This window comes from Gemella cuniculi DSM 15828 (assembly GCF_000425665.1).
Lineage (GTDB): Bacteria > Bacillota > Bacilli > Staphylococcales > Gemellaceae > Gemella > Gemella cuniculi.
Map to the genome: position 1 here is coordinate 248,638 of NZ_KE384432.1, position 41,196 is coordinate 289,833.

31 protein-coding genes are annotated in these 41,196 nt (G+C 28.3%); 13 read left to right on the top strand and 18 right to left on the bottom strand.

The window, feature by feature from the left end; all coding sequences use genetic code 11:
- From H612_RS09325 to gap, 3 genes are all read right to left on the bottom strand, one after another.
- On the bottom strand, nucleotides 1-616 hold a 616-nt coding region (locus H612_RS09325; protein ID WP_035500461.1), incomplete at its 3' end, for a hypothetical protein.
- Nucleotides 617-686: 70 nt separating this feature from the next.
- Nucleotides 687-4,184 carry a leucine-rich repeat domain-containing protein gene (locus tag H612_RS0107395; protein ID WP_027130865.1) on the bottom strand — a complete coding sequence of 1,166 codons (3,498 nt, stop codon included), beginning with the start codon at nucleotides 4,182-4,184 and terminating at the stop codon, nucleotides 687-689.
- Nucleotides 4,185-4,575: 391 nt separating this feature from the next.
- Nucleotides 4,576-5,595 carry a type I glyceraldehyde-3-phosphate dehydrogenase gene (gene gap / locus H612_RS0107400; protein WP_027130866.1) on the bottom strand — a complete coding sequence of 340 codons (1,020 nt, stop codon included), beginning with the start codon at nucleotides 5,593-5,595 and terminating at the stop codon, nucleotides 4,576-4,578.
- Nucleotides 5,596-6,033: 438 nt separating this feature from the next.
- Between gap and H612_RS0107405 the strand changes: the two genes are divergently transcribed.
- From H612_RS0107405 to H612_RS0107415, 3 genes are all read left to right on the top strand, one after another.
- Nucleotides 6,034-6,888 (top strand): 5'-nucleotidase, lipoprotein e(P4) family, encoded by an 855-nt coding sequence (locus tag H612_RS0107405; protein ID WP_027130867.1) that lies wholly within the window; start codon nucleotides 6,034-6,036, stop codon nucleotides 6,886-6,888.
- Between the two features lie 404 nt (nucleotides 6,889-7,292).
- Nucleotides 7,293-8,237 (top strand): Abi family protein, encoded by a 945-nt coding sequence (locus H612_RS0107410; protein WP_027130868.1) that lies wholly within the window; start codon nucleotides 7,293-7,295, stop codon nucleotides 8,235-8,237.
- Nucleotides 8,238-8,464: 227 nt separating this feature from the next.
- Complete coding sequence (locus H612_RS0107415; protein WP_027130869.1) at nucleotides 8,465-10,465, top strand: amidase family protein; 2,001 nt, start codon at nucleotides 8,465-8,467, stop codon at nucleotides 10,463-10,465.
- A gap of 353 nt (nucleotides 10,466-10,818) precedes the next feature.
- Here the strand turns inward: H612_RS0107415 and H612_RS09775 are convergent, their stop codons facing one another.
- Nucleotides 10,819-10,962 (bottom strand): class IIb bacteriocin, lactobin A/cerein 7B family, encoded by a 144-nt coding sequence (locus H612_RS09775; protein WP_084167257.1) that lies wholly within the window; start codon nucleotides 10,960-10,962, stop codon nucleotides 10,819-10,821.
- Between the two features lie 194 nt (nucleotides 10,963-11,156).
- Entirely contained in the window at nucleotides 11,157-11,324 is a 168-nt protein-coding gene (locus H612_RS09990) for a hypothetical protein (RefSeq protein ID WP_156882804.1), read from the bottom strand.
- Nucleotides 11,325-12,086: 762 nt separating this feature from the next.
- Between H612_RS09990 and H612_RS10090 the strand changes: the two genes are divergently transcribed.
- Nucleotides 12,087-12,890, top strand: coding sequence for a sensor histidine kinase (locus H612_RS10090; protein WP_169515559.1), 804 nt, complete (start codon nucleotides 12,087-12,089; stop codon nucleotides 12,888-12,890).
- Nucleotides 12,865-13,614, top strand: a complete 750-nt coding sequence (locus H612_RS0107445) for a LytR/AlgR family response regulator transcription factor (protein WP_027130872.1) — start codon at nucleotides 12,865-12,867, stop codon at nucleotides 13,612-13,614. The genes H612_RS10090 and H612_RS0107445 overlap by 26 nt, the downstream gene beginning before the upstream one ends.
- 151 nt (nucleotides 13,615-13,765) lie before the next feature.
- On the opposite strand, the gene H612_RS0107450 is transcribed toward H612_RS0107445, so the two are convergent.
- From H612_RS0107450 to H612_RS0107465, 4 genes are all read right to left on the bottom strand, one after another.
- Entirely contained in the window at nucleotides 13,766-15,025 is a 1,260-nt protein-coding gene (locus tag H612_RS0107450; RefSeq protein ID WP_027130873.1) for a Glu/Leu/Phe/Val family dehydrogenase, read from the bottom strand.
- A gap of 196 nt (nucleotides 15,026-15,221) precedes the next feature.
- Nucleotides 15,222-17,843 (bottom strand): DNA polymerase I, encoded by a 2,622-nt coding sequence (gene polA, locus H612_RS0107455; RefSeq protein WP_027130874.1) that lies wholly within the window; start codon nucleotides 17,841-17,843, stop codon nucleotides 15,222-15,224.
- Between the two features lie 97 nt (nucleotides 17,844-17,940).
- The gene (locus H612_RS0107460; protein WP_027130875.1) at nucleotides 17,941-19,143 is read right to left on the bottom strand and encodes a glycosyltransferase family 4 protein; all 1,203 of its coding nucleotides are present in this window, start codon (nucleotides 19,141-19,143) and stop codon (nucleotides 17,941-17,943) included.
- 254 nt (nucleotides 19,144-19,397) lie between these two features.
- A complete protein-coding gene (locus tag H612_RS0107465; RefSeq protein WP_027130876.1) occupies nucleotides 19,398-20,123 on the bottom strand; it encodes a rhodanese-like domain-containing protein in 726 nt (241 codons plus the stop codon).
- Between the two features lie 232 nt (nucleotides 20,124-20,355).
- On the opposite strand from H612_RS0107465, the gene H612_RS0107470 reads away from it, so the two are divergent.
- Nucleotides 20,356-21,879, top strand: a complete 1,524-nt coding sequence (locus H612_RS0107470; protein WP_027130877.1) for a ClC family H(+)/Cl(-) exchange transporter — start codon at nucleotides 20,356-20,358, stop codon at nucleotides 21,877-21,879.
- A 138-nt stretch (nucleotides 21,880-22,017) separates the two neighbouring features.
- The gene (yidC, locus tag H612_RS09330) at nucleotides 22,018-22,896 is read left to right on the top strand and encodes a membrane protein insertase YidC (RefSeq protein ID WP_051210189.1); all 879 of its coding nucleotides are present in this window, start codon (nucleotides 22,018-22,020) and stop codon (nucleotides 22,894-22,896) included.
- 147 nt (nucleotides 22,897-23,043) lie between these two features.
- Here yidC and H612_RS0107480 read toward each other — a convergent pair whose 3' ends face one another.
- Together H612_RS0107480 and H612_RS0107485 are read right to left on the bottom strand one after the other, a co-directional pair.
- Nucleotides 23,044-23,841, bottom strand: a complete 798-nt coding sequence (locus H612_RS0107480) for a Cof-type HAD-IIB family hydrolase (protein WP_027130878.1) — start codon at nucleotides 23,839-23,841, stop codon at nucleotides 23,044-23,046.
- A 9-nt stretch (nucleotides 23,842-23,850) separates the two neighbouring features.
- The gene (locus tag H612_RS0107485) at nucleotides 23,851-24,855 is read right to left on the bottom strand and encodes a LacI family DNA-binding transcriptional regulator (RefSeq protein WP_027130879.1); all 1,005 of its coding nucleotides are present in this window, start codon (nucleotides 24,853-24,855) and stop codon (nucleotides 23,851-23,853) included.
- A 268-nt stretch (nucleotides 24,856-25,123) separates the two neighbouring features.
- Here H612_RS0107485 and H612_RS0107490 point away from each other — a divergent pair, with 268 nt between their 5' ends.
- Genes H612_RS0107490 through H612_RS0107500 form a run of 3 tightly spaced genes read left to right on the top strand, consistent with a single transcriptional unit; the run spans nucleotide 25,124 to nucleotide 27,349 of the window.
- Nucleotides 25,124-25,858 carry an ATP-binding cassette domain-containing protein gene (locus H612_RS0107490; RefSeq protein ID WP_027130880.1) on the top strand — a complete coding sequence of 245 codons (735 nt, stop codon included), beginning with the start codon at nucleotides 25,124-25,126 and terminating at the stop codon, nucleotides 25,856-25,858.
- Nucleotides 25,851-26,522 (top strand): methionine ABC transporter permease, encoded by a 672-nt coding sequence (locus tag H612_RS0107495; protein ID WP_027130881.1) that lies wholly within the window; start codon nucleotides 25,851-25,853, stop codon nucleotides 26,520-26,522. Before H612_RS0107490 ends, H612_RS0107495 begins: the two co-directional genes overlap by 8 nt.
- 2 nt (nucleotides 26,523-26,524) lie before the next feature.
- The gene (locus H612_RS0107500) at nucleotides 26,525-27,349 is read left to right on the top strand and encodes a MetQ/NlpA family ABC transporter substrate-binding protein (RefSeq protein WP_027130882.1); all 825 of its coding nucleotides are present in this window, start codon (nucleotides 26,525-26,527) and stop codon (nucleotides 27,347-27,349) included.
- A 122-nt stretch (nucleotides 27,350-27,471) separates the two neighbouring features.
- Here the strand turns inward: H612_RS0107500 and H612_RS0107505 are convergent, their stop codons facing one another.
- From H612_RS0107505 to H612_RS0107535, 7 genes are all read right to left on the bottom strand, one after another.
- Complete coding sequence (locus H612_RS0107505; protein WP_027130883.1) at nucleotides 27,472-28,821, bottom strand: glucose-6-phosphate isomerase; 1,350 nt, start codon at nucleotides 28,819-28,821, stop codon at nucleotides 27,472-27,474.
- Between the two features lie 23 nt (nucleotides 28,822-28,844).
- A complete protein-coding gene (locus tag H612_RS0107510) occupies nucleotides 28,845-29,828 on the bottom strand; it encodes a gluconeogenesis factor YvcK family protein (protein ID WP_027130884.1) in 984 nt (327 codons plus the stop codon).
- 5 nt (nucleotides 29,829-29,833) lie between these two features.
- Nucleotides 29,834-30,694: an RNase adapter RapZ gene (rapZ, locus tag H612_RS0107515; RefSeq protein ID WP_027130885.1), complete on the bottom strand. Its 861-nt coding sequence runs from the start codon at nucleotides 30,692-30,694 to the stop codon at nucleotides 29,834-29,836.
- A 254-nt stretch (nucleotides 30,695-30,948) separates the two neighbouring features.
- The gene (locus H612_RS0107520; RefSeq protein WP_027130886.1) at nucleotides 30,949-33,480 is read right to left on the bottom strand and encodes a transglycosylase domain-containing protein; all 2,532 of its coding nucleotides are present in this window, start codon (nucleotides 33,478-33,480) and stop codon (nucleotides 30,949-30,951) included.
- A 417-nt stretch (nucleotides 33,481-33,897) separates the two neighbouring features.
- Complete coding sequence (gene ppdK, locus H612_RS0107525) at nucleotides 33,898-36,534, bottom strand: pyruvate, phosphate dikinase (RefSeq protein ID WP_027130887.1); 2,637 nt, start codon at nucleotides 36,532-36,534, stop codon at nucleotides 33,898-33,900.
- A gap of 156 nt (nucleotides 36,535-36,690) precedes the next feature.
- The gene (locus H612_RS0107530; RefSeq protein WP_027130888.1) at nucleotides 36,691-37,500 is read right to left on the bottom strand and encodes a pyruvate, water dikinase regulatory protein; all 810 of its coding nucleotides are present in this window, start codon (nucleotides 37,498-37,500) and stop codon (nucleotides 36,691-36,693) included.
- 6 nt (nucleotides 37,501-37,506) lie between these two features.
- Complete coding sequence (locus H612_RS0107535) at nucleotides 37,507-38,124, bottom strand: helix-turn-helix transcriptional regulator (RefSeq protein WP_027130889.1); 618 nt, start codon at nucleotides 38,122-38,124, stop codon at nucleotides 37,507-37,509.
- Between the two features lie 284 nt (nucleotides 38,125-38,408).
- Between H612_RS0107535 and H612_RS0107540 the strand changes: the two genes are divergently transcribed.
- The 3 genes from H612_RS0107540 to H612_RS09335 form a co-directional block, all read left to right on the top strand.
- A complete protein-coding gene (locus H612_RS0107540) occupies nucleotides 38,409-38,999 on the top strand; it encodes a hypothetical protein (RefSeq protein WP_027130890.1) in 591 nt (196 codons plus the stop codon).
- A gap of 15 nt (nucleotides 39,000-39,014) precedes the next feature.
- Nucleotides 39,015-39,143: an LPXTG cell wall anchor domain-containing protein gene (locus tag H612_RS0107545; protein WP_027130891.1), complete on the top strand. Its 129-nt coding sequence runs from the start codon at nucleotides 39,015-39,017 to the stop codon at nucleotides 39,141-39,143.
- Nucleotides 39,144-39,262: 119 nt separating this feature from the next.
- On the top strand, nucleotides 39,263-41,196 hold a 1,934-nt coding region (locus H612_RS09335; protein ID WP_035500466.1), incomplete at its 3' end, for a vWA domain-containing protein.

Sequence of the window (41,196 nt, forward strand, 5' to 3'; positions counted from 1 at the left end):
TATTTGCTAAGTACTCATCTACTTCTGTTTCTGTTGCTTTTGGGTTATCTTCTTGTTTGTTGGCCTCCCCTTCTTTATTTTGATCTCCTTTTTCTTCTGCTGGACTATTTGCTAAGTACTCATCTACTTCTGTTTCTGTTGCTTTTGGGTTATCTTCCTGTTGGTTAATTTCTATCTCTTCTATGTCATAAACTACTTCTACTTTCAATTTACTACCATTTATTATCGCAGTTTTTTCTAATCTTTTCTGAACTATTGCTGTATTAGGTAAAACTTTTCCATTTTTTATTTGATCTTTTATTGCTTCAAATTCAGATTTTGTTATTATTCTTTCTTTTTTTTGTCCTGCTTTCAAACTTTCTAAATGGTACGTAATTACTTTACTACTGTCTATAATAATTTTTACATTTACATTAGAGATATCTTTAATAGCTGTTATATTTACAACTGCTCCGCCGTTTTGCTCTTTTATAACTACTTGCACATCATTACTTACTTCTACCTCAATCTTTTCCTTTGCAGAAATTTCAATTTTTCCAATTTGCGATGCGCCGCTGAATACTAAAACCCCTGTTAAAACGCTACTTGTTACTTTTAATATTGCTTTATTCTTCATTCAATTTCATTTCCTCTCTATAATATTATTTATTTTAAGGGGAGAGGTTAAAACCTCTCCCATTTTTAAATTATTTTAATGCTGTTTTTACTTTTTCTATAGCCTTTTGTAAAGTTTCAATTTGTGCATCTATCTCTTCTTTTGTTCCATTATTCGCTAACAATTGCTGTGCTTTTGCTTTTGCTCTTCTCCAATTAGACTGTAATTCTGCAGTAGCATCTTTATAACTCTGTTCATTTTTTAAATCCTTATCCACTAATTTTTGTAGTTTTTCTTTTGAAGTTTCTAGTGTATCTTCTGCTGGTTTTGTGGCAGTTTTTTCATTTTCACTAGGTACTGCTACTTCATTATTCGTATAAACTAAAGTTATTTCTTGATCGCTTGTACCAAATGTACCTGATAAAGCTTTGCTATCTTTTACCGTTATATTTTTATAACCCTCTACATTTTCTTTTTCAATATTGTATTCAAACCAAGAATAACCCGTTAACTTTTTATCGTCTTTTAGTTTTTTACCTTGTTCATCTTGATATTTAACAGTAATTGTACGTTTTTGTGCGGATTTAACATTACTAGTTTTTTCCACTACCGCTGTTACTTTATGGCTTTCATCAAAATTCACTCCATCAGGTGCAAATATATAAGTGAATGTCATATCACTATCCAAACCATTAGGTAAAACTATTTCTGCTTCTTGATATGTCCCATTTCCAGAAATACCATTCCCTAATTTTCCTATTACCATCATAGGATAGTCAGAAGCAGCTACTGTCCCCCCAGTTGTATGTATTGGCCACTCCACTCCATTTTGATCAATTATTTTTACTTTCGTTACATTAGCTTTTAAATTAGTTCCATATAAATGTGCTACTGTTTTTTTACTAACATTTCCTTTATCAGTTGTAGTTGTTGTCAAATCTGTACTACGATGTGCTTGATATGAACTTATCGTTACAAAGCTCAACACAGAATCTTGTTTATTTTTTCCTGCTGGTAATACTGTAATTACTCTACCATTTTCTCCACGTGCTTCTTCATAAGTGGTGGTTGCTTTTAAACCATTACCATCTGTAAATGTAAGATTAAATGATTTTGCTTCACTATCTTTATTTTCTGGTAACGTGATAGTTGCAATAATATCATCACCTACTTTTTCATAAGAAAATTTATCAGAAAGTACGTTATCCTTTGTTGCAGTAAGTGGATTTAACACTTTTATTTTCACATTTTTATCTGTTAAGTTTTTCCCTTTAATAGTAACTTTGACTGTTCCCCCAGTAGATTCCAATACTTTATTATCAATACTGTAATCTGTAATCACAGGTTTTTGCTGTTGAAGATCTGGTAATGTAGGTTTATCATTAGGTTGGCTTGGGTTCTCTTTAGGCGGAGTTGGCTCATTTGGCTGAGCTGGTTTATCAGTATCCCCTTCTTTATTATCAGGAGTTTCTGGTTTTGACGGTTTATCTTCAGTTATTCCTTTTGCATTAGCAACAATCTCTTTTACTTTTTCAATAGTTGTCGCTTTCGTTATTTGTGGAATTAATTCTAATTTTCCTAACGAAGTTAATACATTTCTAGCTTTTACCTTTTCACTACCTAGTAGTGCATTATAAGTTGCTTCTTTTAATGAAGCTATCGCTTCTTCTAATTGTTCTTTAGTCGCATCTTTATTAGCAAGTACTTGTTCTGCTTTAGTTCTAACATTAATCCAGTTATTATTTGCTGGTTGATTCCCTGCATTAGGTATATACCCTTCTTCTGATCTAATATCTCTTTTAATTAATGCTTCTAAATTATTTCTTAATTCCTTATTTTCGTCTATTTTATTTTCTTCTTTTTTATTAATTTTTAGTTTAATATTATTTATACTCCAAGCATACTCTTCAAATCCTAGTTTTAGATTAACGGATATCTCTTTTCCGTTATTTTTTTCTAAAAACTTATCTGTAAATGAAAAGTCAAAATTAGATGTTTGAGGATTATAAATTGCACTTACTCCATCTACATTTGTTTTTACATTAGCAAAGAAATTAATAGTTTCTTCGCTTTCTAATGCTTTTGCTAGCTTATTACCTATTTCATTTATGCCCTTAAATGGATTTGAAATAGATACATTTTTTGAAGTTACCTCCACTTCTTTTCCATAATTAATTCTTTGACCATCAAATTTTATACTTCCACCTTCTTCATTAATCATTTTAAGAATACGTGGGACTATATAATCAATAACTTTTGAATAATCACTTATGTGATTTCCACCCAAAACTAATTCTTTGATATTTTTTAAACCTGCAATAGCTGAAATATCAGAAACATTGTTACTACCTATTGATAACATTTCTAATTTAGGCATATTAGCAACAACAGAAATATCACTTATTCCTCCACTAATAGTTGGATGAGTTTCGTCTCCAGTTTGATCATTATTATTGTGTAGGTCTAAATGTTTTAAATTAACTAAATCTTTCAATGCACTTATATCTGTTAATTTATTTGCATATAAATCTAAGTACTCTAGATTCGTTAAATTAGCTAATGGCTCAACGTTTGTTATTCTGTTTCTAAACAAACTTAAATGTTTTAAATTATTCAGATTAGTTAATGGTGTTAAATCTGTTATCTCATTTTCTCCAAGTTCAAGATATTCCAAATTAATAGCTTTCTCTAAACCACTAATATTTTTGATACCACGAGTTTGAATAAATTTAAAATCTGGTGTCCCTTTTAATGATGTACTTTCTAATATTGGTTTATCTGCCTTATCTCTAAGTTTTATTGTTTTCAAACTCTCTATTTCTTTTTTTGTTATTTTTTGATTATCCGCTCTTGATGGATCTATATTTTTATTAATCAATTTTTTCAATAATGGATCGCTTACTATAACCTCTTCATCTTGATTATTATTTTCAGGATTATTTGGTTGTTCCATTGGTGGAGTTGGTTTGTTTGGCAATGTTGGATTATCATTTCCTTTGTTTCCAGGTTGCTGCGGTTGAATTTTTCCATCTTGATTATCTTTTGGTCTTTTTTCTACTTTCCCACTTCCCTTATCATTTGGATTTTGTGGTTGAACTTCTTCTCCCTGCTTATTTCCTTTCTTTGGCTTATTTGGCATAACTTCATTTTCTTCTACATCATATGCCACTTGAACCTTTATTTTTCTTCCCTCTGACTCCATTGCCTTTTCTAAATTTTTTCTCACAACTGCTGTGTTTGGCAATATCTTTTTATTATTTTCTTTATCTCTTATTTTCTCTAGTTGCTCTTTTGTTATTACTTTTTTATCTTTTTGCCTGGCTCTCAAGCTATCTATGTGATATGTTATTACTTTTGTTCCATCTATTGTTATTTTCACATCTGCATTACTTATATCTTTTGTCGCTACTAACTCTACTACTGCTCCTCCTTTATCTTCTCTTATTGTTATTTGAATATCTTTATTTACTTCTACTTCTATCTTTTCTTTTGCCTGTATTTCTATTTTCCCAAGCTGTGATGCTCCTGTTAGTACTAATATTCCACTTAGTACTCCACTTGTTACTTTTAATATTGTTTGTTTTTTCATTTTCTTCTCCAAATATATTTTTATAAAAATATTTTTAATAATCCTGATAATCCGATCTCTTATTTTAAGTACCGGACTTTCTTTTCTTCCATATTTATCCCCTCACTACTTTTGTTATATTATTACATTTTTATGATACAATAAAACATTTACATTTTCAATGTTTTTCAGCACATTGTAATAATTAGAACAAAAAAAAATAAATATAATATTTTTATTTTAGTTATGTATCTTGTTGATATATTATAGATTAAAACTAAATATAATTATATAATTTATATAATTATAAAAATAAAAAATTTTAACTTATTAATTTTAAATTGATAAAAAATGAGAATAATAATTTATAGAAAAACATAAATTATTATTCTCATTCCAACTATCTTTATTTTTACTTAACTAATTTTACAAAATGTTTCAATGTTCTAATTAATTGTGCTGTGTATGACATTTCATTATCATACCATGCTACAACTTTTACCAATTGTTTATCGCCTAATCCAATTACTTTAGTCTGAGTCGCATCAAACAAAGAACCATAATTCATTCCTACAATATCAGAAGAAACTATCTCATCTTCTGTGTAACCATAGGATTCATTAGCTGCTTTTTTCATAACTGCATTAATTTCTTCTACAGTAACTTTTTTCTCAACATTTGCAAATAATTCTGTTAAAGACCCTGTTGGAACAGGTACTCGTTGTGCTGCACCATCTAATTTTCCATTAAGTTCTGGAATAACAAGACCTATAGCTTTTGCTGCACCAGTTGTATTCGGTACAATATTTTCTGCAGCAGCACGACCTCTTCTAAAATCTCCTTTTTTATGTGAACCATCAAGTGTATGTTGATCTCCTGTATATCCATGAATTGTAGTCATCAACCCCTGAACAATCCCAAAATTATCATGTAATACTTTTGCCATAGGTGCTAAGCAATTAGTTGTACATGATGCACCTGAAATTACAGTTTCATCACCAGTTAAAATTTCATGATTAACATTATAAACTATAGTTTTAACATCTGAACCACCTGGAGCGGATAACAACACTTTTTTTGCCCCAGCTCTGATATGAGCATGTGCCTTTTCTCTGCTATTGAAGCGTCCACTACATTCTAATACAATATCAACTCCTAATTCTTTCCATGGTAAATTTTCTGGATCCGGCTCCCCAAACACCTTAATTTCTTTACCATTAACAATAAACGATCCTTCTCCTTCTTCCACAGTTCCAGGAAATGGACCTTGTGTTGTGTCATATTTTAATAAATATACTATCTGATTAATAGGTCTCATTCTTGATCTGTTGACTGCTACAACCTCGATATCATCAGCATGCTGAGCTTGTATCTGTCTCAAAACCAATCTCCCAATTCGACCAAAACCATTAATAGCAACTTTTATTGTCATGTGTTTTTCCCCCTGAAATTTATTTTACTTCCATAAGATAACCTATAAAATTTATTTTTTATAAATTCAAATGATTTATTCATAAAAGTAAAAATTTATGACAAAATAAAACTTTTTAATTTTATATTTAAATTTGTAATGTACAAATCTATAAGTCACCTTATAGTAAGCGTTTTAAACACTTAAACTCAGTATATCATATTAGAAAACGTTTTACAATATTTTTGTTTCAGATAAAAATTTATATATAATTCAAAATTATAAAATGAAACTTTATTAATTTTTTATTTTATTCAACATCACTACATTTATTTTATTTAAAAAATATTTTAAAAAAATATTTTTTATTTTGATTTTTACTTTAATTATTTGATATTGATTTTTTTATTTTTATGTCATATACTTAAGATAGTGAAATCAAAAAGGAGATAATATGTTATGAAAAATAAAAAAATAGTAGTTACACTTACATCGGCTTTGGCGTCACTAGTTATAGCCACAGGTTGCTCTCAAAAAGCCGAAAGTAATTCAAAGGAAGAAAATAAAAATTCAGACAACAAAGTCACTCTTTCTTATGATGAACTTCGCTCAAGAGAAAATACAATGGGAACTCTATGGTATCAAAATGCAGCTGAAGTAGATGCATTATATCAACAAGGTTACAATATTGCCACTAATAAATTAAAAGAACACTTGAAAACACCTACGAGTAAACCTTACTCTATTGTTCTTGACTTAGATGAAACTGTATTGAATAATATCCCTTATCAAGTTCAAAATATAAAAGATGGTACTGGATTTAATCCTGAAAATTGGGATAAATGGGTACAAAAAGCTGAAGCAAAACCTGTTGCAGGAGCCAAAGAATTTCTACAATTTGCTGATAAAAATAAAGTTCAAATTTATTATATTTCTGATAGAACAGATTCACAAATTGATGCTACTATAAAAAATCTTAAAGAACAGGGTATTCCGGTTCAAGGAAGAGATCACTTAATGTTCAAAAAAGATGGCGATAAATCAAAAGAAGGACGTCGCCAAGAAGTTATGAAACATACAAACTTAATTCTTTTATTCGGAGATAATTTAGTAGACTTTGCCGATTTTTCTAAAACATCAGAAACTGATAGAACAAAAATGTTTGAAGAATTAAAAGCAGAATTTGGAGAAAAATTCATTATCTTCCCTAATCCTATGTATGGTTCTTGGGAATCAGCTGTATATAAAGGTGAGAAAAAAGATGCTAAAGGTCAATCTGAAGCAAGAATGAACGCACTTAAAGGATATAATTAATAAAATATATGGGACTAGACTATAATCTAGTCCCATATATTTTATTAATGCTACATTGTTTTTATTATCTTAGACACAATTTGAAATAATTAGGTAAAACTCTTACTTTATTGATGGTACTTTTTATTTTTGCTAATTTTTACGTATAATAAAGTCAAAATTAAAATCTTTATGCTCCATTAACACTTATCAAATAACTATTTTAGCACTGTTCGATAAGAAATAATTTAAAATACCATTTAATAAATAATTTCCTATTGACAAAACTATAAAAATAATGATAAAATGTATGCATGAGTATAGCACCAGATTGTACTGCGGGCACTGGTAGCGCAGACACGGTTTACAGTTTTTTTGTATGCCGTGTTTTTGTTGTGTAATAAAAAAATAAAGGAGTTGAATAAATGAACAAAAATTTTATGACTATTGAAGAACAAATTGATCTTCTAAAAAGCAGAAACTTAAAATTTAAAAATGAAGAAAAAGCCAAGCTGTTACTTATAAAAAATAATTATTATAACTTAATTAATAACTATAGTAAGTTCCTATATACTAGTGATAATATTTACTTTGATGATGTATATTTTGAAGATATTGTGATAATTCACTATTTTGATAAAGAATTAAAAATTTTATTATTTAGCTACCTTATAGAGACAGAAAAAATATTAAAATCAATTTTAACATATGAATATGCAAAAGAGTATCAAGAAAATTATGCTTTTTTAAAATCAAAAAATTATGATAGAAAAAAGCAATCACAAGCATTTAATATTATCAGTGACTTTTCTAACATAATAAGTTTTCATAGTAATACGAAAAAGAATAAAGGAAAAAATGCTATAAAACATTATATTAATAATTACTCTAATATACCTATTTGGGTTTTAACAAATTTTCTAACTTTAGGTCAAGTAACATATTTTTATAATACATTAACACCGAAATTTAAATATAAAGTAGTTAGAAATCATATAAATCCAAACTTAACAAATGTTACTGGTAAGAAAATAAAAATAGAAACCGAAATTTTTGAAGCAATTTTACAAAATATAAGACAATTAAGAAATGTAGTTGCACATAATAATCGACTAGTATACTTCAAATGCAAAAATAATATTAAGTATATTGATGGTCTACACGACACTGACAAACGAGCATCAAGACAATCAGTCTACAGTGTTATTGTATCTTTAAAATGTTTTTTAGATAAGCATCGTTACAAGCAATTTCACAACATCTTATGTAAAATAGTTGATAACTTTAAAGGAAATATAGAAAATGTAGAATATGCAGAAAAAGTTCTTAATTCTCTTGGCATACCTTCTAATATTAAGGAATTAAAATAAGTGTAATATAGTGAGCAATCAAAAATTTACTAAAAGGATTGGAATAAAAAATTTCTACTCCTTTTTATTTATGTTTTTAATTATTTATTTCAACTTCATTTTTAATAATTTTTAAATTTTCTATGAAACAGCTTTCTTGCTAGGAAAATTATTTAAGAGTATAATATCTACTAGAAATTGTCTTTATAAACTTAAGATACATGAAAGAAAAATTTAAGGAGTTAAAAATGAAAAATAATAAATTTCAATTTATACTTATACCAGCATTAGCATCTGCTATATTATTTCCTATATTTGGTAATTCTAACTCTGCTAAAGCTAATAATGATGCTAACTTATCTGAAAAAAAATCTAGCACTGACAAAGATAAAACCCTTCAAAATACTGAAATCTCTTCAACTAAAATAACGAATAAAATTCCTATGTCGCTTGAAGAATACAAACAAAAAAGTGCTCTTGAGCTAGCAAAATTAATTAAAGAACGAAAAGTAACAAGTGAACAACTAGTAGATTTGGCATATAAAGCTATTGAACTGGAAAATCCAAAACTTAATGCCGTTATTACAGAGGAAGGCCAAATTTCTGAATCAATAAAAAACAAAGCATATGAAGATGCAAAAAATATCGACAAGAAAATAAGTGCTCAAAATCTAAGTTCAAATCCTATAGACTGGGAAAGTCAACCTTTCTTAGGCGTTCCAACGCTTATTAAGGAACTAGATAACATTGCAGGTGGCAACGCTTCTTTAGGTGTGTACTTTGATAGAAAAAAAATTTCTCAAAAAGATGGTTTTGTTGCACAAGAATTTAGAAAATTAGGATTTATAATCCTCGGACAAACAAATACTCCTGAATTAGGAACTAGAAATATAACAGACTCAAAACTCTTTGGTCCAGCAAGAAACCCTTGGGATTCCAGTCGCAATACTGGTGGTTCTTCTGGAGGTTCAGCAGGAGCAATCTCTAGTGGTATGGTTCCAATAGCCAGTGCTAGTGATGCTGGTGGTTCTGTCCGTATCCCTGCAGCATGGACAGGTCTCATTGGATTAAAACCTACTGGTGGAGTAGTAAAATTTCCATTAGTAAAAAACATTGAAGATGCAAAAGTATTTTTTAATAAAACAGAAAAAAAAACTAATAGACTCTTGCCCATCCCAAAAGATCTTAAAACTCTAAAAATTGGTTATTCATTGAAAACACCAATGTCAGATATTCCACTTAGCGAAGATGCAAAAAAAGCTGTTTTAAAAACTGTAGAATTTTTAAAACAGCAAGGATTTAATGTTGAAGAAGTTGAAAATTGGCCTATTGATGGTTATGATGGAATTAAAACATATACTACTTTAGCAATAGGAGGTTCTTATACCCGACCTGCTAAAGCTGCAACTGAAACTACAAAATATGATTTAGATCCCGCTACTTATGCCCTAGGTTCTGTTAAATTAAAAGATCTAGATACTACTGGGGTTAAAAAAGTATCTGAGTATCAAAAAATTATGAATGAATTTTACAAAAAATATGATATATTTTTAACTCCTACAAATGCTGTCACAGCCCCTTCTAATGATAAAAATATTGATCCTTATGTAGAACCAAAAATTGCTGAAAAATTGTATAATATAAATAATATTGCTGATAAAAAAGAGAAATTTGACCTTCTTGTCAAGCAATGGGAACCAATGATGAGACGTACTCCATTTACTTGGATATTCAACTTAACAGGAGATCCTGCCATTTCATTACCAGTATATGTAAATAAAAATAATTTACCACTGGGAATTATGCTAGCTGCAAAAGCTAATTCTGAAAAAATTCTATTAGAATTTGGACAGCTTTTTCAAGATAATAATCAATTTATTATGCACCCAAGCATAACTAATACTGCCTCTGCTAAAAATGGAAATAAAATTGGCATCAATGATTATGGAACAAATTTCGAATATAATATTCCTAACTATGCTCCTATTATTAATAAACTTCCCGAATTGAAACTAAACAGCAATTCAAAATCTAAAATTATTAAAAAAGATATAACTAATAATTTTAGCCAGGAAGATTTTATTGAAAAAATAATTAATAATATAGAAAATAAAAAAGCAATATCAAATTCAAAAATTAAATTACTTCCTAAAACTGGTATCAATAATGCTAATAAAAGTCCCCTCCTTGTAGTGACTCTTATTTTCTTTGCTATCTTAATTAAAAAAACTAAAAAATATAAATTATAAATTTCATTCAACATTATATAATAAATACGGGAAACTGTAAAAATATATCCCGTATTTTTTTTCATTATTTTTACATAGAAACTGAAAATCCACCAAATAAATATCGTTTTATGTAATGCCATAATGTTTCACGACCCATTTTCACTTCAGCCACTCCTACCATACCATAGGCTAATGTTTCATCTCCATTCTTTACTTCTACATCTATCTCATAAACAGATGCACTTTCTTCTTTTTCCTTTTCTTTTGTCGGAATTAATATGGTAGTTGGAATAACAGATATCTTTCCTATCTTTGCATGTACTATACTTTTATTTTCATTATCAAATCTAATACTAATTTCTTTATCTTCTTTATAGTCCTTTTATATCTTTATTCGCTTCCCTTGCTCCTTTTATGAAACCTATAGTAGCATCCGTTATACCTATTGCTATAGGAATCATCCACAAAAAGCCTCCTGATATATTTTCTAACTCTTGTTTACTTAATTCTTTCATTTTTTCTCCTTTTTTTATTCTTAATTATACTTATTATTAAATTTACAGAAAAATAAATTAGAAATATTAATTTTACCTTGTAATATAAACTATGAAATTTTATTGGGTACATTAACGTTAAAAATAATAACACACCTAATACGTTCAACTTAATTTGTTGTTTATAATCCATACTCATTTATTCTCCTTTCTTCTTACGGCCACCCAAAACCATTATCTCTTCGTGCTTCTTCGGCATTTGATTTTCCGGTTGATATCGCCCATCTTTGAATTCCATATCCTAAGCAACTCCAAAAACCATCACATCCCCCTGAAATATTGAGCAACTCTTCGTGATTTAATTCAATATAGTGTATATACATAATTTTCACCTCCTATTTTTTAGTTTTTAATAACGTTATTTACGATCATTATACTCTTTTAATACTTTTTTTTGTTAATTTTTTCCTGAATAGCTAATTTTTATACTTGAAATGAAAATTTTTATTGTTTTTTTTTTTAATGGTAGACTGTACTTAGGATTAACTATGTTTGTTTATTAAGTAAAAAGGAGAGTAAAATTTATGAATAAATATTTAATTTTGTTTTTGTCCAATGAATATAGTTATATAAGTTTTTCCGCTATAACTATGTCAATAGCAACGCTATATATAGCAAGTAATTTCTTTGATTATAAATTTTCTTTAAAAGAAATTATATTAGCCTCCACTATTTTATTTTCTATTTATATCTTATTTGTAATATTTTTTCATAAATTTTTTGTTATATCATTTTTTATGCCCATTTTTATTTTTTTAAAATATAAAAAACAAAATTTTATTCTTTTTAAAACAATATTCTTAATTATATATTTAATATTTTTTAGAAAATTAACTGAACTTATTATAGTTTTTATATTTTTCTTATTTAAATTAAATACAGATTATCTCTTCCCATGGCTCGGAAATATTTTACTTTTTATTATAATTGTAATATCTACATTTAAATTAAATTTAGTCATTAAAAATTTAATTTGTAATTTTTATAAGTACAAAAATTACAAAAAAATAATAACCTCCTTATTATTTTTTATTTTAGTTACTTATAACTTCATTGCAATATACTCTAAGATAAAAAATGACGATGTGGGAGTATATTATTTAGCTCTTAGTAGTGTTTTGGGTTTATGTATACTATTTTTAATTATTTCTAATATACTACGAGAAAATTTAAAAGTATCTTTTAAAAACAAACTGGAAAACGAAAAAATTATTCAACAAAAAAAACATATTGAATCGTTAGAAGAAAATAATAATGAAATAAGAAAGTTTAAACATGATTTTACTAATATTATGCTTTCACTTAGTGGTTATATTAATTCAGAAGAAATTGATGTTATTGCATTAAAAAAATATTTTAATTCTCATGTTCTTTCTTTAAAAGAAAAAATAGATGTTACTAATTCAACTGCTCTTTCTCATCTTGGAAATATAAAAAATAAACCACTTAAAAGTTTAATTACTAACAAAATTTTAATAGCTTTAAACTATAATATTGATATTGAAATCAATATAGAAAATAAAATTAGCAATGTTTTTACACAAGAAATTCAACTTACAAGAATAGTTGGTATTCTTCTTGATAATGCTATTGAAGCATGTAGAGAATTAAATACTGACAGGATAATAAAAATTAATATTTTACGTATAAATAAAACTATTGATATATCTATTACAAATACTTTTAATAATGAGAACTTTAGCATCGGAAAATTTCAAAAAAATGGATTTTCTACAAAAGGTAAAAATCGTGGTCTTGGACTTTCTATTGCAAAAGAAATTGTAAGTAAATACAATTTACTCTTAAATACCGAGATATATAATAATTTTTTTACACAAAACTTAACTATAGAAGGTGATTTTTATGAAAATAATAATATGCGAAGATAATAAAATAAATTTAACTACCATTTATGAAACAATAAAAAATACTATTATAATTAATGATTGGGATATATCTATTGAACTCATTACTCAAGATCCAAACGATGTAGTTGATTATATTGATAAAAATAAAAGTGCCGACTGTTATTTTCTTGATATAGATTTAGGAACTAACTGTATTAACGGTATTGAACTTGGAAAGAAAATTCGTAATGTAGATTGTTTTGCTAATATAGTTTATATTACTTATTTTGATAAAATGCGTATTACTGTTATTAATGAAACGCTCTCCCCTCTTAACTATATTATAAAAGAAACAGACACTTTAAAAGAAGATATAGTAGCAACATTAGAAGTTGCCTATAACCGCTATTTATCAAGCCTTAAAACAAATCTAAAAAAAACTAAAGTACCAATAAAGGTTGGAAATCGTATTGTTTTTGTTGATATAAATAATATTCTATATTTTGAAGCTATGTCTAATCATAAAATCTTATTAAAAAAATTAGATAATACATCTCTTGAATTTTATGGGAAACTTTTGGAATTAGAAAAACTAAACTCTCTTCTTTTTCTATGTCATAGATCTTATTTAATAAATATTTCTTTGATCAAAGAAGTAACTAAAGAATATATTATTTTTAAAAATGAAAGTACTCTATTTCTTTCCAATAAAATTTTAAAAAGAGTAAACAAAGAGTTAGAAAAGCATAATAAAATAAACTTATAAAAAATTTTTCTAAAAAAAATTATTTAATTAAACTATTTTAATATCACACCATGCTATCTTAATTAAAAAAACTAAAAAATATAAATTTCATTTATAATTTAAATGACTATACAAAATAAATTTTGTATAGTCATTTTTTATATATTATATCTTAGCTAAGTTTCCCTTTTAGTTTCATATTTTTTACAATTTTTTCTATTGAATTAACATACGCAGCTTTTCTCATCGGAATAGAAAATCTATTCTTCACTTCCCAAATATCATTAAATGCTTTTGTCATAACGACATCTTGTTTTTCAACTACTTCATCTTCAGACCAGTAATATCCTTGAAGATTTTGTACCCATTCAAAATAAGATACAGTTACACCACCACTATTTGCTAGTATATCAGGAATTACGACAATTCCTCTTTCTTCCAATGCCTTATCTCCCGCTAATGTAGCTGGTCCATTTGCACCTTCTGAAATAATTTTCGCTTTAATCAGTTTAGCTTCTCTTTCGTCAATAGCATTTTCCAAAGCACATGGACAAAGTACATCAACATCTAACGCCCAAAACTCATCTAGTGTTAAACGTTTTGTTTTTGGTAATGTGTGGAAACGAACTTTATTATCTTTACAATCTTGAAGTTCTTTATACGTTAATCCTTCTTCACGATAAACTGCATATTGTTCGCCACTATCATCACGTTCTGTCACCGCAACAACCGTTGCTCCATATTTAATGATAGTATCTACTGTGTAACTACCCACATTACCAAATCCTTGAACAGCAACTTTTGCTCTTTCGGCTGATTTCCCTAATTTTTCTAATGCTAATTTTGCTGCTAAAGCCACACCATGTCCTGTTGCTTGTGTTCTTCCTAAAGAACCACCTAATTCTAATGGCTTACCTGTCAAAGTACCTATAGCTTGTTCACCAGTTAAGATATTAAATTCATCAATCATCCACGACATTATTTGACCATTAGTATTTACATCTGGTGCAGGAACATCTTGTTTTTCTCCAAGATATTTATATAATCCACGAATATATCCACGAGATAATCTTTCTAATTCTCCTTGTGATAAATCTTTAGGATCTACTATAATTCCACCTTTACCTCCACCATAAGGTAAATTTGCAACTGCACACTTGAAAGTCATCCATATTGACAATGCTTTAACCTCATCACCTGTTACTAACGGATGAAATCTAAGACCACCTTTAGTTGGTCCTATTGCATCATTATGTTGTGAACGGAATCCTTTAAAATATTTTACCTCTCCATTATCCATCTTCACTGGAATAGAAATTTCTATAAAACGTTGAGGATCTTTTAAAGATTCATACACTTCTTCTTTATAACCTAATATATCACAAGCATTTTTTATTTGCTCTCTTGCATTAATTAATGGATTATTATTCATTCTAATTCTCCTTAAATTTTTAAATTTACATTAAAAAATGTATTGTATCTCCTTATATTATAACAAATTATTTAAGGGATTGTAAATGTATTTGTACACTTTTATTGAATATTTTTATATTTTATTCTACTATTACTTTTATTAAACTACTTATAATTTTATAAATTCTAGTATCAAAAACTATCCGTTTAGTCTTTTACTTAGCATCATACCAACTTTTACCGTTACTCGAATCTGCTTTTAATTTTACTGATAAATCAGCAGACTCTTCCATTATTTTCACTACTTCTTTCGTGAAATCTTCTAAAATCTCCTTATTAATATCAAAAATGAGTTCGTCATGAACTTGAAGTAATAATTTTGCGTCAAGGTTATTTTTATTAATATAGTCAAAAACATTAATCATTGCTATTTTGATTATATCAGCAGCAGTTCCCTGAATCGGCGTATTCATGGCAATTCTTGAATTAAGATTTACTATCATTTTATTTTTTGAGTTTATTTCTGGAAGATTTCTTCTTCTATTGTATAGTGTTTCTACATAACCATTTTTCTTAGCATATTCTACTATATCTTCCATATATTTTTTTACACCTGGAAACGTTTCTAAATATTTTTCAATAAATTCTTTTGCTCTTTTTCTAGTTATTCCTAAATTATTTGATAGTCCAAAATCAGAAATTCCATATACTATTCCGAAATTCACAGCCTTAGCTTCTCTTCTCATTGAAGGTGTTACTTCTTCTAAACTAATACCATTTACATCACTTGCTGTTTTTGTATGAATATCCACATCATGTTTAAAAGCATTAATCATTCCTACATCATCGGCAATATGTGCAAGGACTCTAAGTTCAATTTGCGAGTAATCTATTGATAATATTACTCTATCTTCACCACCTGGAATAAATGCTTTTCTTATTTTCTTTCCCTCTTCAATTCTTGTTGGAATATTTTGTAGATTTGGATTTACTGAGGATAGTCTTCCCGTTTGTGTTAACGTTTGTTCATAGCGAGTGTGTATTTTTCCTTCCCTCGTTATATCCTTAATAAGCCCTTTTGCGTAAGTAGAATTTAATTTCGTTAAAACTCTATATTCCATAATTAATGGAACTATATCATGACTACTTTGCAATTGCTCCAATATTTCTACAGAAGTGGAATAGCCTGTCTTCGTTTTTTTTATAACTGGTAATCCCAAATCTTCAAATAAAATTACTCCTAATTGTTTTGGAGAAGCAATATTGAATTCGGAACCTGCTAATGTGTAGATACTTTGCTCCAAAATTTTTATGCGCTCATCTAACTCGCAACTCATGTTTTCTAATTCATTTTTACTAACACAAATCCCCTCATATTCCATATTTGCAAGAACTTTTGCCACTCTAATCTCTATATTTTCATATAGGGAAATCATATTTTCTTCTTTCAACTTTTCTAGTAAAACATCTTTTAATTCAAAAATATACTTTGCGATTTGTGCTAAGTAAATATTTAACACATCTTCTGTTGGAAGACTACGCTTCACACCTTTTCCATAAATTTCTTCATTACTGCTAAGTATTTTTCCTAAGTAATTAAAAACTATTTTATCAATTTCTGTTTTTGAAGTAACATCAACCAAATAAGAAGCAATTTTAACATCAAAAATATTCCCATTAATATCAAGATTATATTTTTTCGCTATAAACAATATTTTTTTAAAATCATATACGATCTTATCTTTCTCACTTAATAAATAATTTCTTACATCTAAATTTGCAAAAAAGATATCTTCGGAAAAAATATAGATATCTGAATTGTTATAAATTACAACTCCTACCACATCTGAATTATGATAATCTTCTGTGTAACATTCTATATGTAGTGCTGCACTATTAAAATCTATTTTTGTATCTTCAGTCGCTAGAATTATATTTAATTTTTCTTCTTTATTTTTTTCTGAATTTTGTTCATTACCCTCTTGTGATAATTTTTTCAAAAATGAAACAAATTCTAGTTTTTCAAATAATTCTACTTTTCTATTTCTATTTTCTTTAAAAGTTAAATCTTCTAATTTATTATTAAGTGGCACATCTGTAAAAATAGTTGCTAATTTTTTGCTTAATAGAGCATCCTCTTTTCCTAACGTTAATCTTTCTTTCAGTTTTTTTCCACTTATATTATCAATATTTTCTAATACATTTTCCACACTTTCATATTCTGATAAAAGTTTTATAGCTGTCTTTTCCCCTATCCCCTCTATTCCTGGAATATTATCAGATTTATCTCCCATTAAACCTTTCATATCAATTATTTGTTTTGGTACTAAATTATATTTTTCTTTAATAAACTCTGGTGTATAGTAATCTATTTCTGTTACACCACGCTTAGTATAATAAATTGTTATTCTTTCACTTGCTAGTTGCGTTAAGTCTTTGTCACCTGAAACAATTATTACCTCAAGTCCCGCTTCTTCTGCTAATTTAGCATAGCTTCCTATAATATCATCAGCCTCATAATCAAAATGTTCTTCATACTTAATTCCATATGACTCTATCAATTCTCTAATATATCCAAATTGTTCTACTAGTTCATCTGGGGTTTTATCACGTGTCCCTTTATATGCCTCATAAGTTTTATGTCGGAAAGTTTCTTTCCCCTTATCAAAAGCAACTAAAGCATACTTTGGTTTTGTATCTTCCAAAATTCTCTCAAGCATCAAAGTAAATCCATATACACTATTTGTATACAAACCTTTTTTATTCTTTAGAGCTGGCATAGCATAAAAAGCTCGGTAACTCAAACTATTACCATCTACCAAAATTATCTTATCCATGTTATTCTCCTAATTATCCCGCAATAACTTTACAAACGAAATTATTACATCTAAATTTTTTCCTATATTGCCAATATATTTTTCATTATGATACATTCTACAATAAATCATAAATTGTTTCTATTTTTTTCTTCCAAGAATGTCGTTCCACTTCTTCCATTAGTTCGTGAGGAATTTCTCGTTCCTTTTTAGTTCTGTTTATCATAAGTTCCAATGCTTCTACTATTCTATTAATAAAAGCTGGTTTTTCCTCTTCAACAGCTTTATCAGTATCATAAATTGTTGGCATGGCGATATATTCTATAATATCTGAATTATTTATTCTATCACCCAAAAATTCTATCAAACCATCTATTTCTGTAGCAACAACTCTCAATCCGCTTCCTAATGCTTCAACAGCAATAAGCCCTAAACCTTCAAAATATGACGGCAAGATAAAAATATCTTTTTGCCTCATAATCTCGCCTAAATGTTTTTGATCAAGTGCATTATAGATTTTAATATTTTTAGAATCTCCTATTAAGCCAAAAATTCGTTCCCTATCTTCGTCTTTTATAGCTCCTATTAAATCTAATTCAATGTCATTTCTTAAAATTTCCAATTTTCTAAATGCTTTTATTAGTTCAAAAAAACCTTTTGATTCATCAAATTTTCCAGCATATAAAATCTCAATTTTTTCTTTCCTTGTATATTTCTCTAATGGATAAAAGACTTTTTCATTATATCCTGCACCTATATTTATTATGTGCTCTTTAGGATAATCAAAAATTTCTACTATTTCGTCAATTTGTCCACTACTTAAGGCTAATATTTTATCTAATTTTTTTAAATTTAAAACATACTTATTTTTTATATCAGGATTTTTCTCTGCCTGTCTAATATCCGTATTATGACAAATTGCGATAATTTTTTTATCTTCAAAAATTTCACAAACGATTGAACTCAATATCCACAAGTGGTGCGTAATGACAACATCTGGATTAAATTCTCTTTTGGCTTTTAATAATTTTTCTCTAAATGCTCTTTGCCAAGAATTCATCATATCTTCTGTCATTTCTTTATATAAAGTATTATTGTAAGGCATAACATCGCTCATTCCCACAATAGGAAATTCTATATCATGACCTTCAAACTCTACTTCATACACTGTATCTACAATATTAAAATTATAATCAGGTGTTGTTCCATAAATAGCAGCCTGCTCTAATTCATAATTTTTCAAACCGTCTATAACATTGGTAAAATATACTCCACTTCCCGTTTTCACTGGTAATTGTGCTAAAACATGTAAAACTCTCATAAATGGTATCCTCATTTTATTTTTTCTTTTATCTAAATATTATAACATAGAAAAGAATAATTAAATATGATAAAGGTATTATTTATCTCTTTAGTAACCTCAGTTAAATAAGAAATAAGAAAATCCACCACTCTAAATTGTATATTTAGTAACAAAAAAAGAGTTGCTCACAAAGCGAACAGCTCCTTTTATATTCTTGTTAATTTCTTCAGATAATACTTTTAACGATAACCTTATCGTTTTCTATTCTATGCTCAACCACAATCAGAAGCAGGTTGATCTTTTGGATTTTCTTCATAATCTTTTGGATTATAAAAAGTATTTCGATATTTTTTTGCATTAAATGGTTCTATTAAATTTATAACAGTGTATCCAGCAAGTCCTAATTTTTCACAAACTTCTTTACTATCTTCTGGATTAGTATTGTAAACAAAAACTTCTAAGTCTTTATCTAGTTTTTCTAAAATTAAATCTATCTCATTATCATTTACCTTAATTTCTTTGTCAGATAATATTTCCTCTCCTAAATTTAATAGTTGATAATTTGAACTTTTAGAAATTCGATATCTTAATTCAGACATCAGTACATTTGTATAAATTGCTTTTCCATAATCGTATTGTTTTATACCATCCCCAATATGAAGTTTTGTAAAGCCACGTTCTCTTAACAATTTTTCTGTATTACGTGATGTTACATCAACAACACAATATAAAATTATATCTTTATCTTTATAATCATCCAGCACATCGCTATTATCTTTAAACAGTTTTATTGGTAAATTAATAGCATTTATTGCGTGTCCTCTAGCATATTCTTTTCTCCAACGGACATCCACTACCAATGCCTCATCGTATGTTTTTTTCTCTACTTCACTTCCTTGAATTCTCCCAGGCTTACCTTTTTTCAACTTTAACCAAAAGGCATATAGTCCTACTACAATAACAAGTAAAATTGCTACCACAATTAATAATATATTCATTTATATACTCCTTTCTACTTACCTATATTCTATCACACTTTCATGTTTTTTGTAATGTATAAATCTAATTAAAAATTTTTTTGATTTTTTTTTAAAATAGGAGTAGAATATTATTATGATTATCTACAATAATTTTCATTATAAGAAAAAAATTTCTCATTGAACAAATAAAATTTATAATAAATTATCCCTGTTTTTTATATTAAAATTATTGTTATGAAGGGAGTAGGTCATGAAGATTAATAAAATAAGCAATATAGAAAACAAAAATTTAAAAATTGAATCTTCCTTACTTATTGATGGAGTTCTCGTTGGTATTTTAGCAGGAATTGTTGGTGCAATTTACCGATTGCTTATAGGTTATAGTGAAAAGATAGTTCATTTTGTTGTTGAATTTGTAAAGAATGGTTTTTTTCTAAAAGTTGGACTACTTTTTGTGTTGATAATACTTGGTTTAGTTTCAGGATTCCTTTTAAAACAAGAACCTATGGCAAGTGGCAGTGGTATTCCTCAAGTCTCTGCAGAAATAACAGGAAGATTAAACTCAAATCCATTGCGTGTTTTAATTTATAAAATTACCGGAGGTCTTACTGCCAGTTTAGGGGGATTATCACTTGGTCGTGAAGGACCATCTATTCAGCTTGGTGCTATGAGTGGAAAGCTTATTTCAAGAGTTCTTAAAAAAAATAGTGTTAATGAAAAATATTTAATAACTTGTGGTGCTAGTGCCGGTCTTTCTATTGCATTTGGGGCGCCACTTGCTGGTGTATTATTTTCTATAGAAGAAGTCCATAAACATGTCACCAAAAAAATTATTATTTGTTGTTTCAGTGCTGCTGTTGTTGCCAATATTATTGGTCAATATATATTTGGACTTTCAGCGGTATTTACATTTCCAGAAATTGGTTTTGTCGAAGTAACAATCTATCCATGGATTGCCTTACTTGGTATTCTTCTCGGTTTATTTGGGACATTTTACAACATAGTAATAAAAATACTATTTAAAATATATGAAAAATTAAATTTAAATATTGTTTTTCGACCACAAGTTGCATTTATTATTTCTTTTGTACTTTTTATTTTCTATCCAATAGTACTAGGAAGTGGTCACAGTTTGGTAGAAATTTTACTTGAGCATAAGTTCAGTATTTCGTTTTTATTAATTTTATACTTTATCAAGACTTTATTCTCATTAATTTCTTTCACATCTGGAGTAGCTGGTGGAATATTCCTTCCTATTCTGATTCAAGGAGCAGTACTTGGAACATTATTTAGCAACTTTTTTGATAATAAATATACAGCGTTATTTATAATTCTCGCTATGTCAGGATATCTAACAGCAATAGTTCGAAGTCCAATCACCTCTATTATTCTACTCTTTGAAATGACACAAAAGTTAAATTACTTTTTGCCTATCGCACTTTGTTGCTTATTTGCGTACTTTACTGCTAATATTCTTGGAACAAAACCAGTCTATGAATATTTACTAGAACGAATACTTATATCTAATCATCTTGAAGATAATGAACTTGAGATGGAAGTTGAGTTAGTAACTACAATTTCCAATGATAGCTTTTTAATTGGTAAAAATATTAGTGAGATTCCCTGGACTAAAAACACCCTTATTTCTAATATTGAACGCTCAGGTAAAGAAATAGTCCCAAAAGGAAATACTGTGCTATTATCTAATGATAAACTCACCATTATTATGCCAAAAAATATCGTAAATGAATTTCTAGAAAAATTTAAAGAATAAACAAATTTAATCTAAAAAATAATTACATTTATCAATGTATAATTTATACTTAATTTAAAAAACATAAATTAAATTTATGTTTTTTTTTTTATTTTTAATGTTATAATAACTATATATATTTCTTTAGGAGACTTTATAATGAAAAAATTTTTAACTTTATGTTCTATTACATTAATTTCATTTTTTATTACTGGTTGTTCCGCACATGATACTAGTGGTTTTTATTACAATACTTTCACTAAAAATATGGATTTACTTTTATCATTTATCAATAAAAATGTAATGAATTGGGGAATTTCGATTATAATTATTACATTGCTTGTTAAAGGGATTATTTTACCATTTATGCTACGTTCATACAAAAATCAACGAACTTCTGCAATAAATATGGAAAAGGCAAAACCAGAACTAACCGAGATTCAAAATAAATTAAAAAAATTAAAAGAAGATGAAAAAAAGGCCATTAACAATGATGCAAAACTACAATTAAGATTAAAACAAGCTGATTTACAAAAAGAAATTTTTGGTATTTACAAAAAGTATGATTGTAAACCTGTTTCATTTGGTAATATTATCCCTATAATTATACAAGCTCCATTTGTTACTGCACTGTATTTTACATTACAAAATCCCATATATTCTAAGGAAATTTTAAATTCAAAATTTCTTTCTATATCACTAGGAGAAAAATCTTTTATAATTTTAATCCTTGTATTTATTATATACATGTTTGTCGGAAAAATTTCTAGAAATATGACGCAAAACTCTAGTATGAATTTAGATACTCCAGAAGCTCAAAGTATGGCGAACATTTCCAAAAATACAGTGTGGATAACTCCTATCATGTTGACATTTATGACTTATACGAGTGTAGCAGCTATTGGAATATATTTTGTAGTAAGTGGTCTATTAGTTGTATTCCAAACTCTTTTGGGGAAAAAATTATATCCACCATATATTCCAAAAGCTGTTTCTGTTAAACCTAATAATAAAAAAGTAAAATTAGTAAAAAGATAGTAGTCATTTACAAATTGTTATCTAATTATAAAATATTAAAAACCTTGAAGATTAAAAAATATCTCAAGGTTTTTTATTTTTAGTTCTTCTATTTCAATTATTATTTGTATAATTACCAAACTTATTATTTAAATATATTGTTATTTATTACAATATTCCAAAATGTTTTAATGCATTAGTTATCCCATCATTATCAACACTTGTTGTAATGTAATCTGCAACCTCTTTTACATCTTCACGTGCATTTCCCATCGCAATACCAATACCAGCATGTTTCAACATATCTATATCATTACCACCATCACCAAAAGCCAGAGTTTCCTCTAATTTTATGCCAAAATGTTTTATAACTGCATCTATACCAAAATTTTTGCCCCCATCTTTCGGAATGACATCGGTGAAATGCGTTGTCCAACGTGCTGTTTTTGAATTTGGCATATATACTAAAAAGTCTTTTTCCTCTTCTTCTGGAACAAAAACATTAAGCTGATATATTTTATTTTCTAAAGATTTTTTATAATAATCTTTATCAACTACAAATCGCTGACTATCTCCTAATTCATCTTCTAACCATTTTACCCTATTATTTTTCATATTCATAAATGCTTCATCCAGTAGAGTAAAATCACAGGCTATGTTATTTTTTTTAATATACGGAAGTACATTTTTTATATCTTCTTTTGACAAAATATTATCATGAAGTATTTCCCCAGTATTCAAAAAACAATGTTGCCCATTTATTGTAATGTACCCATCAAATTTAAAATCTAACAAATCATCTAAAAATCTTATGTGAAAAGGTGCTCGACCCGTAGCCACAAAAATTTTTATTCCTTTTTCTTTTAATTTCTTCAAAGTATTCTTAGTATTTTCTGGAATAGTTTTTGTATTAAAACTTCTTATTGTTCCATCTATATCAAAAAATATTGCTTTAACCTTAGTCATCTTTTTTCTCTACTTTCTATAATTATTTAAATCTACGACACTGCTCCTAGTTTTCAACTCATAACCTATTAAAATCTTCATATCAGTTTCTTCTTTTTTTATGACATCAAGAAGCATATTCACTGTTTTTTTCGCAGCATCTTCTAAATCAAATTTTATTGTTGTAAGTGGAGATTTTAAAAGTGCAGAAGAAGCGTAATCTCCGAAAGCTGCAACCGAATAATCACTACCCACACTAAAACCATTTTTTTCTAATGCCTTTATTGCTCCATATGCTAAATTGTCAGTAGCACAAATTAAACAGGTATCTTCTTTTAATTTTTCTATATTTTCATTAACCAATCTGTAACCATCTTCCATTCCAAAATTGGTTAACATTATATTTTTAGGAGTAAGATCATATTTTTCTAATGTGTGTATTACCCCAAGTTTTCTATAATAACCTACGGCAACATCTTCTTCACCTACTCCAAGATATGCAATTTTTTTATGCCCATTAGCCAAAACAAAATTTGTCAGATCTCTTGCAGCGTTAAAATCATTATACTCAACACTGTACGTATATTCCCCTTCTTGTCCCAAAAGAACAACAGGCACATCTATAGATTTTATTGTACTTTCATAACTTTTACTCATCGTTGTCGGCAGCAAAATAATTCCATCAACATTCATTCGTGCTAATTTTTTAAGATATTCAAGTTGTTTTTCTTCTTCAAAATTTGCATTCATAATCAGAGTTTCATATTTATTTTCCTTTAAATTTCTATCAATATACTTAAGTGTATTTGCACTTACATACGAATGTAGACAAGGTACTATTACTCCAATAATTTTACTATCATTACTTTTTAATGCTTTTGCAAATGTATTAGGCGTATAATTATATTTATCAACAATTTCTTTTATTCTTTCTTTAGTTTCTTTTTTTAAATTTCCACCATTAAAATATCTTGAAACAGTAGTAGTCCCTACTCCAGCCATTTTTGCTATATCTACTATTGTTAATTTTTTCATAAGATACCTCCTTAAAAAGCTACTTTTAATTATAAACCATCAAGCAAAATAAATAAAGAAAAATTAAAGATGACTTTCTTTTTATTTTCACACAATCCTCTCCATATAATTGTATTATTTATTTTATAGTATTTCTTAGTACAATACTGTAAAATATCTAAAAAATAACTTTTCAAAGTTGTTTGAGTTTTAAAAAAATAATAATACAATATAAGCATTTTCCTTGAAAACCTTTTTTGAAAATGTTATATTTTTTTTGGAGGTAATTATGATAGTCCAATTAAAAAATGTTTCAAAACAATACAAAAATGCTAATTTTAAAATAGAAAATATATCTTTTTCTGTAAAAAAAGGAGAAGTTATTGGAATCATTGGAAGAAATGGAACAGGAAAAAGTACAATTCTCAAAATGATTAATGGAATAACTAGTTATGACAGTGGAGATATACTTTATAAAAATAAGTCTTTAAAATCTATGAGTACAGGAGAACTTAGAAGTACTAGAAAAAATCTAGCTTATATCTTTCAAAACTCTAACCTTCTTGATAATAAAAGTGTTTACTATCATCTAAGTTTAGTATACAAACTTAATAAAATCGCAATAAATAATAATAAAATTAACAATATTCTAGAATTTATGAATATTTCCAGGTTAAGAAATAATCCTTGTGGCAGTTTAAGTGGTGGCGAACAGCAAAAAGTTGCAATAGCTATGGCTCTCTTGCAAGAACCTGAATTACTTCTTTGTGATGAAATAAGTTCTGCTCTTGATACTAACAGCGAAAAAGAAATTTTTTCATTGTTGGACAAACTTCGAGAAACTACAGATATTTCTATTCTTATGATTTCACATAGTTTATCACTTTTAAAAAATTTCTGTGATAAAGTTATTGTTATTGATAACTCTACTATAAAAGATGTCATTATTCCTAAAAAAAATAATGGTAAAGATTATAATGAAGATTACTACAATCATGTAAAGGAGTTTTTGTTAAATGATTGATTTATTAAAAGCAAATTCAGAAGGTATTATCAAAGCATTTTGGGAAACTAATTTTATGATGGCAATATCAATGATTGTTTGTCTAGTTTTTTCACTACCTCTTGGGATTTTATTATTTTCACTAAAAAAAGATTATTTATTAAAAAATAAATTTATTTATCAACTATTTAGCATTATGCTTAATGCATTACGCAGTGTTCCATTTTTAATATTTATTTTTATTTTAATCCCAATAAGTAGATTTTTATTTAAAACTTCATTTGGAAACCTAGCTGCTACTTTACCACTAGCTCTTGTTTCTATTAGCATTTACTCTCGTTTTGTTGAACAAGCTCTACTTAATGTCCCAAAAAAAATCATTGATAGAGCAATAAGTATGGGAGCTACAAAATTACAAATAATAAGATATTTCTTGCTTCCATCTATAAAAACTGATTTAATCTTATCATTTACATCCGTTACTATAAGTTTACTTTCATATTCTACAGTTATGGGAGTAATTGGAGCTGGTGGCCTAGGAGAATTTGCTTTTAGATATGGCTACCAAGAATATAATTATAATCTAATGTATTTAGTTGTTATTATATTTATTATCTATGTTTTCATTATTCAATCAATAGGTTATGGATTAGCAAAAAACTATATAAATAAAAAGGAGAAATAACGATGAAAAAATTTTTTTCAATTTGTGCATGTTTATTAACTCTTGCACTTATACTAACTGCTTGTTCAAGCAAAACTAATTCTAATAATACAGAAAAAAAAGAAAATGTGACTATTAAAGTTGCATCACATACCACACCAATGACAGATATGCTAGAAATGATTAAAGATGATCTTAAAAATGAAGGCTATAATCTTGAAATTGTAAAAGTATCGGATAACGTTCAAGCAAATGTCGCACTGAATAATAAAGAAGTTGATGCAAACTTTTTCCAACATAAACCATTTATGGAACAATTCAATCAAAAAAATAATGCAAATCTTGTGACAGTTCAACCAATCTATAACGCAACAGTTGCATTTTACTCAAAAAATATCAAAGATATTAAAGACTTGAAAGATGGCGCTGATGTAGCTATCCCATCTGATCCAACTAACATGGCACGTTCACTTCGTTTATTGCATAATGGAAAAGTTATTACTCTTAATGATCCTAACAGCTATACAGTTACAACTAAAGATATTAAAGAGAATCCAAAAAATCTTAAGTTTACAGAAGTTAGCTTGCTTAACCTAAACGAAGCGTATAACGAAAAAGATTTAGTATTCAACTATCCTACATATATCGCTAAGCTTAACCTAACTCCCGGCAAAGATGGACTGCTAGTTGAAGACCAAAAAGACTCAACATTTGCAGTATCTTTAGTAGCTAGAGAAGATAACAAAGACTCTGATACAATAAAAGCCATAAAAAAAGCATTAGCTAGTGAAAAAATTAAAAACTTTATTAACGAGAAATTGAAAGGACATGCAACACCTGCATTCTAACGTTAATTTTTAAAATAAATTTAATCCATAATTTTTAAATGCTATTTAGTAGAAAAAATTCTACTAAATAGCATTTAATTATACATTAAAATTTATCAAAAAAACTATTTATAATTTCTCTTTTATTTTAATCTTTCTTCTAGTTCTTTTCTTAAATCTTCAAAACCAGGTTTTCCTAATAATGCAAACATATTTTTCTTATATGCTTCTACACCAGGTTGATCAAATGGATTCAATCCTTGCATGTACCCAGAAATTGCTACTGCTTTTTCAAAGAAATAAACTAAATATCCAAATGTAAATTCGCTCATATCAGGTAGTTCAACTACAAAATTAGGCACTCCTCCATCTGTATGAGCAAGAAGTGTTCCTTCAAATGCTTTTGTATTAACAAAGTCCATGGTTTTTCCTGCTAGATAATTAAGTCCATCAAGATTATTATCAGCTTCTCTTAGCTCAATATCTTCATTAGGAGTTTTTACTTTAAGTATAGTTTCCAATAAAATTCTTCTTCCTTCTTGAACATATTGTCCCATAGAATGTAAATCTGTTGAAAAACAAACACTTGATGGATACAATGCTTTACCATCTTTTCCTTCAGATTCACCATAAAGTTGTTTCCACCATTCATTAAAATATACCATTGAAGGTTCATAAGAAACTAGTATTTCAATTAGTTTTCCTTTTTGTTGAAGAATATTTCTCATTACTGCATATTGATAGGCAATATTTTCTGACAAATTACTAGTGGCTAATTCATCTTGTGCTAATTTTGCCCCTGCCATCATTTTATCAATATCAATACCACTAACAGCTATTGGTAGCAATCCTACCGCTGTTAATACTGTAAAACGCCCACCAACATCATCAGGCACCACAAAAGTTTCATACCCTTCATCATCCGCTAATGATTTTAATGCACCACGTTGTTTGTCAGTAGTAGCAAAAATTCTTTCTTTTGCTCCTTCTTTCCCATATTTTTCTTCTAATAAATCTTTAAAAATACGAAATGCAATAGCTGGTTCTGTAGTTGTTCCAGATTTAGAAATTACATTAACAGAAAAATCTTTTCCTGTATTCTTAATATAATTTATTAACTCTTGTGTATAAGTTGAAGAAATAGTATGTCCTACAAAAAATACTTGTGGAGTTTTTCTATCTTTTTCGTAAAAGTTATAAAAACTATCATTTAGCATTTCTATAGCTGCACGAGCACCTAAATATGAACCACCAATTCCAATTACTACTAGTATGTCAGAATTATTTTGGATCTTTTTACTAGCTTCTTTAATTCTAGCAAATTCTTGTTTATCATAATTTGTTGGAAGATCCAACCAACCTAAAAAATCATTCCCTATTCCTGTTTTATTATGTAATGCTTCATGAGCAACTTTTACATAACCTTCCATGTTTTTCACTTCTTGTTCATTAAAAAAGTTTAACGCTTTTGAATAATCAAAATTTAAATGCATTCTTTTTCTCCTTCTATATAACTTTACTTTTTATTATAAATGATTGTTGGCTTATCGTCTATAATATAATTATAAATTAATTCAGAAACTTCTTCTGTATTATGTCTAATCACATCATTCTCTACTATACCTACATTATCATTTTCTATTATTCTTATATCTAACTTCTCTATTTCCGCTCTATCAACCACAACCATCTCTTGTTTTACTTCTTTATAGATTGATAAAACTTTTTCATCAAATTTTCTTGAATTTGCTATTACGATATCAAAAATATTAGCATTTACATGTTTGTTTATTGCTTTTATATGATCAGATACAGTATAATTATCTGTCTCCCCATGTTGAGTCATTACATTACAAACATATATTTTTTTCGCCTTACTTTCTTTTATTTTTTCTGCTACTTTTGACACTACTAAATTGGGAATTATTGAAGTATAAAGACTTCCTGGTCCCATAACTATGTAGTCGCTATTTTCAATTGCTTTTAAGACATCTTCATTGGGTTTTACCTTTGTTGGTGTTATATAAACATGATCTATTTGACCACCTGCGCTCGTTATTGATGACTCACCTCTTATAATTTCTCCAGTTTTTAAAACTGCATTAAGTGTTGCAATTTCATTTGTTGTTGGTAAAACCGTTCCTCTTACATTTAAAATTTTACTCATAACTTTTACTGCTGTGGTAAAATCCCCATGAATATCAGTCATTGCTGCAATCATCAAATTTCCTACAGGATGCCCCTTTATTTCACCAGAATCAAATCTATATTGAAACATTCTCTCTAGGTATGGTTCAGTGTCAGATAAAGCTGCTATTACATTTCTTATATCCCCTGGTGATGGGATATTCATATCACTTCGAATTTTTCCAGAACTTCCCCCATCGTCTGCTACTGTAACTATTGCTGTTATGTCTAATGGATATTTTTTCAATCCTCTTAAAAGAACCGATAGTCCTGTACCACCACCAATAGCTACGACTTTTACTCTTTCTCTCATCGGTGCTACCTTCCCTTGTTTATATCTCTATGTTCAAGATAAACCTTATATCCTAAACTAGAAATATCCTCATGTAGTTTACGTGCAAGACTTACTGAGCGATGTTTCCCACCAGTACAACCGATTGCTATTGCAACCTTATCTCGCCCTTCATATTGATATTTATCAATCATGTAACAAATTAAATTTTTAAATTTTTCATAAAATTCTATTGTAACTTCATCAGAAAATACATAATTAAATACCTCTTCATCTTGACCACTTTTTTCACGAAGTTCATTTATATAAAAAGGATTTTTTAAGAATCTTACATCAAAAATATTATCAGCATCTATAGGTATACCATACTTATATCCAAAACTAGATATATTAATATGATAACTATCTTTTTTCTCAATATTGAAATCTTCCAAAATTTTCTTTTGTAAATCTTTTACTGAAAAATTAGTGGTATCATATATATAATTTGCTATTCCTTTTACATCTTCCATTACTTCTCTTTCTCGTTTAATTCCTTCTAAAAGGCTAAACTTCATTGAAAGAGGATGGTTTTTTCTAGTTTCTTTGTAGCGATTGACTAATATCTGATCTTCACTATCTAAAAATATTATTTTGATATCAAAATATTCTCTCTGCTGAATTTTTTTTAATAATTCTTTTAAATCAACAAAAAGATGTTTACTTCTTATATCTATACTTATTGCTGTTTTATTTATATCTTTTTCTTCAATTATTCTTAAAAAATCCTCAACTAACAGTCCTGGTAAATTATCAGTACAAAAATAACCTTGACTTTCAAAAATTTCCAGTGCTGTGTTTTTTCCTGCCCCACTTATACCAGTAATTATTACTAATTTTTTTTTCATATCTTCACATCCATTGAATTGATAATTTTATAACTTTTTATACTGTTGGTCTCTAACAAAAAATCTAACATTATAACTAGTTAAAGTACAAATTTAAAATTAAATCATACAAAAATCTACACTCTATTGTACACTAAATATTGATTTTTGTGTAGTATTTTCAAAAATATCTTTAACAAAAGAAGAGTGGAATAAGAACCTAAATTTTTAATTTTCATAAAGTTCTATTCCACCCTCCTATTTTTTATTTACTGTTAATTATTATTGGAATTTTGGTTATCATTCCCATTTATAGAATTATTTCTTGAAGTATTTGAAGAATTCGAGTTTGAACTATTTCCGGAATTATTTGTAGAGTTATTATTTTGTCTACTAGAATTATTATCAAAATTATTACTTTGATTATCATCATCATTGTTATCACTGTTGCTACTTCTATTTTGTTCTCTAGTCCTTGCTGCTTCTTCTCTAGCACGTCTTTGTTGTTCCTCTATCTCACGACGTTCGCTTTCTGTTATAACTCTTACCCCACCATTTATTGAACCTACATTATTAGGAACTGAAAAACCTTTAGGCGGATACATTCGAACAATATTTTGCATATTTATTCTATATAACGCCTGAGTTTTTTGAGTATCTTGTTGCGTCATGTACTTAGTAGGTCCATCAATCGTATCAAATCCTTGCCATACCGCCATTGTATAATTGCTAGTATAACCTATTGTCCAAGAATCTTTTGAATAATTATTAATATCAAATCCATATTTTGTTGCTTCCGCTTCTCCAAATGTTGTTGTTCCTGTTTTAACAGCCATATCTGCACCAGTTATTCTTGAATTTGTCGCAGTTCCATTTACAACATTTCTTAGCATAGACGTCATTATATATGCTGTTGATTCTTTTATAACTCGCTTTCTATCATCCGTACTAAAACTTTTTACTTCGCTACCTTCATTATCATATACCTTTTTAATTGCTTTAGGTGTTGCATAGTATCCACCATTACTAAACGGTACATATGCTCCAGCCATCTGAAGTGGTGAAAAACCATCACTACTTCCTCCAATAGGTGTTGTTAATGAATCATCTGTTATATTCATTCCTACATTAGAAGCGTATTGTTTTACTTTATCAAATCCAACCTGTTGATATGTTTTTATAGCTGGAATATTATATGACCAAACAAGTGCGTTATTCATTGTAATATTACCATGATATTGTCTATCCCAGTTTTGTATTTGAGTTCCTTGAATTGGACTATCATTAATTGTCTGACTAGATCCCCAGCCTAAATATTCTACCGCAGGTCCATAAGCCAAAATTGGTTTTATTGATGATCCTGGTTGCAGTTTCGCTTGAGTTGCAATATTATATCCATTAAAAGTTTGGTTTTTCCCACCATATAAGGCAGCAATTCCACTATTTTCGTTATTTAAAACTACCATAGCTACATTACTAGCTTGCTTTATTCCAGCATAATTAGCATTAACACTATCACTTAAAGAATTTTGAATTTTAGGATCAAAGTTAGTATATATCTTTAATCCTAGATTCAGTACATCACCTTCATAGTCTTTATATTCTTTGCTATTTCTTAGTTCTGTTACTATTTGATTCATATATGATGTATGTTTTGAATCAAACTCACTAGAAAGTATTCCTCTATTATTTTTATCTCTAGAAACTATTCCACTTAAAACATCTGTTTGTTGTGCAGCATTAGCTTCTGCTTCTGTGATTTTCCCATGATATTTCATCAAGTAAAGTACAGTATCTCTACGTGCCTTTGCAGCTTCTGGATTATCATATGGATTATACGTATTTGGATGCTGAGGTATACCAGCTAATAATGCAATCTGTGGTAAAGTTAATTGATTCAAGTTTTTATTGTAATAATATTTCGCTGCTGTTTTTAGTCCATAGACACCATCTGAATAATAAATTCTATTTACATACATTGTAAAAATAGACTCTTTATCATAATTTTGTTCTAGTTTGTATGCCAAATACGCCTCTTGCACTTTACGTTTTACACTCTTATTATCATCTAAAAATGTTCTTTTTATAAGCTGTTGTGAAATCGTTGAAGCTCCTTGTGATCCAAAACCACTAGTAAGATTTGATACCACTGCTCCCACTAGACGTCTAAAATCTACAGCACCATGTTCAAAAAACCTATTGTCCTCTGTCGCCAAAATTGCATCTTGTATCTGCTGCGGAATATCAGAAGTCTCAAGATTTTCTCCAACTTGATTTCCTAATTTTGCTACTTCGTTATTATTAACATCATAGACTATAGTTCTCGAATTATTATCTAAAATTTTCGAATCGAAAGCTGGTGCCTGATAAATCCAAAATACACATAAGAAAAATAAAGAAATGATTGCAACACTTGCTGCATACAATCCATATTTCAAAATACGCATCCATATGTTCTTATTTTTCTTTTTAGGATTAGGTGCACTAATTCTATTTTTACCACTTCCTAAATCTCTATTATTAGGATTCCCAAAATTATTTCCATTTGAAGTACCCCTTGTTTGTTGCCTTGGTGGTACTTGTTTCTGATTAGGATTTATAGCTGTATTCCTATTTTTGCTACTTGGATTTTGACTATTTTTCGGTCTTTGTCCACTTCTTCTCATTATTTCTTCATTTATAGCTTTTTTACGTTGTTCATTTCCCGTGCTACTATTTCTAGATATATAGCCACCTGGCATCACACTTTTTCTTTCTTGCGAGTGCCTATCTCTTCTTGATAAACGCTCATTATTATTTTCTGCCATAATATACCCTTTCTTTAACTCAATATTTTATCAATATTTAAAATTTCTGTTTTAATTATATCATACTTAATTTTAATGTATATTAAAAAAAAAATCAATTTTCTAAATATAATATTCCATAATATTAATTATTATTTAATATTTTTGTCACTGTTATTTAATATACAAACTAAAAATAATACATCCTACCTTATAACATACACCACACCAACGAACATTTTGCACTAATCAAGATAATTCATTCCTTTATGAACCATTATCTAATTTAAGATTATATTAATTTTACTTTATATTAAATTAAAAAACTTCAGTGTCGTTTTTCACTGAAGTCTTTTAATCTTAAAATTTTACAAAGTGATGATAATTTTCTAGTCTTTCTCAATTATCAAACCATTACACCATTTAAACTAGAAGTTTTTACTTGGTTGTAGCCTCTTCTACATTTCCTATTGCAGCTTTTGCTGCCGCTATTCTTGCAATTATCACTCTATATGGCGAACATGATACATATCCTAATCCTATTTTTGAACATAATAGAATTGATTTTTCATCTCCTCCATGCTCTCCACAAATCCCTAACTTAATGCTAGGTTTTGTTTCTTTCGCTTTATCAACTGCAATCTTCATTAGTTCTAATACTCCACTTTCATCTAAATGAACAAATGGATCTGATTCTAAAATATTTTTTTTCTTATAGATATCTATAAATTTTTCCGCGTCATCTCTTGAATATCCAAAAGTAAGCTGAGTCAAGTCGTTTGTGCCAAAGCTAAAGAAGTCTGCATGTTTTGCAATTTTATCGGCAATTATACAAGCTCTAGGTATTTCAATCATTGTTCCCACTTTATAATTAAATTCCGCATTGTATAAGTGCATTTCTTTTTCTACTAACTCAACAATTTGTTCACGTAAAACAGACAACTCTTTTTCTAAACCTACTAAAGGTATCATTATTTCCACATTAACGTTAATTTCTTCTTTTCTTGCCCTTATTGCAGCAGAACTAATTGCTTTTGCTTGCATTAAATAAATCTCTGGATACGTTACACCCAAACGGCAACCACGATGTCCCATCATAGGGTTAAATTCCGCAATACTAGTTATTTTAGCTTTAAGTTGTGCAACACTTACACCTATTTCCTCGGCAATAATTTCTATCGTTTTATCATCTTTTGGTAAAAATTCATGTAGTGGTGGATCTAATAAACGAATATTAACTGATTTCCCAGCTGCTGCTTTAAAAATTTTATAAAAATCTTCGCTTTGAATCGGTTGCAATCTATCTAAAAATCTAACTCTCTCAGTAGTATCTGCGGCTAAAATCATTTTTCTTACCAAACTAATTCTATCTTCTTCGAAGAACATATGTTCTGTTCTACAAAGTCCTACACCTTCTGCTCCAAAGTCAAATGCTACTTTTGCATCAATCTCATTATCAGCATTGGCGAATACTTTCATTTCTCTAATTTCATCAGCCCATGTTAATAATTTTTTAAACCTATCACTGAAAGTTGCATCAACCTTCTCTACTTCTCCTAAATATACCTTACCACTACTTCCATCTACTGAAATAATATCTCCTTCGTTTAAGGTAATATCAGACACTTTTAATGTTTTTTCTTTATAGTCAATTATCATATTTTGACATCCACAAACACAGCATTTACCCATTCCTCTAGCTACTACTGCAGCATGTGAAGTCATTCCACCTCTTAATGTTACAATCGCACCTGAACTAACCATTCCTTCTATATCTTCTGGAGATGTCTCTTCTCTTACTAATATTACCGGATGATTTTTTGCTGCTTCTACCGCATCTTGTGCTGAAAAATAAATTCTTCCTGTGGCTGCACCAGGTGAAGCTGCTAATCCTTGAGTCAACTGTTTCGCTGCTTTTAATGATTTTTCCTCAAATGTAGCATGAAGAAGTTTATTTACTTCATCTGATCCTATTCTCAAAATTGCTTCTTCTTTTGTAATAACACCTTCTTCAACTAGCGATACTGCAACTTCTACAACTGCATTTGGTGTTCTCTTAGCATTACGAGTTTGTAAGATATATAATTTTCCATCTTCTATTGTAAATTCTATATCTTGCATATCTTTGTAATGATATTCTAATTTTTTAGAAATATCAACAAACTCTTTGTAAATATGTGGCATATCATTAGCTAACACGCTGATATTTTTAGGAGTTCTAATTCCTGCTACTACGTCTTCTCCTTGAGCATTTATCAAATACTCTCCGAACAGTTCATCTTCTCCTGTAACTGGATTTCTACTAAACGAAACTCCAGTACCACAATTATCTCCCATATTCCCAAATACCATCGCTTGAATATTAACAGCAGTTCCTAATTTATCACTAATGTTGTGCAATCTTCGATAAACTTTTGCACGATTATTATTCCATGATTTAAATACTGCTTCTACAGCAAGCATCAGCTGTTCTTTTACACTCATTGGAAAATCTTTTCCAGTTTCACTCTTGTAAATAGCTTTAAATTCTTCTACTACTTTGAATAAATCTTTCTCATTCATATCGCTATCTTGAGTATAACCATTCGCTTCTTTTACCCTTGTTAAAACCTCTTCAAATTTATATTTATCAACTCCCATTACTACATCTGAAAACATTTGAATAAATCTTCTATAACTATCATATGCAAAACGATAATTATTATTTTTTTTAGCTAAAACGATAGTAGTCTCATCATTTAAACCTAAGTTTAAAATTGTATCCATCATTCCTGGCATTGAGTATACAGCACCACTTCTTACTGATACTAATAATGGATTTTCTAAACTTCCTAGTTTTTTCCCAATAGTTTCTTCTAAAATTTCTAACTGCTCATTTATTTGTTTTAGAATATCAGGTTTTATTCTTTCTCCATTTTCATAATAACTATTGCAACTTTCTGTTGTAATTGTGAATCCAGGAGGTACATTAATACCTAGTGATTTCATTTCTGCAAGGTTAGCTCCCTTCCCTCCTAATAAAGATCTCATATCTTTATTTCCTTCACTAAAATTATAAACGTATTTCTTTGTCATGTTGTTTCCCCTTTCGAACTATTTTACTTGTAATTTAAAATTAGTTATGTTAATCACATATTACATTGTAACTTCTTAATAATTCATATGAATCTGAATTAATTAAATTCAAATTTTTATAATTTAATATATTTAATAAATATTTTGTATTCTTGTTTAAACCTCTAAACCACGTTCTCTCATTATATTCACAACAATTTCCGCAGTCTCTTCTATTGCTTTATTTTGGACATCTATTACTGGACACCCTATTTTTTCCATAATCTCCAATGCATACTCCAGTTCTTCAAATATTTGAACTTCATCTGTATAATCCGTACCATGCTCAACTCCTAGAGCTTTAAGTCTTTCTCCCCTTAACTTATTAAGCTGCTCTACAGAGTTTGTAAGTCCTATTATTTTTCTTTTAACCTCGAAAAGTTGCTCTGGTAATATTAAATCTTGAACAATTGGCACATTCATAACTTTTATATTTCTATTGGCCAAGTACAAACTAAGTGGTGTCTTAGAAGTTCTTGATACACCTAAGATTATTACATCAGCCTCTTTTAATCCATTAATATCTTTACCATCATCATACTTAACTGCAAATTCCAAAGCATCAACTCTTTTAAAATATTCCGCTCCCATTTTTCTTATTAATCCTGGATTATTTTCCGGTTTTACTTCTAATTTTTTCTCAAAAATATTAAGCATATTGCTCAGTAAATCTATTACGACTATCCCTTTTTTTTCAGCAAGTTCTCTGGTATACCTTGCCAACTCTTTATCAACTAATGTCTGAACAATAACATCATTTAAATCTATATTTTCTACAATAGAATCTATTTTGCTTTTCGTTCCAACATTAGAATTTTTTAAAATTTTATATCGTACATCCGAATAAGAAAACTGAACCAACGCAGCATCAACCACATCTTTTGCAGTATTTCCTATAGAATCCGATATTATGTGTACAGTTAACATACTTAACTACCCCTCCAGTATCTCTAGTAATAATTTAATTAATGTAGTTTTAGAAATTTTTCCTACGATAATTTTCCCACCAGCTTCCTCCCTGACGACTGGTAGACAATCTATCTCATGTAAAATAATTTTTCTAAGAGCATCACTTACAAGATCATCTTCATGTATGTAGATAATATTCGGTACTCTTGTCATTGCTAATGCTATCGGTAATTTTTCTGCATCAGAATTTCTCGATAATTTCAGCATATCTTTTCTTGATGTTACCCCTACTAAGTGATTATCTTCATTAACTATAAAAATAGTCCCTACATCATAAATAAATAATTTAGATAATACATCTGAATAGCTTGCTGTACTTTTCGCAGTAATTGCGATTCCCATTATTTCTTTTACTAATTTACTTTTTATCTCTTCTCGTTTTTCTCCTGGTGAAAAGTCATAATTATAATAGTAACCTACATTAGGTTTTGCCTCTAGCACTTCTAACATCCCTAAAACCGCTAAATCATTCCGCAATGTAGACTTTCCTAAAGAAAGTTTTTCCGCAATTTCCTCGCTAGTTATTGGTTCAAAACTTTTTACTATGTCAATTATAGCTTTATGTCGATCAGTAAGTTTCATTTTTCCTCCTTTTTTTATTTTACAGTAATAATTATACAATATATTATATATTAATTCAATACTTTAATCCGAAATAATGTGTAATAATTAAAAAATAACACATCTCTATCTTTAAGAAAACACTTTATAATGAGCATAATTATCTCCTAACTATGATTATTACACTGGAATCTCTAATTACTAAACAAAATATCTTCCATAAGTATAATTCTTATCTATTTTTCTTTTATTTTAATTTAAAGATAGATGTGTTATAATTAAACAAAAAGTATTGAGGTGAGATTATGTCAAAATTATCAAAACTGTTAATTATAAGTTCGGGAGTTGCAGTAGCAAACTATTACACAAAAAATCCTAATAAACTTGAAGAACACACAAATATTCTAAAACAAAAAGCAAAAGATTCATATGGCTATACTAGGTGCATGGTTAAATATGCTCAAAAAAATGGTGTAACTGAAGCGGTTAACTATCTTTTTAACGATATAAAAAAAATTGCATCAAAAACTAAAGATAATATTGAAGAAAAATATAATAAAACTGTAGAATATGGAAAAGAATTATCTAACAATGTTTCTGAAATAAAAGACCATGTTGTTGATATGAAAGACTATTCAAAAGATTTTAAAAATAATATTAGTGTAGCTAAAGGAGTGGTGGAAGAGATAAAACCTACTTTAGATTCATTTGTTAAAAATACACAATCAACAGTAAATAGTATTAAAAACCAATTTCATAACATTAAAACAGAAGTATATGATTCTAATGTTCAAGAAAAAGTAGAACAATTCTCAAATAATTCTACAGAAACTATTAATCAAGTAAAAGAAAAGGTTCAGACTGAAGTTTTCAATAATAAAACAGAGAAAGAATAAGTTGAGGACTGTCCCATGAATTCATTATATAATACTTTACCAAATACAGGAGAAGCAATTAAAAACTATGGTATCTACATTGGTATCTTAATTATTGTGTTAATAATTATTTTTGTTATTTGGAGAAGAAAAAACAATAAATAATAGAAATAAAAATAAGCATAAAAACTTATGCTTATTTTTTAATTTTCACATTGATTACATATTGATGTTATAAAATGACCTTTGATATGCTTTTAAAATAAAAAAAGAAAGGTAACTTTATGAACTCAAATAAATTTAACAAAGTTATAACTTATTCTCTAAGAAAAAATAAAATTGGACTCACTTCTACTGCCATTATCTTTTCGATATTAGGGACTGCAGGTACAATACAAAAAGAAGTAAAAGCAGTTGAAGCAAAACAAGAAATAAATACTAGTAGCTCACAACATAACGAAAAAGGTAACTCCACACTAGATTCTGTAAAAGAATCTAATGTAGAAAATACCACTAATAAAAATAATGAAAAAACTTTATTAGCGCAAAAAGAAATTACCAAGGAAGATTCCATTCAAAAAGATAGTGAAAAACAAAAAACTTTCAGCACAACAACTGAAACCGATATCGCAACTATAAAAAGAACCTATGAACAACAAAATTCACCTGATACTTGGAAAGTCAAAACAGAAATTATAAAAAAAGAAATTGATCATGGTGCAGATATAGTCGCTCTACTAGATACTTCTAGTCATATGAAAGAAAATGGGCGTTTAGAACAAGCAAAGAAATTGCTAGAGACTCTTTCATCTCATATATTAGGTGGAAATAATAAAAATAAACTTAGCTTAATCGTTTTTAATAGTGATACAAAAAATATTGTAGATTTTACTGATGATATAAATAAAATTAAAGAACACATTAATAGCGATTCAACTTCTGTTAAAAAACATGAAGAGGCATTTTTACAAAAAGCAATACACCAAGCTAGTGAACTATTACAAAAACAAGATTCACAACGATCAAAACATATAGTTATGTTATCATATGGGAAATCCAACTATAGCTATGATTTTAAAAAAAGTGATAAAGAAGTTCCAACAGGCAGTCTTCAAAAAGTGAATACAATCCACAAGTTATTAGGTTTATTCCCATATAAAGTTAATCATACGAGACACAATGTTGGTGAATTACAAGCTATTGCCAAACTTTTCAATATTAATGTTGGGGATATCGAATCATTAGCAAAACTAGGAAGTTTGTTTTTACCTAATTTAGATTATGTCCAACTAAATGAAACTAAGCCAACAGAGAATACAGATTTTGATTACGATAAACGAGTTGGTGACGGAACAGATGCTCACACTTATAAAGGTTATAAAAAGAACGGAGAAATTAGCACTCCTGTTAAGAATTTAATCGCCAAGTATTTAAAGGAATTTAGTCCTTTTGAAAAACTAAATGACTTCTTCAAAAGTTCAGAGTACAAAAAAAAGAATAAAGATAAAAAAGATTTTTTTGATAATCTAACAACGAACTTTGATCCTGTTCAAAATATTGGAGGACGCCTTGGAAACTGGCTATTCAAGCCACACTCACTAACTTTTTATAATCATAATAACTCAGCCTTAGCAGAAACTAATAAAGCTAAAGCAAAAGGCATTAAATTCCACTCTATAGATGTTGATAATGCAAACACTGATTATGATAAATTTTTAAAAGATATTTCAAGTGAAAAGAATTTCTTAACTCTTACTAATCAAAAAGAAACTGCTAAAACTTTTGAGAAGAAGCTAACCACTATTGAATTAAAGGATGAACTTCCAGCTGGAACAACTTTAACTCAAGGACCAACTGTTAATAAAGGAAATGCAAAATTTAATAATTCAAATAGTAGTCTATGGTCACTTTTCAGTTCTAGTAAGCCAAATGTAACATGGAAATTTGAAAAAGATGATTTAGTTGATAACTCTCCTTTATCGCTTGAGTATACAATTAAGCTAAAAGATGATAACAAAAATAAAACATTATCTTCTACCTTTTCTTATAGATTAGAAGACAAATCATCTACTGTAAAATTACCTGATCAAGTATTTTCGCTAGATAAAAAAGAAAAAGATATTCCTCAAACGCCGAAAAATGAGGATGATAAAGATAAAAATGATAAGCCTAAAGTTGAAGACAATAAAGGACAAGATAAAAATCAAAAACCTGAAGT

What these genes read in the sequence shown, in the direction of transcription:
- gap (WP_027130866.1), bottom strand. Translation starts at nt 5,595, where the DNA reads ATGACAATAAAAGTTGCTATTAATGGTTTTGGTCGAATTGGGAGATTG.
- H612_RS0107450 (WP_027130873.1), bottom strand. Translation starts at nt 15,025, where the DNA reads ATGAATAATAATCCATTAATTAATGCAAGAGAGCAAATAAAAAATGCT.
- H612_RS0107505 (WP_027130883.1), bottom strand. Translation starts at nt 28,821, where the DNA reads ATGCATTTAAATTTTGATTATTCAAAAGCGTTAAACTTTTTTAATGAA.
- H612_RS0107500 (WP_027130882.1), top strand. Translation starts at nt 26,525, where the DNA reads ATGAAAAAATTTTTTTCAATTTGTGCATGTTTATTAACTCTTGCACTT.
- H612_RS0107460 (WP_027130875.1), bottom strand. Translation starts at nt 19,143, where the DNA reads ATGAGAGTTTTACATGTTTTAGCACAATTACCAGTGAAAACGGGAAGT.
- H612_RS0107530 (WP_027130888.1), bottom strand. Translation starts at nt 37,500, where the DNA reads ATGTTAACTGTACACATAATATCGGATTCTATAGGAAATACTGCAAAA.
- H612_RS09775 (WP_084167257.1), bottom strand. Translation starts at nt 10,962, where the DNA reads ATGAAAGAATTAAGTAAACAAGAGTTAGAAAATATATCAGGAGGCTTT.
- H612_RS0107480 (WP_027130878.1), bottom strand. Translation starts at nt 23,841, where the DNA reads ATGACTAAGGTTAAAGCAATATTTTTTGATATAGATGGAACAATAAGA.
- yidC (WP_051210189.1), top strand. Translation starts at nt 22,018, where the DNA reads ATGAAAAAATTTTTAACTTTATGTTCTATTACATTAATTTCATTTTTT.
- rapZ (WP_027130885.1), bottom strand. Translation starts at nt 30,694, where the DNA reads ATGAAAAAAAAATTAGTAATAATTACTGGTATAAGTGGGGCAGGAAAA.
- ppdK (WP_027130887.1), bottom strand. Translation starts at nt 36,534, where the DNA reads ATGACAAAGAAATACGTTTATAATTTTAGTGAAGGAAATAAAGATATG.
- H612_RS0107395 (WP_027130865.1), bottom strand. Translation starts at nt 4,184, where the DNA reads ATGAAAAAACAAACAATATTAAAAGTAACAAGTGGAGTACTAAGTGGA.
- H612_RS0107405 (WP_027130867.1), top strand. Translation starts at nt 6,034, where the DNA reads ATGAAAAATAAAAAAATAGTAGTTACACTTACATCGGCTTTGGCGTCA.
- polA (WP_027130874.1), bottom strand. Translation starts at nt 17,843, where the DNA reads ATGGATAAGATAATTTTGGTAGATGGTAATAGTTTGAGTTACCGAGCT.
- H612_RS0107465 (WP_027130876.1), bottom strand. Translation starts at nt 20,123, where the DNA reads ATGAATATATTATTAATTGTGGTAGCAATTTTACTTGTTATTGTAGTA.
- H612_RS0107470 (WP_027130877.1), top strand. Translation starts at nt 20,356, where the DNA reads ATGAAGATTAATAAAATAAGCAATATAGAAAACAAAAATTTAAAAATT.
- H612_RS0107545 (WP_027130891.1), top strand. Translation starts at nt 39,015, where the DNA reads ATGAATTCATTATATAATACTTTACCAAATACAGGAGAAGCAATTAAA.
- H612_RS0107410 (WP_027130868.1), top strand. Translation starts at nt 7,293, where the DNA reads ATGAACAAAAATTTTATGACTATTGAAGAACAAATTGATCTTCTAAAA.
- H612_RS09990 (WP_156882804.1), bottom strand. Translation starts at nt 11,324, where the DNA reads ATGTATATACACTATATTGAATTAAATCACGAAGAGTTGCTCAATATT.
- H612_RS0107540 (WP_027130890.1), top strand. Translation starts at nt 38,409, where the DNA reads ATGTCAAAATTATCAAAACTGTTAATTATAAGTTCGGGAGTTGCAGTA.
- H612_RS0107520 (WP_027130886.1), bottom strand. Translation starts at nt 33,480, where the DNA reads ATGGCAGAAAATAATAATGAGCGTTTATCAAGAAGAGATAGGCACTCG.
- H612_RS0107485 (WP_027130879.1), bottom strand. Translation starts at nt 24,855, where the DNA reads ATGAAAAAATTAACAATAGTAGATATAGCAAAAATGGCTGGAGTAGGG.
- H612_RS0107495 (WP_027130881.1), top strand. Translation starts at nt 25,851, where the DNA reads ATGATTGATTTATTAAAAGCAAATTCAGAAGGTATTATCAAAGCATTT.
- H612_RS0107490 (WP_027130880.1), top strand. Translation starts at nt 25,124, where the DNA reads ATGATAGTCCAATTAAAAAATGTTTCAAAACAATACAAAAATGCTAAT.
- H612_RS0107535 (WP_027130889.1), bottom strand. Translation starts at nt 38,124, where the DNA reads ATGAAACTTACTGATCGACATAAAGCTATAATTGACATAGTAAAAAGT.
- H612_RS0107415 (WP_027130869.1), top strand. Translation starts at nt 8,465, where the DNA reads ATGAAAAATAATAAATTTCAATTTATACTTATACCAGCATTAGCATCT.
- H612_RS0107445 (WP_027130872.1), top strand. Translation starts at nt 12,865, where the DNA reads ATGAAAATAATAATATGCGAAGATAATAAAATAAATTTAACTACCATT.
- H612_RS0107510 (WP_027130884.1), bottom strand. Translation starts at nt 29,828, where the DNA reads ATGAGAGAAAGAGTAAAAGTCGTAGCTATTGGTGGTGGTACAGGACTA.